This window comes from Corynebacterium sp. ES2794-CONJ1 (genome assembly GCF_025660615.1).
GTDB lineage: Bacteria > Actinomycetota > Actinomycetes > Mycobacteriales > Mycobacteriaceae > Corynebacterium.
Genome location: NZ_JAOTIM010000001.1, coordinates 403,700 through 461,370, shown reverse-complemented (window position 1 = coordinate 461,370; position 57,671 = coordinate 403,700). Strand labels below are relative to the sequence as shown.

Annotated in this window: 53 protein-coding genes (2 of these 53 running past the window's edge); 41 read left to right on the top strand and 12 right to left on the bottom strand. The window is 53.7% G+C overall.

From position 1 onward, the window contains the following. From N7326_RS02110 to ileS, 19 genes are all read left to right on the top strand, one after another. Positions 1-71: the end of a DUF3040 domain-containing protein gene (locus N7326_RS02110; protein ID WP_259076077.1), read on the top strand. 304 nt of this gene lie to the left of the window's left edge; the window shows 71 of its 375 coding nt (coding positions 305-375); its start codon lies off the left edge, out of view; the stop codon is at positions 69-71. Positions 72-551: 480 nt separating this feature from the next. Beyond that, positions 552-983, top strand: a complete 432-nt coding sequence (gene mraZ / locus N7326_RS02105) for a division/cell wall cluster transcriptional repressor MraZ (protein WP_259076079.1) — start codon at positions 552-554, stop codon at positions 981-983. A gap of 171 nt (positions 984-1,154) precedes the next feature. Further along, positions 1,155-2,177, top strand: a complete 1,023-nt coding sequence (gene rsmH / locus N7326_RS02100) for a 16S rRNA (cytosine(1402)-N(4))-methyltransferase RsmH (RefSeq protein ID WP_259076081.1) — start codon at positions 1,155-1,157, stop codon at positions 2,175-2,177. Continuing rightward, positions 2,174-2,848, top strand: coding sequence for a hypothetical protein (locus N7326_RS02095; RefSeq protein WP_259076084.1), 675 nt, complete (start codon positions 2,174-2,176; stop codon positions 2,846-2,848). Before rsmH ends, N7326_RS02095 begins: the two co-directional genes overlap by 4 nt. A 146-nt stretch (positions 2,849-2,994) precedes the next feature. Further along, a complete protein-coding gene (locus N7326_RS02090; RefSeq protein ID WP_263088072.1) occupies positions 2,995-4,860 on the top strand; it encodes a peptidoglycan D,D-transpeptidase FtsI family protein in 1,866 nt (621 codons plus the stop codon). A gap of 71 nt (positions 4,861-4,931) precedes the next feature. Further along, entirely contained in the window at positions 4,932-6,440 is a 1,509-nt protein-coding gene (locus tag N7326_RS02085; RefSeq protein WP_259076088.1) for a UDP-N-acetylmuramoyl-L-alanyl-D-glutamate--2,6-diaminopimelate ligase, read from the top strand. Further along, positions 6,437-7,909 carry a UDP-N-acetylmuramoyl-tripeptide--D-alanyl-D-alanine ligase gene (locus tag N7326_RS02080; RefSeq protein WP_259157629.1) on the top strand — a complete coding sequence of 491 codons (1,473 nt, stop codon included), beginning with the start codon at positions 6,437-6,439 and terminating at the stop codon, positions 7,907-7,909. The genes N7326_RS02085 and N7326_RS02080 overlap by 4 nt, the downstream gene beginning before the upstream one ends. A gap of 3 nt (positions 7,910-7,912) precedes the next feature. Beyond that, the gene (gene mraY / locus N7326_RS02075; RefSeq protein ID WP_259076093.1) at positions 7,913-9,010 is read left to right on the top strand and encodes a phospho-N-acetylmuramoyl-pentapeptide-transferase; all 1,098 of its coding nucleotides are present in this window, start codon (positions 7,913-7,915) and stop codon (positions 9,008-9,010) included. Continuing rightward, complete coding sequence (murD, locus tag N7326_RS02070) at positions 9,011-10,384, top strand: UDP-N-acetylmuramoyl-L-alanine--D-glutamate ligase (RefSeq protein ID WP_263088071.1); 1,374 nt, start codon at positions 9,011-9,013, stop codon at positions 10,382-10,384. A gap of 16 nt (positions 10,385-10,400) precedes the next feature. Further along, complete coding sequence (locus tag N7326_RS02065; protein ID WP_259157631.1) at positions 10,401-11,855, top strand: peptidoglycan glycosyltransferase FtsW; 1,455 nt, start codon at positions 10,401-10,403, stop codon at positions 11,853-11,855. Between the two features lie 81 nt (positions 11,856-11,936). After that, positions 11,937-13,013 (top strand): undecaprenyldiphospho-muramoylpentapeptide beta-N-acetylglucosaminyltransferase, encoded by a 1,077-nt coding sequence (gene murG / locus N7326_RS02060; RefSeq protein WP_263088070.1) that lies wholly within the window; start codon positions 11,937-11,939, stop codon positions 13,011-13,013. Positions 13,014-13,039: 26 nt separating this feature from the next. Then, the gene (gene murC, locus N7326_RS02055; RefSeq protein WP_263088069.1) at positions 13,040-14,461 is read left to right on the top strand and encodes a UDP-N-acetylmuramate--L-alanine ligase; all 1,422 of its coding nucleotides are present in this window, start codon (positions 13,040-13,042) and stop codon (positions 14,459-14,461) included. A gap of 25 nt (positions 14,462-14,486) precedes the next feature. Continuing rightward, positions 14,487-15,143 carry a cell division protein FtsQ/DivIB gene (locus tag N7326_RS02050; protein WP_259076126.1) on the top strand — a complete coding sequence of 219 codons (657 nt, stop codon included), beginning with the start codon at positions 14,487-14,489 and terminating at the stop codon, positions 15,141-15,143. A gap of 212 nt (positions 15,144-15,355) precedes the next feature. Continuing rightward, a complete protein-coding gene (gene ftsZ, locus N7326_RS02045) occupies positions 15,356-16,561 on the top strand; it encodes a cell division protein FtsZ (RefSeq protein ID WP_259076128.1) in 1,206 nt (401 codons plus the stop codon). Positions 16,562-16,566: 5 nt separating this feature from the next. Next, complete coding sequence (gene pgeF, locus N7326_RS02040; RefSeq protein ID WP_263088068.1) at positions 16,567-17,313, top strand: peptidoglycan editing factor PgeF; 747 nt, start codon at positions 16,567-16,569, stop codon at positions 17,311-17,313. 133 nt (positions 17,314-17,446) lie between these two features. Next, positions 17,447-17,872 (top strand): cell division protein SepF, encoded by a 426-nt coding sequence (locus tag N7326_RS02035; RefSeq protein ID WP_263088067.1) that lies wholly within the window; start codon positions 17,447-17,449, stop codon positions 17,870-17,872. 121 nt (positions 17,873-17,993) lie between these two features. Then, a complete protein-coding gene (locus N7326_RS02030; RefSeq protein WP_259076133.1) occupies positions 17,994-18,281 on the top strand; it encodes a YggT family protein in 288 nt (95 codons plus the stop codon). A 324-nt stretch (positions 18,282-18,605) separates the two neighbouring features. Continuing rightward, positions 18,606-19,511: a DivIVA domain-containing protein gene (locus tag N7326_RS02025; RefSeq protein ID WP_259076135.1), complete on the top strand. Its 906-nt coding sequence runs from the start codon at positions 18,606-18,608 to the stop codon at positions 19,509-19,511. 307 nt (positions 19,512-19,818) lie between these two features. After that, positions 19,819-22,977 carry an isoleucine--tRNA ligase gene (ileS, locus tag N7326_RS02020; protein WP_259289270.1) on the top strand — a complete coding sequence of 1,053 codons (3,159 nt, stop codon included), beginning with the start codon at positions 19,819-19,821 and terminating at the stop codon, positions 22,975-22,977. A gap of 47 nt (positions 22,978-23,024) precedes the next feature. On the opposite strand, the gene N7326_RS02015 is transcribed toward ileS, so the two are convergent. After that, on the bottom strand, positions 23,025-23,912 hold the full coding sequence (locus tag N7326_RS02015; protein WP_263088065.1) for an SGNH/GDSL hydrolase family protein: 888 nt from the start codon (positions 23,910-23,912) through the stop codon (positions 23,025-23,027). A 98-nt stretch (positions 23,913-24,010) separates the two neighbouring features. On the opposite strand from N7326_RS02015, the gene N7326_RS02010 reads away from it, so the two are divergent. Next, positions 24,011-25,396: a DNA polymerase IV gene (locus tag N7326_RS02010; RefSeq protein ID WP_263088064.1), complete on the top strand. Its 1,386-nt coding sequence runs from the start codon at positions 24,011-24,013 to the stop codon at positions 25,394-25,396. On the opposite strand, the gene N7326_RS02005 is transcribed toward N7326_RS02010, so the two are convergent. After that, entirely contained in the window at positions 25,393-26,334 is a 942-nt protein-coding gene (locus N7326_RS02005; RefSeq protein WP_411512285.1) for an asparaginase, read from the bottom strand. The genes N7326_RS02010 and N7326_RS02005 overlap by 4 nt on opposite strands. A gap of 108 nt (positions 26,335-26,442) precedes the next feature. On the opposite strand from N7326_RS02005, the gene N7326_RS02000 reads away from it, so the two are divergent. Both N7326_RS02000 and N7326_RS01995 read left to right on the top strand, forming a co-directional pair. After that, a complete protein-coding gene (locus tag N7326_RS02000; RefSeq protein ID WP_263088062.1) occupies positions 26,443-27,045 on the top strand; it encodes a hypothetical protein in 603 nt (200 codons plus the stop codon). A gap of 42 nt (positions 27,046-27,087) precedes the next feature. Beyond that, a complete protein-coding gene (locus tag N7326_RS01995; RefSeq protein WP_263088061.1) occupies positions 27,088-27,786 on the top strand; it encodes a peptidylprolyl isomerase in 699 nt (232 codons plus the stop codon). 580 nt (positions 27,787-28,366) lie between these two features. Here N7326_RS01995 and N7326_RS01990 read toward each other — a convergent pair. Beyond that, complete coding sequence (locus tag N7326_RS01990) at positions 28,367-29,296, bottom strand: hypothetical protein (protein WP_263088060.1); 930 nt, start codon at positions 29,294-29,296, stop codon at positions 28,367-28,369. A gap of 102 nt (positions 29,297-29,398) precedes the next feature. On the opposite strand from N7326_RS01990, the gene lspA reads away from it, so the two are divergent. The 3 genes from lspA to N7326_RS01975 are packed head-to-tail and all read left to right on the top strand — an operon-like array spanning position 29,399 to position 31,313. Next, positions 29,399-29,851 carry a signal peptidase II gene (gene lspA / locus N7326_RS01985; protein WP_259076152.1) on the top strand — a complete coding sequence of 151 codons (453 nt, stop codon included), beginning with the start codon at positions 29,399-29,401 and terminating at the stop codon, positions 29,849-29,851. Between the two features lie 41 nt (positions 29,852-29,892). Then, the gene (locus N7326_RS01980) at positions 29,893-30,780 is read left to right on the top strand and encodes an RluA family pseudouridine synthase (RefSeq protein WP_259077082.1); all 888 of its coding nucleotides are present in this window, start codon (positions 29,893-29,895) and stop codon (positions 30,778-30,780) included. Positions 30,781-30,785: 5 nt separating this feature from the next. Beyond that, positions 30,786-31,313: a hypothetical protein gene (locus N7326_RS01975; RefSeq protein WP_259076154.1), complete on the top strand. Its 528-nt coding sequence runs from the start codon at positions 30,786-30,788 to the stop codon at positions 31,311-31,313. Here the strand turns inward: N7326_RS01975 and rarD are convergent. Further along, positions 31,288-32,187, bottom strand: a complete 900-nt coding sequence (rarD, locus tag N7326_RS01970; RefSeq protein WP_259076156.1) for an EamA family transporter RarD — start codon at positions 32,185-32,187, stop codon at positions 31,288-31,290. The two genes, N7326_RS01975 and rarD, sit on opposite strands and share 26 nt — an antisense overlap. 98 nt (positions 32,188-32,285) lie before the next feature. On the opposite strand from rarD, the gene dnaE reads away from it, so the two are divergent. Beyond that, the gene (gene dnaE / locus N7326_RS01965; protein ID WP_259157636.1) at positions 32,286-35,849 is read left to right on the top strand and encodes a DNA polymerase III subunit alpha; all 3,564 of its coding nucleotides are present in this window, start codon (positions 32,286-32,288) and stop codon (positions 35,847-35,849) included. Between the two features lie 37 nt (positions 35,850-35,886). Here the strand turns inward: dnaE and N7326_RS01960 are convergent, their stop codons facing one another. Then, positions 35,887-36,210 carry a hypothetical protein gene (locus N7326_RS01960; protein ID WP_259157637.1) on the bottom strand — a complete coding sequence of 108 codons (324 nt, stop codon included), beginning with the start codon at positions 36,208-36,210 and terminating at the stop codon, positions 35,887-35,889. Between the two features lie 29 nt (positions 36,211-36,239). Beyond that, positions 36,240-36,650 carry a hypothetical protein gene (locus N7326_RS01955; protein WP_259076163.1) on the bottom strand — a complete coding sequence of 137 codons (411 nt, stop codon included), beginning with the start codon at positions 36,648-36,650 and terminating at the stop codon, positions 36,240-36,242. 207 nt (positions 36,651-36,857) lie between these two features. Here N7326_RS01955 and ilvA point away from each other — a divergent pair, with 207 nt between their 5' ends. From ilvA to N7326_RS01935, 4 genes are read left to right on the top strand one after another with little or no spacing between them, the layout of a single operon-like run. Continuing rightward, entirely contained in the window at positions 36,858-38,156 is a 1,299-nt protein-coding gene (gene ilvA / locus N7326_RS01950; RefSeq protein ID WP_259076166.1) for a threonine ammonia-lyase IlvA, read from the top strand. Positions 38,157-38,159: 3 nt separating this feature from the next. After that, on the top strand, positions 38,160-38,804 hold the full coding sequence (locus N7326_RS01945; RefSeq protein WP_259076169.1) for a YigZ family protein: 645 nt from the start codon (positions 38,160-38,162) through the stop codon (positions 38,802-38,804). Further along, positions 38,801-39,025 (top strand): hypothetical protein, encoded by a 225-nt coding sequence (locus N7326_RS01940; RefSeq protein ID WP_259076171.1) that lies wholly within the window; start codon positions 38,801-38,803, stop codon positions 39,023-39,025. Before N7326_RS01945 ends, N7326_RS01940 begins: the two co-directional genes overlap by 4 nt. Further along, the gene (locus N7326_RS01935; protein ID WP_263088059.1) at positions 39,019-39,393 is read left to right on the top strand and encodes an RNA-binding S4 domain-containing protein; all 375 of its coding nucleotides are present in this window, start codon (positions 39,019-39,021) and stop codon (positions 39,391-39,393) included. The genes N7326_RS01940 and N7326_RS01935 overlap by 7 nt, the downstream gene beginning before the upstream one ends. On the opposite strand, the gene N7326_RS01930 is transcribed toward N7326_RS01935, so the two are convergent. The 4 genes from N7326_RS01930 to N7326_RS01915 form a co-directional block, all read right to left on the bottom strand. Beyond that, positions 39,390-40,379, bottom strand: a complete 990-nt coding sequence (locus tag N7326_RS01930) for a GTP pyrophosphokinase (protein ID WP_259157640.1) — start codon at positions 40,377-40,379, stop codon at positions 39,390-39,392. The genes N7326_RS01935 and N7326_RS01930 overlap by 4 nt on opposite strands. 698 nt (positions 40,380-41,077) lie before the next feature. Next, positions 41,078-42,337 carry an exonuclease domain-containing protein gene (locus N7326_RS01925; protein ID WP_263088058.1) on the bottom strand — a complete coding sequence of 420 codons (1,260 nt, stop codon included), beginning with the start codon at positions 42,335-42,337 and terminating at the stop codon, positions 41,078-41,080. 70 nt (positions 42,338-42,407) lie between these two features. Then, positions 42,408-44,651 carry a glycogen debranching protein GlgX gene (gene glgX / locus N7326_RS01920; RefSeq protein ID WP_259076185.1) on the bottom strand — a complete coding sequence of 748 codons (2,244 nt, stop codon included), beginning with the start codon at positions 44,649-44,651 and terminating at the stop codon, positions 42,408-42,410. Between the two features lie 11 nt (positions 44,652-44,662). Further along, the gene (locus N7326_RS01915) at positions 44,663-45,178 is read right to left on the bottom strand and encodes a TetR family transcriptional regulator (RefSeq protein WP_259076197.1); all 516 of its coding nucleotides are present in this window, start codon (positions 45,176-45,178) and stop codon (positions 44,663-44,665) included. Between the two features lie 184 nt (positions 45,179-45,362). Here N7326_RS01915 and N7326_RS01910 point away from each other — a divergent pair, with 184 nt between their 5' ends. From N7326_RS01910 to pyk, 11 genes are all read left to right on the top strand, one after another. Next, positions 45,363-46,019: a nuclear transport factor 2 family protein gene (locus tag N7326_RS01910; RefSeq protein ID WP_259076200.1), complete on the top strand. Its 657-nt coding sequence runs from the start codon at positions 45,363-45,365 to the stop codon at positions 46,017-46,019. Positions 46,020-46,086: 67 nt separating this feature from the next. Then, positions 46,087-46,653 carry a hypothetical protein gene (locus tag N7326_RS01905; protein ID WP_259076203.1) on the top strand — a complete coding sequence of 189 codons (567 nt, stop codon included), beginning with the start codon at positions 46,087-46,089 and terminating at the stop codon, positions 46,651-46,653. A gap of 65 nt (positions 46,654-46,718) precedes the next feature. Beyond that, a complete protein-coding gene (locus N7326_RS01900; protein WP_259076206.1) occupies positions 46,719-47,204 on the top strand; it encodes a hypothetical protein in 486 nt (161 codons plus the stop codon). Positions 47,205-47,290: 86 nt separating this feature from the next. Next, positions 47,291-48,487, top strand: a complete 1,197-nt coding sequence (locus N7326_RS01895; protein WP_259289265.1) for an MFS transporter — start codon at positions 47,291-47,293, stop codon at positions 48,485-48,487. Further along, on the top strand, positions 48,481-48,678 hold the full coding sequence (locus N7326_RS01890) for a hypothetical protein (protein WP_259076209.1): 198 nt from the start codon (positions 48,481-48,483) through the stop codon (positions 48,676-48,678). The genes N7326_RS01895 and N7326_RS01890 overlap by 7 nt, the downstream gene beginning before the upstream one ends. A 27-nt stretch (positions 48,679-48,705) precedes the next feature. Beyond that, complete coding sequence (locus N7326_RS01885; RefSeq protein WP_259076211.1) at positions 48,706-49,266, top strand: hypothetical protein; 561 nt, start codon at positions 48,706-48,708, stop codon at positions 49,264-49,266. Continuing rightward, positions 49,263-50,042, top strand: coding sequence for an inositol monophosphatase family protein (locus N7326_RS01880; protein ID WP_259076213.1), 780 nt, complete (start codon positions 49,263-49,265; stop codon positions 50,040-50,042). Before N7326_RS01885 ends, N7326_RS01880 begins: the two co-directional genes overlap by 4 nt. A 1-nt stretch (position 50,043) precedes the next feature. Continuing rightward, positions 50,044-50,502, top strand: a complete 459-nt coding sequence (locus N7326_RS01875; RefSeq protein ID WP_259076215.1) for a Trp biosynthesis-associated membrane protein — start codon at positions 50,044-50,046, stop codon at positions 50,500-50,502. 113 nt (positions 50,503-50,615) lie between these two features. Further along, the gene (locus N7326_RS01870; protein WP_259076217.1) at positions 50,616-51,428 is read left to right on the top strand and encodes an indole-3-glycerol phosphate synthase TrpC; all 813 of its coding nucleotides are present in this window, start codon (positions 50,616-50,618) and stop codon (positions 51,426-51,428) included. Positions 51,429-51,489: 61 nt separating this feature from the next. Continuing rightward, a complete protein-coding gene (gene lgt / locus N7326_RS01865) occupies positions 51,490-52,359 on the top strand; it encodes a prolipoprotein diacylglyceryl transferase (RefSeq protein WP_396124680.1) in 870 nt (289 codons plus the stop codon). A 138-nt stretch (positions 52,360-52,497) separates the two neighbouring features. Next, the gene (pyk, locus tag N7326_RS01860) at positions 52,498-53,931 is read left to right on the top strand and encodes a pyruvate kinase (RefSeq protein WP_259076221.1); all 1,434 of its coding nucleotides are present in this window, start codon (positions 52,498-52,500) and stop codon (positions 53,929-53,931) included. 197 nt (positions 53,932-54,128) lie between these two features. Here pyk and N7326_RS01855 read toward each other — a convergent pair whose 3' ends face one another. Together N7326_RS01855 and N7326_RS01850 are read right to left on the bottom strand one after the other, a co-directional pair. Then, on the bottom strand, positions 54,129-55,460 hold the full coding sequence (locus N7326_RS01855) for an ABC transporter substrate-binding protein (RefSeq protein ID WP_259076223.1): 1,332 nt from the start codon (positions 55,458-55,460) through the stop codon (positions 54,129-54,131). A 388-nt stretch (positions 55,461-55,848) separates the two neighbouring features. Continuing rightward, a protein-coding gene (locus N7326_RS01850; RefSeq protein WP_259157645.1) for a glycogen/starch/alpha-glucan phosphorylase crosses the window boundary here: on the bottom strand, positions 55,849-57,671 show its 3' portion. It continues 565 nt past the right edge of the window; only the last 1,823 of its 2,388 coding nucleotides appear in the window; its start codon lies off the right edge, out of view — the gene reads right to left on this strand; it ends in the stop codon at positions 55,849-55,851.

Sequence of the window (57,671 nt, the reverse complement as noted above, 5' to 3'; positions counted from 1 at the left end):
CACGGCCGGTCAAAGACGACGGCTTGGGGTCGCGTATGGAAGAGAATTTCCGCAAACGCTTCGAAAAATAAACGCTTTTTATCTCAGCCCTCAAGAGAAATCTTGGGGGTTTTTATTGTGCTCCCCACTTCCCCCCACCATCAATGGCTGGGTTTTAAATTTTTTGGATAGTGCTGGAATGGTTCTCGGTTAAGTTGTGGATGATGGTGCAGTTCGCCACAGAAATATGAGGTTTTTGAGGACTGCTGTTAAGTCTTGTGAATGATGGGTGTGTCTTATACTAGCGGTGTACAACGATACCAATGGGGGAGAATCCAGGGGTGAACTGGCTATAGCTAAAATTTTGCCCCACTCATATCTGCGCAGGTAAAAGCATTTTTTGCGCGCAAAAAAAGGGTGGATTCAATGTTTGGCTACAAAAAGTGGGGGATTGTGGGGTAGAGTGGGGCACGTAGTAAACGGGAAACCTTCGCAGATAAGTGGAGGACACACGATTACTGCCCCTTGATTGTCAACCGAGGCTTGGAAAAGAAAGGTGGGTGCCTGCATCCATGTTTCTGGGAACTTATACCCCCAAGCTGGACGATAAGGGCCGCCTGACTCTTCCGGCAAAATTTCGAGAGGAATTAGCCGGCGGTCTCATGGTGACCAAAGGGCAAGACCATTCCCTGGCGGTCTACCCGAAGGATGAATTTGTCAAACGCGCTCGCAAAGCGGCAGAAGTTTCGCGAACGAATCCTGAGGCACGCGCCTTTATCCGTAACCTCGCAGCAAGTGCGGATGAACAAAGGCCAGATGGTCAAGGACGCATCACTTTATCGGCTCCGCACCGTGAGTATGCGGGTCTTGTGAAGGAATGTGTGGTCATAGGATCCATGGATTTCCTTGAAATCTGGGACGCCGAGGCCTGGGCAACGTACCAAGAAGAAACTGAAGCAGCCTTCGCAGCTGCCGATGGTGATATCTTGGGCGGTTTGCTCTAACGCTGCATCGAGTACGCGGAGTGTACATATGAACTCCATTCTTGATCGTCGTTCTGGTGTACTTCCCCGACATCAGAGCCTGGATCTAATCCAGTGGATGAAGAATGGGGCTCTATGTATACCCCACCAACTCGACTGGCATGACGAAGAGTTCAAGGGAAAGAGACGCTTGTGGTTGACAGCACTACTCAGTTTGATCACACCGCGGCCAATCACGGCCACATACCGGTTATGCGAGACAGGATCGTTGAACTTCTCAGTCCCGCTGTCGAGCTCATGGGCGATAACGCCGTCATTATTGATGGCACCCTAGGTGCTGGAGGGCACAGCGAATCCCTTCTGAACACCTTTACAAGCGTGCATATTATCGGCCTCGACCGAGATGAGCGGGCCCTAGACCAGGCCCGTGAGCGTTTAAAACCCTTTGGCTCTAGGTTTATCGCCTTCAATACTCGCTTCGATCGCTTCCTGCCTCTCTTAAGAGCCTCCGATGCCCCTGGGTGTACCTTACTAAAAGAATTCGGACTCACGGGTGCTCTTTTTGACCTGGGAGTGTCATCGATGCAGCTTGATCAGATTGAGCGAGGCTTTGCCTACCGAGTCGATGCACCCCTCGATATGCGTATGGATGGCAATGACGGGCTCACCGCCGCCGATATTCTCAATACTTACTCCCACGGCGACTTGGCTCGTCTGCTCAAGACCTACGGCGAAGAACGCTTCGCTGGAAAGATCGCTACGGCCATCGTGAAGGAACGCGAGAAAGCACCATTTGTTACCTCGGCGCGCCTTGTCGAACTTCTCTATGCCACTATTCCCGCCGCGACTCGCCGCACTGGTGGTCACCCCGCAAAAAGGACATTCCAGGCCCTACGCATTGAGGTGAACAAGGAGCTCGAAGCCATCGAGAATGTACTTCCCGTCATCACTGATCTTTTAGCTCCAGGCGGGCGATGTATCTTTATGGCCTATCAGTCTCTTGAGGACAAGATCGTGAAGAATTACTTCAAAAAAATTACGGCGGACACGACACCCTTGGGGCTACCGGTTCATTTGCCTGATGATTCTCCTCGCTTCAAACTTCTGACCCGGGGAGCGGAGAAGGCTTCTGCTACTGAAATTGATACCAATCCGCGTTCCGCCCCTGTTCGGGTTCGGGCTGTGCAAGCAATAAAAGAAGGCATAGGATCATGAATGCAACGACCATCGAGCCCCGCAAGCGCACTGGTCAGTCTCGCGACTTAAGCAAGGGGTCTATGCAAAGCTCGCGACTTAGCACGCTAGCACCTCCTCAGCGCCCCGTGGTTACCCGCACGGTGACTGCCCCTCAAAGGCGCTTCCAACATAAGAGTGGCTCAAAGCAACAGTTCACACACCGTGGTCGCCGAATCGAACGCCCGCAAGCTAATCGTCGCGCGGTGTATACGGTTGTAGGCTTCACCCTCCTCATTCTGCTCGGTTTCCTGGCCGCCTCAATTGTCTCTGGTGTGACCACCCAACAAGCCTTCAGGATCACCGAGCTAAGGATCGCGCAGCAGACTTTGGATAACCAGCTCGAGACGCTCAATAGAGACGTGGAGCGAGCCGCAGCGACAGGTCAAATTGCCCGCCAAGCACAGCGCTATGGCATGGTGATTCCAGATCAGCCAGGTGTCTTAGTGCGCAATCCCGATGGCACCGTAGTCGAACAGCGGCCCCCTAGTGATCGCACGCGCCCGATCACCGATATCAACGATGAGTATATGACGTCTAATATCCCCACCAGCGATCCGCTCCACACACAGGGTACGATGGATCAACAGACTACGGCGCCCATCGAGGGTCCCGTGGTGGCAGATATCGCTCCCTATACTGCAGGGAACTAGAGTATTTCGAGGTTCTATAAGCCGTGGATAAGCCGAGATCTCAGCGACCGGGACGAGAGGATAGCTCGTCCCGGCTTCGCGGTTACCCGAATCTAGCGCCCGAACGACCTCAGAAAGCGCCACAAAAGACTGCCCCACAAAAAGCAATGCGCCAGCGGATCGCTCTAGTGCGAGTATTAACCGTCGTGATCGCGGTCGTTCTTATCGGGCGAATGGCTTTTATCGATATCGCTTGGGGACCGGAACTAGCCGCTCGCGCCGAACAGCAGCGCACCCGAGTATTCGAGGATCATGCAAAGCGCGGGGAGATTGTTGATAGACAAGGTAAAAAACTCGCATTCACCATGCGATCGAGTATGTTAAGCGTTCACCCGAATCTATTGCGCGACGAGCTTCCCTATGTGATCAAAATGGATCTGATCAAAGAAGGCAAGTGGGGCAGCATAGCCGTTAAAGATCGCGATAGCGTCCTTGAGGGCCTCGTCGATACCTATCTGCGCAATTATGCAACAGAAATAGCTTCCATCATCACCGAGAACGCAGCCTCCCATCATGACGTCTCCGCCAAGGAGATCTATCAGACGCTGACTAGCGACAGTACCTACTCGGTTCTGGTCGCTCGGGTAGACCCAGATATAGCGCAGATGGTTGCCGATAAGTTCTTCGGCATTGTGGTGGAGAATAAATTTTTAAGGGAATACCCTAACGGTGCCATTGCCTCTAATGTCTTAGGCAAAGTAAGCCCCCAGGGTGCGGGGCAGTTCGGCTTCGAAGCCTCGCGAGATTTTCTTCTCGCTGGCCGCGATGGCCAGTACACGTACGATGTTTCAAATGGGGGACCCGTCATCCCAGGTACTCGTCGCGATAAGACCCTGCCCGTCGACGGAGGAAGCGTTACCCTCACCCTCGATTTGGATCTGCAAACCTATGTGCAACAACAACTAGAACAAGCCAAAGCAAATTCTTTAGCACAGAGCGCATCAGCAGTTGTTCTCGACGCCCACACCGGTGAAGTTCTGGCTATGGCTAATACGGACGCCGTTGATAACACCGGTGATCTGCAAAAGCAACTCGACGAAGGCAAGAATTTCGGAAATCCTACGATATCCGAGCCCTTTGAACCTGGATCGGTAGCTAAGATCATTACTGCCGCCGGCGTCATTGAGGATGGTGTGAGCACGCCCGATGAGGTGCTCACCGTCCCAGGATCCATCCACATGGCGGGAGTCAGCGTCAAAGATGCGTGGGACCATGGACCAGTGCCCTATACCACTACTGGGATTTTTGGAAAATCTTCCAATGTAGGAACCCTCATGCTAGCCCAACGTCTTGGCGAGCAGCGCTATGGGGATTTACTCAAGAAATTTGGCATTGGACATCCCACGGGCATTGAATTGCCTGCCGAGTCGGAGGGACTCTTACCGCCGATCGAACAGTGGTCGGGAGGAACCTTCGCTAATCTTCCCATCGGCCAAGGCATGAGCTGGACATTGCTTCAAATGGCTGGAGTTTACCAAACTCTCGCTAATGGCGGTGAGCGTATCGAACCTCGCATTATCGCTGAAGCCCGTGATACTTCAGGCACCGTTATTGAACAACCGGAACCTCGAAGAGTTCGGGTAGTGAGTAAGGAAACGGCGCAAACCGTGGTAGATATGTTCCGCTCTGTCACCCAATCCGATCCCAGTGGACTGCAACAAGGAACCGGTAGCACGGCAGCGATTGCGGGTTACCAAATCGCCGGAAAGACTGGTACCGCACAGCAGGTTGATCCCCTCACCCAGGCCTATTCCAATTCCGCATACTGGATCACTTTCGCCGGTATCGCTCCAGCGGATGACCCCCGCTTCGTTGTGGCCCTTATGTTAGATCGGCCGCAACGTGGTGTTCACGGTGAAGGCGGGCAATCAGCAGCGCCGCTCTTCCACGATGTTGCGAGCTGGCTTCTCGATCGCGATAATATTCCGCTGAGTCCCCCCGATTCAGGTCCGATGATCCTGCAGGTTCCTTAGCAACCGGCGAATCCCCCCCTTATATAGGGCTACCGAGCAAAAAATACAATGTGGAGAGAAGGTTAGTGACAGTGCAGAATCAGCAGCAAGGAATCACCCTATCGATTCTTGCCGACATTGCAGGTGCGACTCTGGTGAACGCAGACGCAGCACGGGGAGGGATCACTGGCATTAGCCTCGACTCGGCGTCGGTGCAGGAAGGTGAAATCTTTGCCGCTTTACCAGGCACCCGTGTCCACGGCGCCCAGTTTGCAGGCTCCACCGCGGCAGCAGCTATTCTCACCGATCGCAAAGGATTGCTCATCCTTGAAGATGAAGGAGAACAGCGCCCCATTTTAGTGGTGGAGGATATTCGTTCCATTCTCGGCCCCGTCGCCAGTTATATATTTTCCGACCCTTCTGCTGATTTAACCGTTATTGGTATCACCGGCACATCTGGAAAGACCACCACAAGCTACCTGTTAGAGGCTTGTCTCATGGCAGCGGGGAAAAAGGTTGGCATTATTGGCACCACGGGCACGAGGATTAATGGCGTGAAGGTGCCTACCTCACTTACCACCCCAGAGGCCCCAACTCTGCAAGCCCTTTTCCACCAAATGCTCGATAGCGGTGTGACCCACGTGGTTATGGAGGTATCCTCCCACGCTCTTATGCTAGGGCGTGTCAATGGGGTTCATTTTGATCTCGCAGGGTTTACTAACCTTTCTCAAGACCACCTTGATTTCCACCGCTCCATGGAAGAGTACTTCGAGGCTAAGGCCCTTTTATTCGATCCCCAATCAGCCATCCACGCATCTCGAGCCGTTATCAACACCGACGATGAATGGGGAAAGAAAATGCTGCTCAGAGCGGGTTCGCTAGCCCGTGCTTTAAGGACTGTGGACAATTATACGAGTCAGAGCACTCACTATGAGGTCACCGGCATTCGCAGTGCCAAGGCGGGATCTCAGGAGTTTAGCTTTAATTCGGTACCAGTTGTCCTTCCTATGCCAGGGCGTTTTAATAGCGCGAATGCGGGCCTCGCCCTAGCCCTCGTCGATAGTCTCGGACTCGATATATCAGCGGCAGTCAAGGGCTTAGCTACCGTCGGGGTGCCCGGACGCATGGAACGTATCGACGGTGGTCAAGATTTTCTGGCTGTGGTTGATTATGCGCACAAACCAGCAGCAGTACAGGCCATATTAGAGACCGTGAGAGCACAAACTCAGGGTCGTGTGGGCATTGTTCTTGGCTGCGGCGGGGACCGCGATGAATCTAAGCGGGCAGTAATGGGTCAGATAGCTGCAGGGCTTAGCGATCTTTTGGTGGTCACCGATGACAATCCGCGCTCGGAGGATCCAGCACAGATCCGACAGGCCATGCTCACTGGGGCACGGGAAGAAAAGGAGAGCGGTGACGTCATAGAAATCGGGGATCGCAGAAACGCAATAGAATACGCAGTGAATTGGGCTCAGCCTGGTGACTCGATCATTATCGCTGGAAAAGGGCATGAAGTAGGACAGCTGGTCAACGGAGTCAATCACCACTTTGACGATAGGGAAGAACTAGCCCTGGCCATAGAAAAGAGATCCCGCAAATGATCGCCATGAGCTTAAATGAGATCGCCACCGCCGTGGGCGGAATTGTCGTGGACGCCACCGGCTCCGAAATCGTGGATGGGTCAGTGGAATTTGATTCGCGGGCAATCAAACCAGGCGATCTTTTTCTAGCAATACCAGGAGCCCGCGTAGATGGCCATGACTTCGCACAACAAGCACGGAAGCGGGGAGCCCAGGCCGTCATGGGCTTGCGGCCTACGGGCGTACCCACGGTCGTTGTCCCGCATATCGGCCCCGCAGATAGCAATTCATATGCCACAGAGCACGACCAGGACGGTTCGGTAAGCAGTGTGCTCGCCGCTTTAGCCACACTTGCTCACCACCTGATCACCCGTCTTGACCAACTCACCGTGATCGGCGTTACTGGCTCGGCCGGCAAAACAAGTACCAAAGATATCATCGCCAGTATTGCGCGACTCGCGGGAGAAACCGTCGCGCCACCGGGCTCCTTTAATAACGAAATTGGCCACCCCTATACCGCCTTACGCTGCACCGAAAGCACCCGGTATCTTGTCGCAGAACTTAGTGCGCGCGGACTCGGACACATCGCTCACCTAGCTCAGATCGCACCTCCACAGATTGGAGTGGTGCTCAATATAGGAAGCGCCCATATGGGGGAATTTGGGTCGAAAGAAATTATTGCTCGCGCCAAAGGAGAGTTGGTCGAAGCTCTCGACCCTCAAGGGGTAGCCGTGCTCAACGCGGACGACCCCTTAGTCATGCAGATGCGCCAAAGGACATCCGCGCGGATTCTCACCTTCTCCACGAAAAAGCCGGCCGATCTGTGGGCCAGTGATATCAGCCTTGATAAGCTCTCACGGGCCCGGTTCACGTTGCACTACGGTGGCGAAAACGCGGTTATCCACCTCAATATTTTCGGTGCTCATCAGGTTTCTAATGCTCTTGCCGCCGCGGCTGCGGCCGTGGGAGCGGGAATCGCCTTTGCAGATATCGTCGCGGGACTAAATTCTCACCAAGGGACATCAGCTAACCGTATGGATGTCAATATTCGCCCAACGGATAACCTAGTGGTCATCAACGATAGCTACAACGCCAACCCGGAATCTATGCGCTCAGGTATCGATGCAGCTATAACAATGCGCACTCATCGGGTAATCGCAGTGCTCGGGGCCATGGGGGAACTAGGCGATGAAGCACTTGCCGCCCACCGAGAGATTATCGACTACGCCGTCAATCAGGGGATCGATATCGTCATAGCGGTAGGTCAAGACCCAGCTGCGGCAACAATCTATTCTCATGCCCTCACCCGGGGAGTAGAAAGTTACCAAGAAATGACCCCGGACGCCGCGGCAGCACGAGTCGAAGATATCTGCCACGAGTCCGACGTGGTATTTATTAAGGCTTCACATGCATTGGGCCTCTGGGAGGTAGCAGATAGGCTGCTTCCTCATAACCGCATAACGATAAAAGATAACCAGGAAAGTACATAACCCATGACCCAGATTATTATTGCCGCGCTTAGTAGTTTTATTATCGCTATGAGCCTGACCGGGGTCTTAACAAGCAAATTTAGGGCCTCAGGGATCGGCCAAGAGATCCGGGAGGAAGGTCCAGAGTCCCACCAAACAAAGAGGGGTACGCCCACAATGGGTGGCCTTGCCATTGTGGTATCCATCGTACTCGCCTATGCTTTCGCAACGGTCTACGGGGCTCTGAACGGTCATGGCGGTCCGAGTGCCAGTGGCATCATCGCCCTCGCCTTAGTCCTTGCGCTCGGGGGACTGGGTTTTGCCGATGACTATATTAAAATCTTTCGTCAGCGCAATCTAGGTTTAACGAAGACACAAAAATTAGTGATCCAAGCTGTCATCGGAATCTGCTTCGGGATCGCCATCGTTTTGTTCCCTAATGAGGATGGGCTTAGTCCCGGAAGCACTCATCTCAGTTTTGTGCGTGATATAGACACCATCGATCTTGCCTTCGGTGGGGGCTTGGGCATGATCATTTTTGTGCCCTTCATCTACTTGGTGGTGGCCGCATGGTCGAATGCAGTGAATTTGACCGATGGCTTGGACGGGTTAGCGGCGGGCATCTCAGTGCTCGTCTTCTCAGCTTATGCCGTCATCACCTTTTGGCAATATCAAAACTCCTGTAGTGTCGCAGCCGTACCCGGCTGTTATGACGTACGAGACCCCCTCGATCTAGCCATCATCGCCGCCAGCGGCATTGGGGCGAGCCTCGGCTTCTTGTGGTGGAACCGCAACCCTGCCCGAATCTTCATGGGCGATACCGGATCCATGGCGCTCGGCGGCATGGTGATCGCACTTTCGGTTATGAGCCGCACCGAATTACTGGGCATCATCATCGCTTTGATCTGCGTTCTCGAAACCATCTCCGTCATCATTCAGGTCGCAGTTTTCCGCACCACGGGGAAGCGATTCTTCAGAATGTCCCCGCTGCACCATCACTTCGAAAAAGGGGGCTGGCGCGAAATCCATGTGGTGTGGGGCTTCTGGGCCTTCACTCTGCTCAGCGTCGGAGTAGGGCTAGCGATTTTCTTCAGCGAATCTCTCTCCTACGGAGTCAACTAAATGAATATCACTGGACCAATTCTCGTAACCGGAGCCGGCGTATCTGGTACCGCTATGGCACGCCTGCTCAGCAACCAAGGCCATGACGTAACCCTTGTAGACTCCAATGAGACCGCACTCGCCATCGCCCTGGAGCTCACCGGAGTCCCAGGTATTACTCCCGAACGGGCGCACCACGCACTAGCGGATACCGCCCTCATAGTAACGTCACCAGGGTGGCGCCCTGACACTCCACTTTTTGACGCTGCCGCTCAGCGCGGTGTCACAGTCATAGGCGATGTGGAGTTGTGCTTCCGCCTTGATCAGGCTGGCTTCTTTGGACCTCCTCGCACATGGATGGCAGTCACAGGAACTAATGGGAAAACCACCACGACCTCCATGCTCGCTGCAATGATGCGAGAGTCAGGGGCCAAGGCCCAAGCGGTGGGCAATATCGGGGTATCAATCGCGGAGGCCCTGGAGGCGAGCGAGCGAGTCGATATTGTGGTCGCCGAATTATCGAGTTTCCAACTGCACTGGGCTGAGGACCTGAGACCCCATGTGGGTGTATTGCTCAATCTTGCTGAAGATCACCTCGATTGGCATGGCTCCATGCAGGCCTATTGTGAGGATAAAGCCAAAATTCTCACCGCAGAGCACGCGATCGCGGGCGCCGATGACGTCGCTAGTCGTCCCTTCATCTCCAAGGCTAACGTAACCTTTACGGCGGAGGAGCCCCGCAAAGGTCAAATAGGTGTGCGTAATTCTAAGATTTGTGACCGAGCTTTTGCCGAAGAAGAGTATATCGCTCCCATAGCGGGGATTCAGCCACCGGGACCTGCCGGACTTTACGATGCTTTAGCTGCCACCGCCGCTGCACGCGCTGTGGGCGTTGAGCCCCAAGCCATCGCTCGCGCTCTAAAGAATTTTCAAAGCGCTGGCCACCGCGGCCAGGTCATCGCTTACGAGCGAGGCATCCAAGCGATCGATAATTCAAAAGCAACCAATCCTCACGCCGCAGACGCCGCCCTCGCCGGTCACGATTCCATCTTATGGGTTGCCGGTGGACAACTTAAGGGCGCCGATATTGACGGCTTGGTTAAGAAATATGCAGCTCAATTAAAGGCCGTAGCACTTCTTGGTGTCGATCGTGAGACCATCGCCCGTGCTGTGGCACATCATAGGCCTGATATAGAGGTCTATTCCATTGCAGAAAAAGATCCCGTTATCGCGATGGACGACGCTGTCGCCTGGTTAAGTGACAGAGCCTGCGCCGGCGATAGCCTGATTTTGGCGCCCGCCGCTGCAAGCCTAGATATGTACACCGGAATGGGCCAGCGAGGGGATATCTTTAGCCAAGCGGCAAAGAAGTACCTAGCAGAGCATCACCAATGAGAAGAGGGTTCAGACCATGACAGCGAAGTCCACAGCGCGCCCAGGCCTCTGGCACCAGCTCACGATGAGGCTAAAAGACAATAGCGCACGACCCTATTTCGACTATGTCAATATTTTAATAACGGTGGCGCTACTTGCCACCATAGGCCTCATCATGGTCTCAAGTGCGGCCGTGGCAAAATCCGAACGAGAAGCCAATAGCGTGTGGACTCTACCGCTGCACCAGCTCACCATGGTGTCCCTCGGCTTTGTAGCCCTGTGGGCAGCCTTAAAGATCCGCCCTCAGGTAGTAAGGCGACTCAGCTCAGCTATTCTCGCCGTTTCCATCTTGCTACTCATCCTCGTCCTCATTCCCCAGGTCGGAACGGGATTAGCGGAAACGGGCTCGCAGTCATGGATAACCCTAGGGCCGCTGACCATTCAGCCTTCGGAAATCGCTCGCGTTGCCATTGTTATGTGGGGCGCCGATAAACTAGCCGGAAAAAAATTGCGGATGACCTCAATGCACGAACCGCTAGTCCAGTACCTCGTGGTATCCGCAGTGATGGCGATGCTCATCGTCGCCGAGCACGACCTTGGGATGGCAATCAGCTTCATGCTCGTCGTTGTGGTTTTGCTATTCCTCGTGGGTGTGGACATCCGTTTCCTTGGTGCCATGGGGATGCTGTTGGTCATCGGAGTCATCGGACTCTCGCTGTTTTCTACCCAATTCAGAAAAGACCGCATTACGGTATTTCTCAATATCTTCTGGGGCAAATTTGAGGACTCTACCCATTCATCCTTCCAGTCCTATCAAGGTCTACTCTCCATAGCAGAAGGAGGGATCACGGGAGTAGGAATCGGGCAATCACGTGCTAAGTGGTTCTACCTCCCAGAGGCTCATAATGACTTCATCTTCGCCATAGTTGGTGAAGAGATCGGGCTGATCGGTGGAGTTCTTCTCATTTCCTTATTCGCTTGGTTGGGCTATATCGGGCTGCGTATCGCTCAGAAATCTTCCAGCCCTTATCTCAGTCTCCTGTCCTCCACACTTGTCATGGCTGTCGTGCTCCAAGCCTTCATTAATATCGCCTACGTAGTGGCCCTGCTCCCCGTGACGGGTATCCAATTGCCTATGATTTCATCGGGTGGAACCTCGGCGATCATTACTCTGGGCGCCATGGGCCTCGTTGCGAGCGCGGCGCGTCATGAAAGCGATGCAATCTCAGCGATGCAGGCAAATGGCCGGCCCTGGATCGACCGGGTATTGTTGCTCCCTGAACCCCACCTTGAGGGCCTCGACCGCCCAGGCGCTGCACGCCCTCGGACGGGAACAAGGGCAAGCCACACACCAATAACGCGGCAGCTACCTGCGCGCAATCAGCGTCGGACTCCGCCACAGCCAACTCAACCGCGACAGGCTCGTGGGCGCCGTCACATGAACGGGAACTCGCTCAGGCGATCACCGCGCCGAGAATATCCCCGCTCATAGTTCTGAGCAAAAGCCATTTCAGATCAACCTCGGAGCGCATACCAGCGGTTCGATGCGATGGAGACTAAACTGAGAACAATTATGACTACAAAGACAGTGAATATCCTCGTCGCTGGCGGTGGCACCGCCGGGCATATCGAACCGGCACTCGCAGTGGCGGGGGAGTTAAAAAGCCGCGGTTATAACGTCATAGCCTTAGGTAGTCCCAAAGGATTAGAGAAGAACCTCATACCGGCACGCGGCTTCGAGCTGCGCATGATTCCGCCGGTACCCGTACCGCGCCGGGTGAATAAAGACCTGATGAAACTCCCATTCAGGCTCCTGGATACCATTCGGCAGACTCGTCGTATCCTCACTGATAATGACATTGATGTAGTGGTGGGATTCGGGGGGTATGTAGCAGCGCCTGCATATTTAGCGGCGCGCAGTCTAGGTCTGCCCTTTGTGGTTCATGAAGCAAATGCACGGGCTGGCCTAGCCAATAAACTGGGCCAAAAAATTGGTGGCCTAGGGTTGAACGCCGTTAAAGGCTCTGGGATGCCCGGGCGTGTGGTCGGTATCCCTATTCGCTCATCACTTGGTAGTGATAGTGATATTCGTGCGGCTCGTGAGCGTGGACAGTCGCTGTGGAACCTCGATGAAACGCGCCATACTTTACTCGTCACTGGTGGCTCTCAGGGGGCGAAGTCGCTCAATGATGCCATTGAACAGCACGCCGATGAGCTTATCGCTCGCGGATATCAGATCCTCTTGGCACACGGGCCCAATAATACCGCTCCCACTGCTCGGGAACACCTGGTGAGCGTGCCTTATATCGAAGATATGGCGGCTGCCTACCAGGTTGCAGATCTCATCGTGTGCCGCTCTGGAGCTATGACGGTGGCAGAAATTACCGCCGCAGGAGTCCCCGCGCTCTATGTACCGCTTCCTCATGGCAACGGAGAGCAGGGGCTCAATGCGCGAGCCGTGGTTGATGCAGGTGCTGCCCGCATTATTGCAGATCACGAACTATCCGACCGCCTGGTTGATACGGTGGACGCATTGCTGCGTGACCCCGATGCACTGCAGCGCATGCGTGAGGCCGCAAAGATCTCTGGGGTGGGTAATGCCAGCCATACGATCGCCGATATCGTGGCCGATATCGTTGCTCGATCATAGTCATAGTTAAAGAATTGGAAGATAGCATGGTCACCTCACATGATTTGTCCCGAGTTCACCTAGTGGGAATTGGAGGCGCCGGTATGTCAGGGCTTGCCAGTATCCTTCTTGAACGGGGGCTTGTGGTATCTGGATCGGATATCAAAGAATCTCCGGCTCTTGGTGATTTGCGTACCTTGGGCGCCCATATCGCTGTCGGACACGCAGCTGACAACCTCACCCTCTCAGGTCAGCTCCCTACTGTGGTTGTCACCTCATTCGCCGCGATCCCACCAGATAATCCAGAATTATCGCACGCCAACTCACTTGGTATTCCAGTGATTCGGCGCTCCGATCTCCTGGGAGAATTGATGGCCGATAAAACGCAAATCCTCATCGCCGGAACCCATGGCAAAACCTCGACCACCTCGATGGCCGTCGTAGCGATGCACCACGCGGACATGGATCCCAGCTATGCGATCGGTGGGCAACTCAGCGATTCAGGCAAGAATGCCCATCACGGTCTCAGCCAGTTCTTCATAGCTGAGGCGGATGAATCGGATGCGTCGCTGTTGCGGTATAGCCCCGATATTGCGGTAGTAACCAATATGGAGCCCGATCACCTCGACTATTACGGCTCCAATGATGCGTATATGCAGGTATTTTACGATTTCGCGGAGAGAATAGATTCTGGAGGTACGTTGATTGTCTGCCTCGATGATCCAGCTGCCGCACAGTTGGGAGAGGACTTTAAGGACTTCACGGTGGTATGGGGATATGGCACACCAGAGGCAGCCGCACAGCATCCCGACATTGCTCATACGATCGTTGAATCGATGAGCACCGGCACCGATCACACCACCGCCGTGCTGAAGATGGGGGAGCGGTCGATGCCTATCAGCCTGAGCATTCCAGGCCAGCACATGGTGCTAAATGCTGCGGCCGCCGTGACCGCAGGTGTGGCCGCTGGAGGGGACTTCGCTGCTTTGGTTCGCGGAATTTCTGCCTTCGGTGGGGTGCGCCGTCGTTTTGAGTACCGTGGTAGTGCCAACGATATTGATCTCTACGACGATTATGCCCATCACCCCACGGAAGTTGCGGCCGTGCTGCAAGCCGCACGAGAGAGAATAGCCGCTCGAGGCCACGGACGCTTGGTTGCTGTGTTTCAACCCCACTTATATTCCCGTACTCTAGAATTTTCCTCGGAATTCGCCAGCGCCTTATCGCTTGCAGATCGTGCCTATGTCTTGGATATTTATGGCGCCCGCGAGGAAGCTGTAGAGGGAGTGGACTCACAGATTATCACCTCGGCTATGACTATCCCAGCTAGCTTTGTGTCAGATTTTTCCGCAGCCGCAGCCACTATTGCGCCACAGTTGCAACCAGGCGACCTGGTGATCACGATGGGGGCAGGAAGCGTGACCATGTTGGGAGCGTCCCTTTTTCACGAGCTAACCACCGGTGCCTAGGACCTGGAAAGGATCGATTTATCTGATGATGGCGAAAAAGATATCACTGACCTTGGTAGGCATAGGGTCAATATGCCTCATTCTCTTCGCCATCGCCTTTTTCTTCCCCGTATTTACGGTTAAGGAGATTATCTCCCAAGGTAGCCAGCACACCCACGCCGAAGATATCCAGAACGTCACCGATCCGCTGATCGGTACGAATACGGTGCGAGTAGATACCCAGGATATTGCTCAGGATCTCGTTGCCTTGCCGTGGGTACTGACGGCCACAGTAAAAACCCAGCTTCCGAGCACCGTGGCAATCGAAATCGTTGAGCACGAGCCAGTGATGTACGAAGCTAAAGAGGACGGGGATCACCTCATCGACCGTCAAGGGCGGGTCTTTGTCGTCGAACCGCACCCCGAGGGGCTCATTGCAGTGACAGGGGTGACCGATGACCAGGGCTACCGCGATATCCTGGGGGTAATCGAGAGTATTGGCGTTGCGGAGCGGTCGGCGATTGCGGAGATCCAAGCACCGTCGGCAAGCAGTATGGCACTCCTTCTTAAGGATGGAAAGCGGGTTTTTTGGGGTAGCAATGAGAATAGTCATGATAAAGCAATCGCTTTGTCGGTAGCGGTGACTCGACCCGAGCAAACCATTGATATCTCAGGTGCGCCGATCGTTTCTGTCGTCCCTTAGAAATATCGAGCCGCAACGCTAAAATCGCATGTCAAAACTCTAAAGTTTAGGTTGAGGGTATCGACACGCCACGAAAATGTACCAAGAATTTTTGGGTTCGTCCGCGAAGATAGAAGCTACAAACCTTCACGCTTTCTGGTTGACCACAGCCCGAAAGGGTGACAGCTAGATTAATACGAGCACAAGAATTTCCAGAAAGGCGAGTCTTCTTTATGACTTCCCCAGATAACTACATCGCCGTAATGAAGGTCGTTGGTGTTGGCGGCGGTGGCGTCAATGCAGTCAACCGCATGATCGAAGAAGGTCTGAAGGGTGTTGAATTTATCGCCGTGAATACCGATTCGCAGGCACTGATGTTCACCGATGCGGACGTCAAGCTCGATATCGGACGCGAGGCCACCCGAGGCCTTGGCGCCGGAGCTAATCCTGAAGTTGGACGCCAATCTGCAGAAGATCACAAAAAAGAAATCGAAGAAACCCTCGAGGGTGCCGATATGGTCTTCGTAACCGCTGGTGAGGGTGGGGGAACCGGAACCGGTGCCGCCCCAGTGGTCGCCTCTATTGCGCGCAAGCAGGGAGCTCTGACAGTGGGTGTGGTGACCCGCCCCTTTAAATTCGAAGGTCGCCGCCGCACCAAGCAGGCCATCGAAGGTATTGAGAAGCTAGCTGAGGTCTGCGATACCCTCATCGTGATCCCTAATGATCGACTCCTCGAATTGGGAGACGAGAACCTCTCCATGATGGAAGCCTTCCGCGCCGCTGACCAAGTGCTCCACAACGGCGTCCAGGGCATCACCAAGCTCATCACTACTCCAGGCGTTATCAACCTTGACTTCAATGATGTCAAAACCGTGATGGCTAATGCGGGAACCGCCTTAATGGGCGTGGGCTCAGCCAGCGGTGAGAACCGTGTGATGGAAGCCGCCCAGCAAGCGATTAACTCCCCGCTGCTCGAATCCACCATGGAAGGCGCTAAGGGTGTGCTGATTTCAGTGGCAGGCGGATCTGATCTGGGACTTATGGAAGTGAATATGGCGGCGTCGATGGTTCAAGAAAAGGCCGACGAAGACGTCAACCTGATCTTCGGCACCATCTTCGATGACAACCTGGGAGACGAAGTTCGGGTAACCGTCATTGCGGCTGGTTTCGATAACACCGGGGACAACAATTCCACCGACTCTCAGCCTGCCATGGCTGCATCACCTACCCCAGAACCATCACCCACGTCTGGGATTATGGGCTCGGGTGAAAGCGGTGAAAGTCAAGAGAGCTATGATGCGCGCCATCGACGCTACGAATTCTCCTCGGATACCTCCAGTGGCAAAGGGGGTTTATTTACATCGCGTATAAGCGAACCGACCCCAAAGCGCCCCGAGGATGACGACGATCTCGACATCCCCGACTTCATGCGTTACTAGATCATATGCCCAAGCCTGAGGGGCCTCAGGGCCCCGATTTCCCTGCGCGCCCTGTGCGCCAGTTCTTCACGTCCAGGCGTGGAGGCGTTTCCCCAAGCCCCTATGATTCCTTCAACCTCGGAGATCACGTGGGTGACCATGAGGACAACGTGCGCGCGAACCGAGCGCGGCTCGCGCGATTAGTCGGGCTCGACGAACAAAATTTGGTGTGGATGGAGCAGATCCACTCACCCAATATCACCGTTGTCGAATATCCAACAGACCAACCTGTGCCGGCAACGGACGCTCTCATAACCGCGACGCCGAAGCTGGGTATGTGTGTTCTCGTGGCTGATTGTGTTCCCGTTCTCCTGAGTGATTCGCAGGCTCCGCTCGTGGCCGCGGTACACGCCGGGCGCATGGGGGCTCGAAATGGCATTGTTCGCCGTACTGTCGAGCGCATGGTAGAACTTGGGGCAATTCCGTCTCGGATGCATGCCCTCATAGGCCCTGCGGCCTCGGGCGACTTTTATGAGGTGCCGGAGGCTATGGCGGCCGACGTGGAACGACATCTTAGCGGTGCGCGTACAACAACTCTTAAGCAGACCCCGGGCCTGGACCTGCGTGCGGGGATCATAAACCAGTTATACGCTCTCGGAGTACGCTCGATCGACTGTGATCACCGATGCACCATCAGTGATCAACAATTCTTTTCTTATCGTCGGGACGGGAATACCGGACGTCAGGCGGGTGTTATTTATATCACTAGTTAATAGAGGCGCACAATTGGGCGTGTTTGTCTCCATGTCCAGCACTGTTACCCGATAATCTGAGTACTTGACAATACTTCCACCACCGCAGTAGCGCTCGAGAGATCGCGGCGCACACACCCGAAAGGTTCCCACTATGTCCTTGTTTAAATCCACCAAAGAATTCTTCTTCGGCGCTGACCCCGACTCCTTCCCATATGACTCTGAGGATGCCTATTTCGAGGAGCCTCAAAGCTATGATCGGACCCCAAGCTACGCTCGTGAGCGCGAGGATCACTATGCCATTCGTACCCGTGTCGAAGCGTCGGTAGTTTCCGTGAAAATCTACCGCAATAATGATGCCGTGAAGATCGGTGAGCCCTTCCGTGACGGGGATGCCGTCGTATTCGACCTCGCGGCCTTGGATGCCAAGGAAGCCAAAGGAATTGTCGATTTCGCCGCAGGTCTTTGCTATGCGTTGCGTGGTCGAATGGTTAAGCTAGAGAACCGTATTTTCGCTGTTATCCCTGAGCACTGCGATCTTGACAGCGAGCAGTTGAAGAAGGCTGCACATATCCACTAATTTCGGCGCTCGATGGTGGAAGTCATCTTTTTAAACCTTGTCACGGTGCACTAGGCTGACTAGTGTACCGAGACAAGGACTTTTTTGTCCTGTTTATCTGTGAAAGGGCCCGAAGTTCTCCGTGGAAACTATCAAAATTATCCTGTTGTGGGCGATCGAACTTTATCTCTTCGTCCTTATCGCGCGCATCCTGGTTGAGATGATTGTGACATTCTCTCGAAACTACAGTGCGCCTAGCTGGTTCAACCGGCTCTCGGAGGCTGCCTTCGTGGTCACTGATCCGCCAGTCAAGGCGCTCAGACGAGTGGTTCCTCCGCTCCCACTCGGTGGCGTATCGCTCGACGTTTCCATCCTTATCCTTTTCTTCGCCCTCTCGTTTTCCAAGGTTTTAATAGCGGTTTTGCTCTAAACAGTATGTGAAGGTTCGCAAATCCCCCTCCTAGTCTTGACTTTCGTTGAGGCGCTGGGAGGGTTTTTTCTTGGTAATCGCTCATCATAAGTCACCGTTGGGCAGGCACGGGAGTGCACAAGCAATGGGGTAATAACCTGCAATTTACTTATAGAAATTGGTGCGCATATCAAAATAAGGGGCTAATATAAACGGGAGTCCACTTTTAATTAGTCGTGTCTTCATTACCTTTAGCGACTTTAGTGGGTTATTCTAGGTAAGAAATGTAAGTTCGGCGAGCGACAGAGCACGTCGAAATAGATTGAATCTCGAAGGGAAATTTCCATGCCGCTGACTCCAGCCGATGTGCATAATGTCGCATTCAGCAAGCCGCCGATTGGTAAGCGTGGCTACAACGAGGACGAGGTCGATCAGTTCTTGGATCTGGTTGAGGATACCCTCGCCGAGATTCAAGACGAGAACGACGATCTGCGTAAACAAATCGCCGACTTGCAATCGGGTATCGTTCCTCAGGCTGTACCAAGTGGAGCTAACGAGACAGCTATAAGAGCCGAGGTGGAAAACCAGCTCAAGGCCGAATACGAAAAGAAACTCGTCGAACTAGAGTCGGCTGTGCGCAAGGCTCAGACTGAGGCTCAGTCCGCAAAGGACGAACTTGCTGCCGCCCAGAAATCCGCACCTGCTACCATCGCAGCTCCAAGCGGAGAGGCAGCCTCCGCCGATACCCATATGCAAGCAGCCCGCGTACTTGGTATGGCTCAGGAGATGGCGGACCGCTTGACCTACGAGGCAAAGACCGAGTCCAAGTCGCTTCTTGACGACGCTCGCTCCGCGGCTGAGAAACAAGTAGCCGAAGCTGAGGCTTCCGCTAAGGCTACTTTGGATGACGCTCGCGAGCGCTCCGAAAAGCAGGTCCACGACGCTCATATCACCGCCGAGCGTCTCCTTGAGGAAGCGAAAACCAAGTCCTACCAAGCTCTATCCGAGGCCCAAGCTCAGGCAGATGCACAAATTAAGGCCGCTGAGGACAAGGCTAATGCTCTCCAAGCTGACGCAGAGCGTAAGCATACCGAGACCATGGCTACCATCAAGCAGCAGCAGAATGCTCTGGAAAACCGCATTGCTGAGCTGCGCACCTTCGAGCGCGAATACCGTACCCGCCTGAAGACCCTCCTTGAGTCGCAGCTTGCTGAGCTGGAGTCCCGAACCTCCGCTAAGCCAGCTGAGTAGTTCGGTTAGCTTAATGGCCAGTTTCCACCTCGTGGTGGGAACTGGTCTTTTTTTGTCAGGACGCGCTATAATTTATCTCACTATAGGCAACGATCTCGGCTATCACCGGGGGAGCTTCTCGGAAGAACGGAGAAAACCGCACCGAAGTGCGTTTCCTCTCAGTAGAACTGAGCGGGTGGGACCGTCATATCCTCGCAGCAAGAAAAACGAAGCGGAATGCTGATGGCATTCAAGCAGGGTGGTACCGCGCGACACTAGCGTCCCTGCATCTGGTGGAACCCACAAGTTTTTCTTGAAGGAGCGTTGAATGTCCGAATTCGGCAAAGTTTATCCCAAGGTCGATATGACAGGGGGGTCAACCAGATTCCCCGATATGGAAGAGGCAGTACTGAAATACTGGAAGGAAGATTCCACCTTCCAAGCTTCTATCGACCAGCGAGAGGGGCAGGAGGAATACGTCTTTTATGACGGTCCGCCCTTCGCGAATGGCTTGCCTCACTACGGGCATCTTCTGACAGGCTACGTCAAAGATATTATCCCTCGTTATCGCACCATGCAGGGCAATCTTGTCAGCCGTGTGTTCGGTTGGGACTGCCACGGACTGCCCGCAGAGCTGGAAGCTGAGAAGCAGCTGGGCATCAAGGACAAGGGCGAGATCGAGTCGATGGGCCTGGAAAAATTCAATAAGTTCTGCGCCACCTCGGTTCTTCGTTATACCGAAGAGTGGAAGGACTATGTAACCCGACAAGCCCGCTGGGTGGATTTTGCCAATGGGTATAAGACCATGGATCTCGGCTTTATGGAATCGGTCATGTGGGCTTTTAAGGCTCTCTACGACAAGGGCTTGATCTACCAGGGCTTTAGGGTACTGCCCTATTCCTGGGCCGAGCATACTCCTTTATCTAATCAGGAAACGCGTCTCGACGATTCCTATAAGATGCGCCAAGATCCCACATTAACGGTTACCCTGCCGATCACTGGGTTCCGAAAGGGAAGTAGTGCTAATCCCGATCTTGTTGGAGCGGCTGCGATTGCCTGGACCACCACGCCGTGGACCCTGCCCTCCAACTTGGCACTTGCGGTCAACCCCGACGTTGAATATGTGCGCGTCAAGGTGGGCCCATCGGGAGCAGCGGATTTTGTGGGTCAAGATTTCCTACTAGCCCGAGCCCTCGTGGACTCCTACGCGGCTGAGCTTGGGGACTTTGAGATTATCTCAGTTCACCCCGGTACCGACTTGATCGGACTGACCTATGAGCCGGTTTTCAATTATTTCCTTGACCACCCGCATGCCTTCCAGATCATCGGCGCTGACTATGTCACAACCGAAGACGGCACCGGCATCGTACACCAAGCTCCGGCCTTCGGTGAAGATGATATGATCGCCTGCCAGGCCCATGGAATCGATGTGGTGATTCCGGTGGATATGGATGGAAAATTCACCAGCCTCGTTCCTGAATATGAGGGTTTACTAGTCTTTGATGCCAACAAGGAGATCATCAAAGATCTTAAAAAAGCGCAACGGGTGGTGCGCCATCAAACTATTGAGCACTCCTATCCGCACTCGTGGCGCTCCGGTGAGCCGCTGATCTACATGGCTTTGCCGTCCTGGTTCGTGGCGGTCACTAAAGTCCGCGATCGCATGGTGGAACTCAACCATGAGCAGATCGAATGGATGCCTGCGCATATTCGCGACGGCCAATTCGGCAAATGGCTTGAAGGTGCGCGCGACTGGAATATCTCCCGCAACCGTTACTGGGGATCGCCTATCCCAGTGTGGGTCTCCGACGATGAAAACTATCCACGCATAGACGTCTACGGCTCCCTTGATGAACTTGAGCGCGATTTCGGAGTGCGGCCGACCTCCCTTCACCGCCCGTATATTGATGAGCTCGTGCGTCCGAATCCCGATGATCCGACAGGGGAGTCGATGATGCGGCGCGTTCCGGAGGTTCTTGACTGCTGGTTTGAATCTGGATCGATGCAATTTGCGCAGAAGCATTATCCCTTTGAGAACAAAGAGTGGTTCGACACCCACGCACCAGCAGATTTCATTGTGGAATACTCGGGGCAATCACGTGGCTGGTTCTACACTATGCACGTTCTGGCTACGGCTCTCTTCGACCGCCCAGCGTATAAGAAGGTAGTTGCTCACGGCATCGTACTCGGCGACGACGGTCTGAAGATGAGCAAGTCCAAGGGCAATTACCCGAATGTCAATGAGGTTTTCGATCGAGATGGGTCCGACGCTATGCGCTGGTTCCTCATGTCTTCACCGATCCTGCGTGGCGGCAACCTTATTGTCACCGAGCAAGGCATTCGCGAAGGTGTACGCCAAGCTTTGCTGCCCATGTGGAATGCTTATACTTTCCTCCAACTCTATTCCTCGAAGCCGGCCCAGTGGTCCCTAGATTCCGAGGACGTCCTCGACCGCTATATTCTGGCTAAGCTGCACGATTTGGTGCATAACATCACCACAGCGCTCGATGCAACCGACGTAGCACGGGCCTGTGATGAGGTGCGTTGGTTCTGTGATGCATTGACGAACTGGTATGTGCGTCGCTCCCGTGAGCGTTTCTGGGCGGGCGACGAAGAGCACCCCGAGGCCTTCAACACCCTCTACACCGTGCTTGAGACGCTCACCCGTCTAACCGCGCCACTACTGCCCATGATCTCGGAGGTTATCTGGAGGGCCTTAACCGGAGGTCGCTCTGTGCACTTAACGGACTATCCTCGGGCCAAAGATTTTGCGGCCAATGAGAACTTGGTCGGCGCCATGGATGATATCCGCGGGGTATGCTCGGCGAGCTCCTCTGTGCGAAAGGCTCATAAGCTACGTAATCGATTACCGCTGTCGAAGCTCACGGTGGCTCTTCCTGAGGCAGAACGGCTGGCGGAATTTACTTCGATCATTCGCGACGAAGTGAATGTAAAAAATGTAGAGCTAACTTCGAATGTTGATTCTGTGGGCCGCTTCGAGGCCGTCGTGAATGCCAAGGTAGCTGGTCCTCGCCTCGGCAGGGACGTACAACGGGTGATTAAGGCTGTGAAGGCTGGTAACTACGAAATTCTAGAGACCGGAACCCTGCTTGCCGACGGCATCGAATTGCAACCAGCAGAATTTAGCGAGCGGCTCGTCGCCGCCGATCCAGCCTCGACGGCAGCCATCGAGGGCGTCGGTGGACTGGTGGTATTGGATACGACGCTCTCGGAGGACCTTGAAGCCGAGGGATGGGCCGCTGATATTGTGCGCGGTCTTCAAGACGCCAGAAAGAATAGTGGCTTTGAGGTATCCGATCGCATCAGCGTGGTGCTGTCGGTGCCAGGTGAGAAGGTGGAATGGGCTCAACGCCACCGCGACTTTATCGCTGGCGAAGTATTAGCCACCGAATTCTCTATCGTGAGCAACGAAACCTTGGATCACGAGGTGCTCAGTGGAGTTAGTGCGCACCTGCAGCGCAGCTAGGTTATAAAAAGTTATAAAAAGGAGGCCTCATAGCGAGGCCTCTTTTTTTACTGTAGATTCAAATACTCGGCAACCTTGCGAGCCTGGAATTCAGTACCTAATTCGGTGGGGTGTAGCGGCAACATCGGATCGCGCGCCGGAGTATCCACAATGGCTTTGATATAGCGCTGATTCTCAGGTGCACACAAACCGTGCCCAATCGAATCGGTATAGACATCGACGTACTCTACCCCTAAAAGTGGGGCGGCCTCCTGCATTGCGTGATTTAGAGCACGCACGTAGTCGTAGGCACCCACTACAGGTATGGATAGGTGGATCGGAAATCCAAAGCGATCACTACTGATCAAGCAGCCTTGATTATCGGGGCCGACAACTTCGGGATACCCCACCAATAAAATACGCGCCTGCGGAGCTAATTCTTTAATGCGGCTGATCGACTCTTTTATACGAATAATATAATTATCAGTGGTGACAAGGGGCGTTGATCCAGCAAGGCCGTAGTCACGGACACCATTCCAGGATTCATTTCCTCCGATAGTGATGGTGACAATCTGAGTATCGGGGCCGAGAGCTCGAGATGGGGCGGCATTGTTGAGAAGTGTCATCATCGTGGCTTTGACTGGCCGGCCGATATAATCGTCGCGGATGACAGCACCTGAACAGGTGAAATTAGCAAAACTGTTGAAGTATCGAGCAAGCGCTTCTGGGTATGAGATATCCCCATATCGGCAGAATTCATTGGGGTTAAGGATCTCGTAGTGTTCTATGGTGCTAGGGTTCGCGGCGAAGGAGTCGCCGAGAGCCACGTACTCGGCGCCAGTTCCGGAGCCGATAAGCGTTGTGGAGTGGAGTTTTGCCTGCGCCGGGGTGCAAGTGATGGCGAGCAATATGATGAGTGTGAGGACGTATTTGATCGATGTTTTTATCGCGTACACATTAATCATATTAGTTGTTTTGACTATCAAATAATAGCCATATTTTCCCTCAAATTTCCGCATTTGCACCTGATAGTGCTTTTAGTACACTTGTTCGCATGGATAAGAGGTGGGTACTGCACATTGATATGGATGCCTTCTTCGCCTCAGTGGAACAGCTCACCAAACCGACCCTCAAGGGACGCCCCGTCCTTGTGGGCGGCACCTCCGGGCGCGGAGTAGTAGCGGGCGCTAGCTATGAAGCGCGTGCCTTTGGTGCCCATTCAGCCATGCCCATGCATCAAGCAAAAAATCTCGTGGGATATAGTGCCGTAGTTATCTCACCCCGGAAAAACGTCTACTCACTAGTATCTCAGCGGGTCTTCCGTATTGTGAAAAATAAAGCGGGTCTCATCGAACAGCTCTCTATCGACGAGGCATTCCTAGAGCCGGAGAACCTACGTGGTCAAGAGGCTGAAGAGGTGACAGCGTGGGCTGAAAACTTGCGACAAGCAATCCGCGAAGAAACAGGACTCACGTGCTCTATTGGGTGCGGAAGCGGAAAACAGGCTGCAAAAATCGGGTCTGGTTTGGCGAAACCGGATGGGGTAGCTGTTATTAATCACGAAGATGAGCGCGAAATTCTCGGTGCTCTGCCAGTAGGAAAACTATGGGGAGTCGGACCAGTGGCTTCCCGCCGATTGAAAGATCTAGGGGTTCATACGATTGCCGATTTTGCCGCGCTTGAAGAAAAAGAAGTGGAAATTGCCCTCGGTCGAGCCACAGGGCTAGCTTTGTGGGAGATTGCCCGGGGAAACGACAACCGTCCCGTAGCCCCCCGCGCAATTGCAAAATCTGTGGGCGCCGAATTTACCTACTCAGAAGATTTGATCGCAAAAGACGATGTGGACCAGGCTTTGCAGCGCGCTTTTCGCAGCGCTCACCAACGTTTGCTCAAAGATGGACGAGGAGCGCGCACTGTCAGTGTCAAACTTAAAATGGCCGATCACCACAACGAAACACGCTCCCACTCTTTCCTCTACGCCACCGACGACCAGCAATTATTAGAAAAGACAGCGGAATTGCTCCTCCGCTATCCGCAGGAAGTAGGACCTATTCGCCTCGTCGGCGTATCCTTTTCCAACCTCGAAATGCCGAGCCAGGAGATGCTATTCCCTGAATTGCTGCCCAGTAAACCAGTAGCGTCGGCAGAGTCTGACTACGAGGTCGGAGTCCGTAGCTCGACCCCAGAAATCAGCACCGAGGTTGATATTAGTTCCCACGATAATGGCGGATGGCGCCCCACCCAAGATATCTCCCATCCTGACTATGGTCATGGGTGGATCCAAGGATGTGGACACGGAGTGCTGACCGTCCGTTTTGAAACCCGCGCGACAGGCCCGGGATTTATTAAGACATTCTCAACCGATGATCCCCTCCTAGAGCCGGCTGATCCTATAGCGAGCCTGGCGTGGCCAGACAACCTAGCTGAGGAAGATTTCTAAAAGAGAGTTTCCGGCACACGGCCTGAGGCGATGGCAATCGCGAGGAGCACGCGAGCCTGGGCGCTGCGAAAATAGCGCGAGCCTACGACACCATGGGCCTTGAGAGTACTACCACCGCCCGCCCCGCCGTACAATGCCTTCACTTCGCCTCTGGGCACACGCGTGCTTATCACAACGGGAATATTTTTCTCACGGGCGTCGATCAACGCCGCCGCCATCTCAGCACCAACATTTCCGGCCCCCATCGCCTCGACAACGAGACCGTTCGCTCCAGCTGCTAGAGCAGCATCGACAAGAGTGCGCGGAGCCCCAGGATAAGCATAAATAATGTCAACCCGAATATCTTCAAGTGGAACCACCGGCACCGGCTCTGCCCGCTCGGGTTCCTCGGGTGCATTCGTGGCAAAACCGAGGAAGTCTCTGGTATGCCATTTCATCATTCCGCGTGCGGCTAGGACTGCGCGACCGAAGGTGACCAGTACTCCTATATTACGAGCGCTTGAATCTAAAGCGACTATTACAGCATCAGCAAGATTATCGTAGCCGTCATAGTGCTCCGAATCGAACGGTTCCTGGGAGCCAGTAACAACAATCGGGCGAGCGTCGGTGTGGAAGGTATCGAGGGCGATCGCTGTCTCTTCCATCGAATCGGTTCCGTGCGTGACTATGACACCCGTTACCGTGGGATCGCGCAGGGCTTCGTGGCAGGCAGTAACGATGGTGTCGATGGTGGCAAAGGTCATGGCGGACGAGTCAATGACGCCAATAGACCTGACCTCAAACGTGCACTGATCATGAAAACGCTGGCGAATCGGGGCGATGAGTTTTTCGCCAGTAATTTCTGGATGGCGAGCGCCGCCGGCATGTGCCACGGAAGCGATGGTTCCGCCGGTGGTCACGACAACAATCTTGGGCAAGGTAGGAGAGCTCATAGATATAGGGTGCCACAGTGGCTGGTGGTGCGAGAATTTTTCGCCCTGAGGATATTCCTGCGATAGTCTAGAGGGATTAGATCCGATCGTGAACCGATAAAGGAGATTTCTTTGATGACCTCGTCGAAAATCGCGGCCCTAGCGCTTGCTGCCACCACCGCATTCAGTTTGAGCGCCTGCTCGACCGATACCGATGCAACCACCGATACAGTGGCCCCTACAGAGACCACGATGAGTCCCACGGAGGCTATGGCCCCCAGTTTGCCTACTGCCGAGGAACTCAATGCACTCTTGGCTCTCGCAGCCGACCCCAACGTGCCAGTGGAAGAGAAGACCAAAACGGTCCAAGGTGGCGAAACTGTACCAGAGCTCTTCCAGGTCATGACCGATTCTAAGTTGGAATCAGGTGCAGAGTTCCAGGTGGTTCAGCCCATTCTTCCCGGTTATACCCCTGACTCAGTACTGGCAACGGTCAATTTCATGCTGCCGGATCGGGAACCTCAACCAGCGGAGAATGTAGAATTCATCTACGAAGATGGGCACTGGAAGCTATCCCAATCCTGGGCCTGTACCCTAATTACCAATACGGTTACTCCCGAACAGGTCCCACCGCTATGTAATGAGACCTTAGGTAATGAGCCTGCTGCTCCTGAGAACCCTGAGGTGCCAGCGTCCCCAGAAGATGCTGAGATGCCACCAGCCCCACCAGCAGCGTAGAAAATATTAACCAGAAAGATACAGGACGGCGACGAAGAATTGATGAAGAGCTTAGTCAAGATAGCCCTGATCACCTTAAGTAGTGGTGCTCTTATCGCAGGGTGCAGTACTGATAACTCATCGACGGCACCAAATGGCGAAGCAGCGCAAGACGCGACAGCGGTTTTCGCCGCTGAGTGTGGTGTCACGGCAGAGGGATTCGGTGATATCTCCGAAAAACTCCCGGAAGACAAACTATCTGACCCGGTCTCCTTAGTCTTTGAAACTAACCGCGGCGATATCCCCTTAACCCTTGACCCGCACAAAGCTCCCTGTACCTCGGCGATTATCGCTCACCTGGCGAAGTCCGGCTTCTACACCAATACGGTGTGCCATCGTCTGACTACTGACGGGATCTATGTGCTCCAGTGCGGCGACCCAGAGGGAACCGGACGAGGTGGCCCCGGCTTCCGCTTTGCCGATGAATATCCGGTTGGAGAATCTGCGCAAGGACTCTATATGGCCGGCACTGTAGCCATGGCTAATGCGGGCCCTGATACCAACGGATCTCAGTTCTTCATCAACTACAAAGACTCCCCATTGCCCCCTAACTACACACTCTTTGGAACCGTGGAACCTGAAGGGATGGACGTTCTTAGGGATATCGCTGCTCATGGAGTCAAAGATGGCGCAGTCGATGGCCCACCCGCACAGAGTGTGGAGATCGAAAAAGTTAGCATATCAGCGCCGAAAAAGAAATAACCTAGCAAAGTCACACCCCTTGGGATTCCCAAGGGGTGTTGTGTATGTGGTATCTCGTGCACGACGAGAAGATGCGCTTAGGCTATAGAGAGCGTTTCAGCAACTCACCACATAAAACCAGCTATACACCAGCGCTGATGGCGCGATCACCACCTATGCCTTACTGCTTTCCGTGCGAGCACGCACTCCAGCGGCCGCCCGGTGCCTCGAGTCCGGCACCCCGCGAAGCAGGGAATGCGGGGACCGCTTGATCCCCTCACCACAGCAGTGGGGGTATCTTATGCTCGATGAGATAGCGCGCTCACGGCGTCCACACCGCCTAGAGTCGTCGATAAGTGCATCATCAATCTGCCTGTGCGCATCGCGTACCTACGCTACACTCCAGAGCTGAAGGTTGCTTTCACTGGCATCTCTGCGAGCAAGCTGCACAATCTTCCCCCTATGATCTTGGCTCAAAGACTCTAATTGCTCAGTGCGACAGGACCTGTACACTTTTTCGTTCCTATAAATCTATTGACCTCATGACGCCTGTGTGGCCGTGGGCAGGGAGGTGGTGGCACCTAGTATCTCCACTACCTTTTTACTGCGGTGGAACGAACTCCACAACGGTGCTGTTATCTTGTACCACCCGCACCTCATTACCCGCGGCTGCATATATAACTCGCGCGATAACTTTTAAACTACCGGAAACAGGCAGCGGGTGGGAGGTATCAATGACTAACTCGCCTTCGCTTACACTCTCGGCGCTGATAACCTCTAGTTTTTCCCCTTGAGCCTCGATGGCTCCCTGCGAGGGACGTTGCTGAACACTCACTCCTAGTCGCACCACAGATCCAGATCGCTCGAGAAGCTCGAAGGTCATATCCTGTAAGTAGCTGGCGGAAGCACTAGTGATCCGTGATTCAACTGTCCATCTAGCGCCGACCCCAACGGGCTCTTGGGGGAAAACTACCGGTAGCCCCACCAGGGTCAGCAAACTGTCTTCTGTCTGGGCTCGGGCAGCATCTGTGGCCTGAGTGGGAGCAGCAAAATTAACGGAAGAGATCCTCCCGGAATCGTCAGCGAACCATCCAAAACCGAAGCCGCGGGCAGTATCGAGATCGGTATCGGAATTGGCGCTGCGGACCTTGAGAAAAACGCTTCGAGTGGACTCTTCGGATTGCTGAGCAGGGACGCTCTCCGCAGTGACCTTAAGCGTGGTCACCGCAGGTGACGCCGCGTCTAAGGAAGGCTGGGGGCTGAGCGTATCGCCGGTCGATATCTGCTGACTCAGCGAGGACCCGACCTTCACGGTCGCTGCTTGAGTGGGGGTGTTGTGATCCTGAAAGATCAGGGGGTTGCGGGGGCTTTCCCCTTTCTCAATAAGTCGAACTCGTGGGGGCTGTAGCGCTAGACCTACAGCCTGGTCAACCGGTACTTGATCGCGCTCACCGGTGACACTACATCCTGCAATACCTGTCAATATGATGGCTACCGAAAGACTGACAAGGGTACGAGAGAGAGAAAACATGTACGTAGCCTACCTGTTGGTAGCGGGGGCAAGGTAGCGAAAAGAGGGTCCTTTTGCAAAGATAAGAGGGTGCAGAGATCGAAAAGCTTATATTTAACTGGCATGATCTGGGGGATCATCGTGATCTTGGCTCTCCTAGACCAAGGCATCAAAGAGTGGATCCTCGCCAATATCGCCCGCGGTGACAGATGGCCGATCGTGGGGGAGTGGCTGAGCATTCGTCTCGCCTTCAATTCTGGTGCCGCCTTCTCCCTGGGCTCGAGTACGACGTGGCTATTTACGCTCATTAAAACGGTCGTGCTCATTGGCATTCTAGTTTTTTCGTTCCGTGTTAATACGGTGTGGGTCGGTATCGTCCTTGGTCTTGTCGGCGGTGGCACCCTGGGAAACCTTATTGACCGTTTGATACGACCTCCAGGATTCTTTTTTGGGCATGTTGTTGACTATATTTCGGTCTCACGGTTCGCGGTTTTCAACTTTGCCGACGCCTGCCTCACCATAGGAATCGCGATCTATGTGGTACGTTCGCTCCTCGCGGAGAGGAGTGCCCAGTGAGAGAACACCGCACCTTCTCAATCCCCGAAGGTTTAGATGGAATGCGTGTCGACGCTGCCATGTCCAAATTGCTTGGGATTTCACGCACCGTTGCCGCTGAGCTCGCCACTAATGGCGATATATCAGTCGATGGGAAAATCCTGGGAAAGGCAGATAAGATCACCCCAGGTGGCCTTCTCGAAGTGCTTCTTCCTGCGCCACAGGAGCCGCTAGAACCCAAAGCTGAACCTGTTGAGGGCCTCGACATCCTCTATGCTGACGAGGATGTGATAGCGGTAGATAAACCGGTAGGAGTAGCTGCCCACCCCACGGTGGGCTGGGAAGGTCCCACTGTTGTTGGGGGTTTAGCCGCTGCGGGTTTTCGAATATCTACCTCCGGCCCCCCAGAACGCAACGGAATCGTGCAACGTCTAGACGTTGGCACCTCAGGTGTCATGGTAGTGGCGGCGAGCGAGCGCGGTTATGCGATACTCAAGCGCGCCTTTAAGGAGCGGACCGTCAAGAAGACCTATCATGCGCTCGTGCAAGGTCATATGGATCCCTTCCAGGGGACAATTGAGGCCCCCATTGGCCGCCACCCAAGTTCGGGATGGAAGTTCGCGGTGACCACTGACGGTAAATATGCGGTTACCCACTATGAAACCCTAGAAGCTTTCGTGGAGGCTTCGCTTTTAGAAGTACACCTTGAAACTGGGCGGACGCACCAAATTCGCGTGCACACAGCTGCACTGCATCACCCGTGTTGCGGTGATCCGATGTACGGCTCCGATCCGGTTATGGCACAGCGCTTAGGCCTAGAGCGGCAATGGCTGCACGCGGTTAGACTCGGTTTCGAGCACCCCGCCTCGGGTAAATGGATGGAGATCTGCTCACCATATCCACCGGACCTCCGTCATGCGCTCGACGTAGTGCGCGCTGGCAATTCTTAGTAGCCATGGCGGCTGATACTATCCGCGTCGGCCTAGCTGTTGTATCGCTTGCCGTGATGGGCTTGGGTTATAGCTTCTTTGTTGCTGATACTGCCAAGGAACCACCCGTGATCTTTAACGGCGATGTACTAGGGCCAGAACGTGGGGAGACGCGCGCGGATTATCAGCAGCGATCACGTATGAGTAGGCGAGAGCATCATGCCCCCGCTTTTGCCTATATTAGTTTTGTGCGTCCCATCCCCGCCGACCTGGCCGGCGAGATCGTCTTAGCGGTCGAAAGAGTCAATGCGGTGGGGGTAGGCGAAGCTGCGGTCATTGGTATACCCGAAACTATTACTCAACCTCGGGGTGACCATCTAGAGGAACAAATTCGGCTGAAAGGCCTCGATCCCAATGCTGTGACGGGGCTTGTTGTCCACGCCTCACCGACAACTCTTGATCAGGTGGCACAAGCCTCAGAGGTACTCGCTATCGAGGTTCTCCCCTCCGATGCTCGCTGGGGACTGTTTAGCGTTCGACCCGTCTCCTATTAGTCCTATGTGACCGATGGGATCTATGGGATCTGGTGGCGCGAATGAGGGTATCGCTCATATAGATGGCAACAGCGATCCAGATGAGGATAAAACCCATCCACTTCCATGAATCGACGCTCTCGTTGACAACAAAAACTGCCCATAGTAGCTGCATAGTCGGGGTCATATACTGCAACATCCCCACCGTTGACAGTGGTATCATCCGCGCGCCCTTTCCAAAGAGGAGAAGAGGAACAGCAGTAATCACGCCTGTAGCGATCAGAAGGGCACTGTGATGAGGTCCCACGGAGGCGAAACTACCCTGACCGGAGTATTCGAGGTAACCTATCGCCGCTAGAGCGCAAGGAGTGAGCACCAAAGTTTCAGCCGTCAAGGTGAGCGAAGCTGGAAGATTGATTTTTTTCTTAATCAGACCATAGGTACCAAAACTAAATGCCAGACTTAAAGCAATAATTGGGGGCTCACCTGCGAGCACTGTCAGAAATACTACTGCGAGAACCGCAATGCCGATGCTTATAGTCTCGAGAAAACGCAAGCGCTCCTTAAGAAAGATAATTCCGAAAAGAACGTTGACAAGAGGGTTAATAAAATACCCGAGTGCGGCATCGGCCACATGCCCCGAATTAACAGCAATCACATAAATAAGCCAATTCAATGCAATAGCGATACTGGCAAACGACAACCACCCCCACGTTGTGCGGTCGATCTCGCGCAGTCTGCGTGCTGTGCCCGTAAGAGAAATGATGACCAGCATGATAACGGCGGTCCACACAATACGGTGGGCTATAATCTCATAAGGGGAAGCCGCAGCAAGCAGCGGAAAATAAGCAGGGAATAGACCCCACAGAAGATAAGCCGAAACGACATACAGCATAAGCGCTCATCATAGTGCCAGAAGCCTAAAAACCTCGAAAATCTCCCAGCCCACCAGACAGATGCACGGGTGAAGTAAACACACTAGACTCAACACCTATGGCAAAAAAATCTTCCTTCGTACACCTGCATAACCACACGGAATATTCCATGCTCGATGGGATGGCTAAGGTGAATATGCTGGCCGAGGAAGTCTCCCGCCAAGAGATGCCAGCAGTGGGAATTACCGATCACGGCAATATGTTTGGCGCGGACGCCTTTTACCGAGCAATGACCGGCGCCGGCATCAAGCCAATTATCGGCATCGAAGCATATCTAGCCCCCGGTTCTCGTTTCGATCTCAAGCGCCAGCGGTGGGGTGATGAAAGCCAAAAATCCGACGATGTCTCCGCGTCGGGAGCGTATCTACACCAAACAATGGTGGCAGAAACAGCTGAGGGGCTTAAAAACCTCTTTTATCTCTCGTCGATGGCCTCGTATGAAGGTCAACTGGGCAAGTGGCCACGTATGGATGCCGAACTCATTGCTGAGCACGCAACCGGCATTATTGCCACAACTGGGTGTCCCTCCGGCGACGTTCAAACGCGCCTGAGGCTCGGCCAATTTGATAAAGCCTTAGAAGCTGCCGCGATGTGGCAGGACATCTACGGACGAGACAATTATTTTCTCGAGCTCATGGACCACGGCCTCAATATTGAGAACAGAGTTCGCGGCGAATTGCTAGAGATCGGGAAGAAACTCAACCTTCCACCTCTAGTGACCAATGACTGCCATTATGTCTTGGAGTCTCAAGCTCATGCCCACGAAGTCATGCTGTGCGTGCAAACGGGTAAAACAATGCACGACCAAGATCGCTTCAAATTCGACGGCAGCGGCTACTATGTCAAATCTGCCGCACAAATGCGTGAATTATGGGATCATTTGGTTCCGGATGCGTGCGATAACACCCTCTGGATCGCCGAGCGTGTTCAAGACTATGGTCGCCTGTGGGAGCCACATCCCCATGACCGCATGCCCATTGCGGATGTACCGGAAGGACATACTCCGACCTCGTGGCTTCAGCACCAGGTCGCAGAAGGCCTCAAAGAGAGGTTCCCTGGCCAGGAGGTGCCCCAAGAATATCTCGACCGCGCACGATACGAAATCGAAGTAATCGATTTGAAGGGCTACCCCTCGTACTTTTTAATTGTCGCGGAGCTCATCAAATACGCACGTTCGGTGGGTATTCGTGTGGGACCAGGCCGAGGTTCGGCCGCAGGTGCACTCGTAGCCTACGCGCTCACTATCACCAATATCGACCCAATTGAGCATGGATTGCTCTTCGAGCGCTTCCTCAACCCGGAACGCCCCTCGGCCCCCGATATAGATATCGATTTCGATGATCGCCGCCGAGCGGAGATGATCCGCTACGCGGCCGAGCGCTGGGGTGAGGACAAGATCGCCCAAGTGATTACATTCGGCACCGTGAAAACGAAACAAGCGCTGAAAGACGCCGCTCGAACCTTGCACGGCCAGCCAGGATACCAAATTGCCGATCGCATCGCTAAAACCCTCCCGCCTGCGGTAATGGCCAAAGATATCCCGCTATCTGGCATTATGGACCCAGAGCACCCCCGCTACCAAGAAGCCGGTGAGGTTCGCAAACTCATCGAAGCCGACGCAGAAATAAAAAAGATCTACGATACTGCCCGAGGCCTTGAAGGAGTGGTACGGCAGGCGGGTGTTCACGCTTGTGCCGTGATTATGGCCTCAGTTCCACTGCTTGACTGTATTCCCATGTGGAAACGCCCAAATGACGGTGCACTGATCACAGGCTGGCCCTATCCAGCATGTGAAGCCATAGGCTTGTTGAAAATGGACTTCCTAGGGCTCCGCAACTTAACGGTTATCGGCGATGCTATCGAGAATATTAAGATCAATCGCGATACCACCGTGGATCTCGAGAGCCTCGACACCCATGATCCTGAAGTCTATAAATTGCTGAGCCGAGGAGATACCTTGGGTGTCTTCCAGCTCGACTCTGCTGGCATGCAAGAGTTGCTCAAGCGCATGCAGCCAACTGGCTTTAACGATATCGTGGCATCCTTGGCGCTCTACCGCCCAGGGCCTATGGCAGTGGGCGCGCACCATGAATACGCCGACCGGAAAAACGGACGGAAGCCCAAAGAACCCATCCACCCTGAGTTGGCGGATGTCCTTGAAGATATTCTCGCCGAAACTCATGGGCTGATTGTTTACCAAGAGCAAATCATGGCGATCTCTCGCAAGCTGGCCAACTACACCGCGGGTGAAGCAGATGGCTTCCGTAAAGCCATGGGTAAAAAGAAAAAAGAAGTCCTTGAAGCGGAATACGAGAAATTTTCCACTGGCTGCTTCAGCAATGGGTTTTCCAAGGAAGCGGTCGACGCATTGTGGAATGTGATTTTGCCCTTCGCCGGCTACGCTTTCAATAAGTCCCACGCCGCAGGCTATGGACTGGTCTCCTATTGGACCGCCTACCTGAAGGCTAATTTTACAGCTGAGTATATGGCGGCACTGTTAACATCGGTGGCGGACAAAAAAGATAAAATGGCGATCTATCTAGCGGATTGTCGTCACCTCGGGATTTCTGTGCTGTCCCCAGACGTGAATGAATCGCGATTCAACTTCCTCCCTGTGGGTTCCGATATCCGCTTCGGACTCGGAGCGGTGCGAAATGTCGGCGAGGACGTGGTGAATTCGATTGTCAAAGCGCGCGAAGACAAGGGCAGTTATAGAAACTTTTCTGACTATCTCGATAAAATTGACCTCACCGCCTGTAATAAGCGCGTCACGGAATCGCTGATCAAAGCGGGTGCCTTTGATTCTCTCGGGCATCCGCGCCGGGGACTTTCACTTATCTCCGATGAGGCCGTTGATGCCGCCACCGGGCCGAAGAGGGCCATGGATAAGGGGCAATTTGATCTTTTCGCAGGTCTCGGCGCCGATTCGGACTCGAGTCCGGCGGAGATTTTCACTATCGACGTCCCTGATCAGGAGTGGGATAAGAAGCACCAATTGGCTCTCGAACGCGAGATGCTCGGCCTGTATGTATCTGCGCATCCTCTCGATGGCTACGAAGATGCCCTTGCCGCTCAAACCAAGACTCCGCTGTCGATCATCGCTTCACAGGACGTCAGTCATGGCCAAGAGGTCGAGATTGGTGGCATCATCTCAGCCGTTGATCGGAGAGTATCGAAAAAAGATGGTACACCGTGGGCCATTGTGACCGTGGAGGACCATGCTGGTGTGCAAGTTGAGGTCCTGGTTTTCTCGAAGACTTATGCCATTGTGGGTCCACATATCGTTGAAGACAATATTGTTCTCATCAAAGCCCATATCAGTATCCGGGAGGATCGGGTTGGAGTTTTCTGCGATGATCTGAAAATACCCGAATTGGGTATAGGAAATGGAACCGGGTTACCAGTTCGTTTGAACCTGCGCACCGATCAATGCACGATGGAGAATCTTGGCAAGCTCAAATCTGTCTTGCTGGCTAATAGCGGGGAATCGGATGTGTATCTCAACCTTGTCGACGGAGATGAATCGCACACAATGATCTTAGGTGAAAGCCTTCGAGTCGAACGGTCAGCTAGCCTTATGGGTGACCTTAAAGCGACCTTGGGCCCTGGGATTCTGGCTTAAAGAATAAAGGCGCTGCTTGGATATGCAGCGCCTTTATTCAGCCGACAAGCACGGTAGATAATTGCTGGGTTCGAGCGATGAAATCATCGATTTGCATACGAAGGCCCACAAGGAAATTATGTGGCCCCTCTGCAATGATGCGGTAGATCAGAGCTGCACCGCCCACTAAGGCCGCCGCAATCATAGTGAGATCGATAGGGGTACTGCCGGTTAAAGAGGAACCAGGTTTGAGCGCCTGCTCATAGAGTGACCCCTCTTGCTGTTCGACGTCGGTGGTCATGAGTTCCGCTGACTGCTGTTTCTGGTTAGTGGGCGCCTCTGCGGCCACTGCGTGCCCGGTTATAAGCGGAAGGGTGAGCATAACCGCTGCTACACTGTGGGTCACCCGCATTAAACGCGCACCCCAGCCTGCTTAAGAGCGTTGTTGAGCATCCCCTGTAGTTCAGGGAAAGCCCGGAATACCGAAGCCCCGAAAACGGCAATAGATGCTATAAGACCGAATACTGCACTAATAATGGGAAGGTGCTTTTCCTCGAGGTCGCCCATCCGGACAAGGGCTCCATTCTCGTTGAACTCGAAGAAATCATCCTCGGAAGAAGCTACGCCATCCGCACCCTTGTCACTGCCATAGTGGTCGGGTTTTTTCTCCTCAGTTGTGGGGGCTGCAGTTGTCCCGGTGGTGCCGGTGGTCTCAGTGGTCTCAGTGGTTTGGGAACTTTCGGTGGCTCCAGCGGGCACGGCGATCAGAGCCGCGACAGTACCTAGGCTGACCACCAGGGTGCTAATAGAACGAGGGCGCATCGTTTGCTCCTTTATAAATGTAGTGAGTCTTGTAGTGAGCGTGATTCCTTGCGATAATAACGCATTGAAGCAGTGTGATCACCAATAGCAAAGACGTTAGCAGGTTTGACCGCACGGTGCGCGATACCAGATGCACACTAGCTGGTGAGAGCCCGCAGCCGAGGTGATTTTTTTCGCTCGAAACCTAAAGCGCTAAGCTAGGTATTCATGAGTACCCCAGCAGATCATTCGCCAGCACAAACTCCGGTTAATATCCACGCAGCGGATATTCAAATTGCGCAGGCTCGAATTTCTGCAACAATCGGCACCACACCTTTACAATTCTGCCCCAGGCTCTCACAATTAACGGGCGCCGAGATCTACCTGAAGCGCGAAGATCTTCAAGATGTTCGTTCCTATAAGATTCGCGGGGCTGTTAACGCTATTTCACAGCTCAGTGATGAGCAGAAAAAGGCTGGAATTGTGGCAGCATCGGCTGGCAATCATGCCCAAGGCGTTGCTTTCGCGTGTCGGACTAAGGGAATCAACGGTCGTATTTTTGTACCCTCAGCTACCCCCAAACAGAAGCGGGATCGCATCATGGTGCACGGTGGCGAGAATATTACCTTGGAGGTCACTGGGGCAAATTTCGATGAGGCAAGTGCTGCAGCTCATCATTATGCCCTGGAGACAGGAGCGACGATCATCGAGCCCTTTGATGCCGCAAATACAGTGATCGGCCAAGGCACGGTGGCGGCAGAAATTCTCTCTCAGTTATCGGCCTTGGGTAAAACCCTTGACACAATTGTGGTCCCCGTGGGCGGGGGCGGATTGATCTCGGGAATCTTAAGTTATTTGGCTGATCTGTCGCCTCGTACCGCAGTGGTGGGGGTCGAACCCAAGGGAGCTCCATCTTTGGAGGCGGCCTTAAAAGCCAACGGCCCTGTGACGCTTCCAGCTGTCGATCCCTTCGTTGACGGAGCAGCTGTGAAGCGTATAGGGGATATTAACTACCAAGTAATTGAACAGAATCTCGGTCGGCTGCACCCGTTGACGGTCAGTGAGGGTGTGGTGTGTACCGAGATGATCGAGCTGTACCAGAACGAAGGAATTATAGCTGAGCCCGCGGGAGCTCTTTCCGTGGCGGCGCTGCGAGATCTGAAATTTGGTGCTGGTGATATCGTCGTGTGCGTGATTTCAGGCGGCAATAACGACGTCCTTCGTTATTCCGAGATCGTCGAGAGATCACTCGTGCAACGCGGACTTAAGCACTATTTCTTAGTCAGTTTCCCCCAGGAGCCCGGACAGCTGCGAAGCTTTCTTAACGACATCCTAGGGCCCGATGACGATATCACTCTATTCGAGTATCTCAAGCGCAATAACCGCGAAACTGGCACTGCATTGGTAGGTCTACAACTAGGGTCTGCTAGCGATATCGACGGGCTCAAAGCGCGGATGGATGCATCCCGAATTACCTGCCGACACCTTGAGCCTGGAACGCCAGAATACGAATTTGTGGTGAGTTAACCGTTGGCAAGAGCATATCGGCGCCCGAGAGCCCATCGAGAATTCTTTAACGAATTTGAGATCAAGCGCAGTAAATTTCTCACCTTCATCGCTCGGGTTGAAGATGAAGAGCAGGCACGCGCGTTTATTGCAGAGATTCGATCCCGTTACCCAGATGCTCGCCATCACTGCAGCGCCTACCTCTACCACGTCGACGGGTCGAACCCAATCGAGCGATCCTCAGATGATGGTGAGCCCTCTGGCACCGCTGGTACCCCGATGCTGGATGTGCTTCGAGGTTCCGGACTCCTAGATATCGCAGCGGTGACCGTACGATATTTTGGTGGCATCAAGTTGGGCGCTGGTGGTCTAGTACATGCCTATTCCGATTCTGTTATGCGCTGCCTTGATCAAGTCGAAAGTGTCAGTCGCGCACGTCAAGATCTTTTTCAAGCCGACTTCAACTACAGTGATGCAGGCAAGATAGAAGCCGAATTACGTGGACGCGGATTTCATGTGACTGAGGTGGAGTACAAGCATCGCGCACATTTTACAATCGCGGTAGACCCGGGTGGAAAAGCGGAGTTAGAAAGCTTTCTAGCGGCACTGACTGCAGGTGGGGCGCGGCTTACTGATGCCGGAAGTACGTGGGTAGAATCAAACCTATGACTCTTCAATCACCACATAGCACCGAACAAAGAAAAATAGCCGTGCGCAGTCACGCCCGCGCCGCCGTCGCTTGGGGCGGTGCTGGGTTGGCCGCTGCCGTGGGAGGGCTTTTAGTTTCGCAGATCGGCATCAGCATCATCGCCGCAGCCGTTAGCTTAGCTGGAGTGGGTGTGAACTACGGGCGAATTCGTGCGATTATCAACTACCGTGATCAATGGTGACCGATAACAGTCCCGTTCGAGTCGACTCCTGGGTATGGGCGGTACGGTTACTTAAGACACGCTCGAAAGCAGCTGATGCCTGCAAGGCAGGCCATATCAAGGTGAATGCGAAAGCAGTGAAGCCTTCGCACCTTGTCGTCCCTGGAGATCGGGTTAGTGTTTGGGCAGATCATCATTTCACCGATGTTGAAGTGACCAAAACCGTGAAAAAACGTGTGGGCGCCAGCATAGCTCGAACGTGCTATATCGATCATTCGCCGCAGCCTCCGCCAAGAGATTTAGGCATCCCACGACGAGATCGTGGTGCGGGCCGCCCGACGAAGAAGGAACGTCGACAGCTCGATCGTTTAATCGGGCGCGACCGTTAAAAGACGTGGGAAACTAACGGGAGACTCCGCTCGAGGCGATGAACGCGCTGTTTAGGGTGCTTTCCACTTGATCCAGTGAGGCGGATATGCTCGCGACCGTATTGTGCAAGGAGAAGATCGTCGATTACTCGCACGTGTCCAGGGCGGAATTTATAATTCATGGCTTCACGGATACGGGTGATATTCCGAGGGCTCAATAATGCTTCCAGTTGGCCAGCAGTACGAATTTCGTGAGCGTGGAGAAGCTCCTCAAGCCACTGGTAGCTGGAGATAGACGACTGAGGGATCTGGTTGCCGTTGATCATGGTGATAATCCCCGGCAAGGTTTCGGCAGTAAATTCCACCCCAGGATCGGCCGCGGAACTTTCGCGAGGTTCCTCGATAGCGGCAATCTGATCAAATTGTTGATCGGCTAGTTCGATCAAGCCTGCAGCAAGGGTAAAAGCCCGATCAACTTGAGGAGACAATTTACGCGATCGACGCTTGTATCGGATATCGTGCTCGAATTCGGCCCAGGCATGCTGCAGAACGGTACGAATCTGCACCTCAAATTCTTGGCCCATATAGTTAGACAACTCGCTGGTTCTACTATCAACTTCCACGATGAGATGGTGAGAACCGTAGCCAAAGGTTCCTGAAATGCGAGCCTGCTCCGCCTTATCCACACTTCGGCGCACCGTGAATTCATCGCTTAAAGCCTCAATGATCTGTGGAATCTCAGTCGAGTGGTAGGTGGTAATACGTACTCCGATGAGATCGTGGATATCACGAATCGGGTTGGGGTAAACAGGGGAGCCATCGGCGTGCTTCTTTTTGATCTTAGCGCGCAAGGAGCGCCACGATTTTATGCGTACGCTGACCCGATCGTAGGCTAAGCCAGCATCTGCTAGCACTCTCTCGATAGCATCACGGAACTCAGGTACAGCATCAGGGTGAGTTTTGATGAAGTCCTGGTGGAAATTATGAAGATCCGAGAGCGAATTCACAATTACCTATCATAGCGAGCGCCGTGCGGGAGCTACGAATTGATCGTGCATTATGGGTCGAGAACGCAGTATACGAGAATTCCATCGGTATAATTTTTTTAACCACCATTCCTTGGGGCTATGAGAAGGCGAGACGCTGTGGTTCTCTCACTTTTACTCGTTGGGGTTGAGCAAGAGGAGCGCCTTGACTGGGTGAAAATCTAGGCAATAGTGAGATGATGCCTTCATTGAGCCACCGGCGTGTACATTAGCTGAGGACCTGCAGGGGGAGCAGGAAAACCACTACTAAGTATGGGGTATAGAGTCAGAGAGGTTTAGAATCGTTTGGTTTATTGATGGGGTAGCAGTTTAGGGATATCTAGCTTTCCCCGTCGCATCCAAGGAGCGGATGAAACGAGCTTTGTATACAACCTTCATCGCTGGGGTTTAGCGCGATTTGTGCGTTGGTTCTGACGCATACTCGTCGATGATCTCATGGATATGTCAATTTAATATGTGGAGCACACCGGGCACCGAGACAGGTTTTATTATTGCTTCGTCATAAGGGGCGGTATGGATATTTTAAGCTCTCCTTCATATTTCAACGGTGCGGCGAGGACGAGCGAGCCGAAGTAGGATGAGATCGCCCTGGATATAGAGCTGCTGACGTGTTAAGGGAGGCTATACTTCCTACCGCATGAGTCGCAATACCTTCTGGTTTAGAAAGGAGGATTGAGATTGGCGTCTAGGCCAAGAACGTCAAAAAGTTCTTGAGCTGTCCAGAAAGCTATGGCCTGACCCTTGTCGTTCAGATCTTCTGCACGTTTTTGCTTGGTGGTAATGCAGTTCCACGGCCCGATCACTAATAGAGTGGTTTTCTTGGTCACATTCTTGGCCACCGTAGCACCTGCAGCTGCAATTTTTTGCCACAAGAGACCTTTATCGAAGGGATCGAAATCACCGGTGAGGGTCACTACGTGCCCATAAAGAGGATTGCGGGGATCAGCCTCGGTATTAGTATCCGGGACCTTCTCCGGTGTGGCAACCTTAGCCCACGGCTGCGATTTCCTAGGCGTGCTTTCCTTTGGCACCGGTGCACTGGCGAGAGAGGCGCGCAGCACTGGGTAAACCCTATTGCTGTTGAGCGAACCGCGTTCGAAACCAAATGTCATAAAAACCTCCTCAAGGCTCCCACTGGTCCGCTTCAGGCGGGTAAGAGCAGCGAAGATTTCTGCGCAAGCCTTGGCATCGCAGAGAGCATCATGGTGGTGTTCAAGATCAACGTTGAGATGATCTGCGACGACATTAAGTTTATGCGAAGCTATAGGCAGGTGACAGGACCGGGCCGCGGCGAGCGAGCACGCGAAATTCCACTGCGGGGGATCAACCTGTGCTGCGGCTGCGGCGCGGAAGAAGGCTGTCATATCAAATTGAGCATTATGCGCCACTACGTCGTCGTCAGCGACCCACGCAATCACCTCGGGAAGGATCTCTGCAAACGGTGGGGCGGTAGCAACGGTTTTCTCAGTAATGCCGTGGAATTCTTTATTGAATTCGTCGAAACCTGCGATTGCAGGCTGGCACAACCAGGACTTAGTTTCGACCACCAGGCCGTCTCGCACCCGGGCTAAACCAACCTGGCAGATCGACCCCCAGTCACTATTGGCTGTTTCCACATCGATGCCACAGAAATCCAGATTGGCTATAGCGGCCAGTTCTCCCTTCTTAGCAGCCTCTAGAGCTTGGAAGAATAACTCGATCTGATGGTCCGAATTTGGGGGAAAAGTGATCGTGTGCTCGGGGTCATCTCCAATCTGGACGACACCTCCCAGGATCGAGCTGGGGGTGCGGGTAACCCGCGCTGGTCCGAGCGGAAGGGTGAGGGGATGGGCATCAAGTGAGGCGGTCAGGAGAGTGGGGTGAATGGTGATCTCCTGCGCGGTAATGGTGACTTCGCCGCCATGGATGGAAATAGTCATAGAAAGCCTCGTGTCTTGATGAACCCAGCGGGCGGTGCGCTACTCCAGATAGGCACCGCCCCTTTTTGTATTAGCTATCGTATTCTTCTCGCTCAGCATACTCATCGCCAGGGACACTAGCATTGACCGGCGGATCTACCTGCCGGAAGATGAGAATGGAGCGACCCTGAACGGTCATTGAACCCCCGGATTCGATGACCTTACCCTCCAGTGGGTACCCCGTGGGTTCCGTAGTGTCTACGACGAGCTTCCACGAAGACCCGAAGTTCTCTGGTGGCAAGGTAAATTCGATGACGTCATGATAGGCATTGAAGATCATGAGGAAGGATTCATCGATAATCGGGTGCCCGCGACGATCGGGCTCAGCAATAGATGCTCCATTGAGATAGACCATTAAAGCTTTGCCAAAAGCGAATTCCCAATCCGATTGGGTCATGAGCTTGCCGGATGGAACCATCCACGCAATATCGCGATCGGGGGCGTCCTCACCTAGTGGTCCGCCCGCGAGGAAATTACGGCGTCTGAAAACCGGGTGGTTGGCGCGGATACGAATGAGTCGCTTGGTAAAACCTAGTAACTCGTGGTTATCGGCCACCTGGTCCCAGTCCATCCACGCGAGCTCGTTATCCTGGCAGTAGACGTTATTATTGCCAGACTGAGTGCGCGCAATTTCGTCACCGTGAGCCAGCATGGGGGTGCCTTGGCTGAGTAAGAGCGTGGTGAGGAAGTTGCGACGCTGCTGAGCACGCAGTTGATTAATATCGGGATCATCTGTGGGACCCTCGGCGCCACAGTTCCACGAGCGGTTGTGGGACTCGCCATCGCGGTTACCCTCACCATTATCCTCATTGTGCTTTTCGTTGTAGCTGACGAGGTCATTAAGGGTAAAGCCGTCGTGGGCAGTAACGAAGTTGATGGAGGCCGTAGGCCGACGCCCATTATGTGCATAGAGATCCGAGGAACCTGTGAGTCGGGATGCGAATTCGCCCAGCGTGGAGGGCTCGCCTCGCCAGAAGTCCCGAACGGTGTCGCGGTATTTCCCGTTCCACTCGGCCCAGATGGCAGGGAAGTTACCTACCTGATAACCACCCTCGCCCACATCCCACGGTTCAGCAATGAGCTTAACGCGTGAGACTACTGGATCCTGCTGTACGAGATCGAAGAAAGTAGCGAGCTTATCCACGTCATGCAGCTCGCGCGCCAGGGTGGAGGCGAGGTCGAAGCGGAAACCGTCCACGTGCATTTCGGTGACCCAGTAGCGCAGTGAGTCCATGATGAGCTGCAGTGGGTGAGGGTCGCGAACATTAAGGGAGTTTCCGGTTCCCGTATAGTCCATATAGTGGCGTTTGTCGCCATCTACCAGGCGGTAGTAAGCCTCATTATCTATACCTCGGAAGGCGATCGTTGGGCCGAGATGATTTCCTTCGGCTGTATGGTTATAGACAACATCGAGAATCACCTCGATACCAGCTTCGTGGAAGGCGCGAACCATGCCCTTAAACTCGGATACGGCATCGCCTGGGGTCTTAGCGGCTGCATAATCCAGGTGCGGAGCAAAGAAGCCGAAGGTGTTATAGCCCCAGTAGTTGCGCAGTCCCAGATCACGCAACCGGTCATCCTGTAAGAACTGGTGTACAGGGAGCAGTTCAATGGCAGTGATGCCAAGATCCTTGAGATATTCAATAATGGCTGGGTGTGCTAGGCCAGCATAGGTTCCGCGGAGTTCTTCGGGAACGTCAGGGTGGGTCATAGTCATTCCCTTGACATGGGCCTCGTAAATCACCGTGTCATGATAGGGAACCTGGGGCGCGCGGTCTGAGCCCCAGTCGAAGAAGGGATTGACGACGACAGAGAGCATGGTATGCCCGAGGGAATCCTCGGTGTTGCGTGCCTCTGGTTTATCCGGCTGAGTGATGTCGTAGCTGAAGAGGGAAGCATCACCGTCAAATTCGCCATCGAAGGCGCGAGCATAGGGGTCCACGAGCAGCTTCGACGGATCGCAGCGTTTGCCGTCGGCGGGGTTATAGGGGCCATGGACACGGAACCCGTAGCGTTGACCTGGAAGTACGTTGGGTAGATAGCAATGCCAGATATGGGCGTCTACCTCAGTAAGAGAAATGCGCTCCTCGTTATTATCAGCATCGATGAGGCACAGCTCAACTTTTTCAGCAACATGAGAAAAGATAGCAAAATTGGTGCCAGCACCGTCGTATTTGGAGCCGAGTGGGAAAGGATCACCCGGCCAGACCTTGCGGGTGGGTTGATCGTTAACGCTGGAGGGTGAGTGCTCCTCCGCAATCGGTTCTGTAGTCATAGCCCAGTATCTTAGCCCGAAAGAGCTTGAATTCCATTTAAGATGATATCAACGCCGGCTAAAAACTGGTCACGGGCATTGTCCGCATCAAATGAGGCCCCTAGGCGTTGGGCCTGGTTTTGCTCAAATACGCTGGCGCCCACGACATAGTGGACTAGGGTCGCGGCGGCGATCTGTGGTGTGTCAGCAGTGGTGGCCTTACTGAAAATACCTTCAACCTCAGCACGCAGATCATTGCTGATAAGCGCCGTACCAACAAGCTCAGCGCCGTCGGTGATTCCTAGCATCGTGGTACGCAAAAAGAGGGCTGCTTCGCGCAGATCGTGATGGTCTAAAGCTAGAAAATCTGTTAAAAGGGTTCGAGCGGTGGCGTCGATCAGAGCTTGTTTATTCTTGATATGCCAGTACAAGGCTCCAGGTGCAACAGCAAGGTGTGTGGCTACGCGTCGCATGGTCATATCCGCTAATCCATAGCTGCTGAGAATATCGATGCTGGCTTGAATGATCGCGCTCTTATTTAACTCCACGCCTAGTATCTTAATACCTCTGCCATAACGATGATGCGCGACCGACAAAGGCGTCGTGGGGAGCGAGGTTTGACAAAGGCTGGGAACTTTCTCATAAAACACTGGGAGGATCTTGATCTCAGTTGATGAGTGTTATAGTGGGTATTTAGACAAGAGATCAACCCTAATAAGGAGTTTTATTACCGTGAGTTTCGTTTATAAGAAGGCGGCAGTGGCCACCGTAGCAGCGAGTTCTCTGCTCTTAGTAGCATGTGGTTCTGACGAGGCGGAGTCTCCCACCACCTCGGTTGCAGTCTCGACCGTTACGAAGGCTCCGGTTACAACAACTGTTGAGAGCGCTGAACCAAGCGCTGCTCCTGAGGATGCTGAGAAGAAGCCAGAGCAGCCACCGCTTCCTCCCGCACCTCCAGCTCCTCCGGCTAATCCCCAAAACCCAGCGGTTCCGACAGAGGTTCCCTTCCCGGTAGCCGAGCATGCGCCTGTCTCTGATGGCGGCCCAGCGACCCCTGAACAGGCTGCTCAGATTGAGGGGCTGATCCGCGGTCTCCAGGATCAAAAGACTTTGCGTAGTTTTATGACCTACGTTCCTAATAATTCCTGCCAACATGTGCGTGACCGCATTTATGCTGAAGCTGGCAACCAATTTGACCTCGTACCTGATGTTCCGCTTAGCGAGGTTCCAGAATTTGCTAATGCCAACTCCCGTGTCGATGCCATTACGGACATCATGGTTAATGGCACCACAGCTTCTGCCAACGTAACCACGAGCTGGTCTGATGGAACATACACCGGTGTCCAGCGCTTTGTTAATGAGAATGGCCGCTGGGTTTTCTGCGACTAAAATATATGTCCAGCCCCCGTCGATTTTTGCGACGGGGGTATTTTTGGCTAGTGGGAGGCGAAGGGGATTGTCCCATCAAGACGCGGTGATTAACCACCACGGTGACGCGGCCGTAAAAGTTACGGTGGACTTGCATGACGGTGGAACATCTAAAGTGCACACCCATCTTAAGTTTTTCGATGAGCTATTACTCCTTTTCGCAGACAGCGCTCGAATCAGCCTTAAAGTGTTGGTGGAGCCCGATCCGCTGGGGGAGCCCCAAAACATCATCGAAGAGACTGGAGTAGCCCTGGGCCAAGCGATTCACACAGCAATCGGCCGTGCGGGCGATTTTCGGTCTTATGGGCATGCGGTCGTTGCCGCTTCCCGGGCGCTAGCGGAAGTAGCGATGGAATATCCTGCTGATCCAGTGAGCGTGGTCAGTGGGGAACCCGAACCGATGGTAACCGCTGTTGTTGATGACCATTATGCCACGATGATGAATGAATACTTCTTCGAAGCTTTTGCTGCGGGGGCACAGATGAATATGCACGTGATAGCCCGCTATGGGAGCAGTCCGCGAGAGATTACGCAGGCTGAATTTAAAGCGACAGGGGCAGCGCTGCAGTCGCTCCTGATGGAACTGTGTACCTAGGATTAATCGAACAAGTTTTCGAAAAACTGGGACGGGTGTCTACTTCCCTCACTACAGTGGGCGTTATGAAAAAAATTCCCGATCCCCGTCAGCACCGTCCGATTGTTATGCACCCCACGACACTCGATGAGTTATACAACGATATATCGTCTATTTGGAGCATGATCAAGCATCCGAGATCTCTGGCTCGGGCCACTGGGGCGTGGCGACCTCCCCGAAAAATCGTTGGCGACTACCCAGCAGCCCCCACAGCTATCGTTGCGGTGCGCCGTTACCGGATAGGCGCGAAAGCGAGAGAGGACATTCGGCTATATTCCCCTGGCGCTTCCCCCGCCTATCTCATTAGTCTGCGCTTGAGCTCCCCGGAATCTAAATTTCTTCCCCATAGAAGTGCAGAATGGTGGATTACCCATATAGTAGGTGCGCGCCATCTAGAGTGCGTTCACGAACTCAGTGCCGAATACGCACCAACCTATTGCTGGGTAGTCAATGCCCAGATGGAACCGATCGCATCACCCGCTGCGCTCTTTGCGGAATCTCAGGTGGCTTAGGCGGAGAGAAGGGGACTATCCTTGATGCGGATTGTCGATAGCTGTAAAGGAGTGACGAGAAAGTCCACGCTGGCTTTAGCAACCGCATGAGTGTTGATAGTAATAAGACTTCGCTTTGTTCCATCACCGGATTCGTCCCTATCTTGATAGCAGTGGCGGGAGCCTTCGGAAATCTTTCTCTCCTTCTGCCGCTGATACCTTTAGCCGTGATCCAATCGGGTGGCAGCTTGAGTCTTGCCGGTGCGACGACTGGAGTCTTTATGGCAGCCACTGTCGGGGCGCAAATACTGACTCCTGCAGCCCTAAGGAGATGGGGCTTTACTGCAGTCATCATCTTCTCTGCCCTCATGTTAGGGATCCCCTCCCTGGGCTATATATTTAGTGTTGAGACCACTTTTCTGCTTGTGATTTCTGCCGTGCGAGGAATCGGCTTTGGCGCTCTCACAGTCGCTCAAGCCGCGGTTTTAGCGGCCCTAGTCCCCGCGCGCTCCTTGGGAAAAGCGATGGGTCTCATGGGATTTTGGATCGGATTTGCCCAATTAATAATGCTGCCTGCGGGCGTCTACTTAGCCGATCTTTTGAGTTTCCGATGCGTATATATTCTCGCCGCCGCAGTGGCGCTTGCAGCTGCGGCGATGGGACTGCTTATTCCATCTGTGGCGGTGCCGCGCCCTCATCTTAAGGCCACTCGGAGCGATAATATTAGGCTGCTGCAGAAGGTATTCGAACCTGCCGTTGCCATGTCAGCGACTGCCATGGGGTTTGGTGCGCTCTCTGCGCTCCTTCCTGCGGCTATGGATAGGAGTGGGGCTTCGTTGACGCTGTCCACGTTTATGCTAGCTGGACTAGGCGGAGCTCAGATGTTGAGTCGTTATGGTGCTGGTCTTTATGCTGACAGTCGGGGTCGTGCTGGTTATTTGATCCTGCCAGCCTTGGGTCTTGCTGCCAGCGGCTTGGGGCTGGTAGCCGTGACCATATTAGGGCATTGGGATCCCATATTTTTCTTGGTTGCAGCCATTATTTTTGGGTGTGGCTATGGGGCTGTGCAGAACGAAAGCATGGTAAAAATGTTCCAGAGCACCCCTCCCTCGCGTCTGTCCACCGTATCCGCCTTGTGGAATATTAGTTTCGATGGCGGGACGGGTTTGGGTTCATTTATCCTGGGTTATACTGCAAGTATTTTCGCCTACCATGGTGCCTTTATTGCCGCAGTGATAATTATTCTAGGTGCTGGCGCAGTGAGCCTCTACCAAGTCCGACGGAAGAAGGTAAGAATTTGTTGATCACTACCCTCGCACAAGAATCAGAAACTAATTATGTCCTCATCTACGTCCTTATTATGGCGGGCGGTTTTATGCTCGGGGGAGCGTGGTCAGCTTATCGACAGGGCCTACGCATTGTGGCGGTTGCGCTGGCGATCCTGGCCCTTATGGCATTGGTGTCGGCCGGCCTATGGGCATACGGGCTTTTTTAAGCTAGCACTACGGCTACACTCAATGACATGACTTTCAGCCTGATTCAACGGTTTGATCTTCCGCCAGCAGACGTAGGCGCAGTGCTCAACCAGGAAGCTGTCGATAACGAGATTTATATCCCGCGAGGCACGGATATTCCAGAGGAGCTCGCAACCTACCAGCACCTAATTTCTCGGGTTTTTGCGGAATACCGTGGCACCTCGGATCAGATGGGCTATATACCAGTTATTGCAGTCAACAGTTTGAGGGAACTTCACCCTTATACCTCTCTGGATCGCATGGCAGCCGAGATCACCGTGCACATGCACGGTGGGGAATGGCGCACTGCCGCCGACGCAGATTTCTGGGAACTCCTCGAAGAGCTCGACGCTCGAGGATTGCAGTGGCTCATTATCATGAGCGAATCACAGGAATCGTTCATCGATCTCATGCGCGATAGCGCGGCTGTGACGAACGCTAAAACTATAGCAGGCAGCGTTGACTCGTCCGCGATGCTAAGCGAACTAATTCGATATGAGTCAGAAGGCATTGCTGGCGCGATTATCCCCAGCACTATGCGTGCACGCATGGGAAAAAATACTTTATGATCAACCTCGAAAGCCTTTACGACCGCGCCGAAGGCGTGGTGAAGAGCGTCGAGCCTCTATTTACTGCAGGCCTTGGAGCAGCGCCGGAAATTGAGAAGTCTCGTGGTGATTTTGCCACTGCCATAGACCTAAAATTGGAAAGAATTATCAGCGCCGAACTTTCCGCCGCTACCGGAATTCCCGTCAGCGGGGAAGAATTTGGGGGACAACACACCGAGGTTTTCTGGATCGTCGATCCAATCGATGGCACCGCAAATTACGCCGCCGGAAATCCCACCTGCGCAATCCTCATGAGCCTCGTGGCATATGGGCGACCCGTTATTGGTTTCAGTAGCATCCCTTTTATGTCACGTAGATACGGTGCCTACGAGGGTTCCCCGCTTTTTATTAATGGCCGAGCGCAACCCCCACTAGAACCCCGCCCCAAAGTGCGTAGCCATATTGGTATCTCGTCCCTTTCTCGAACGGATGATAGTTACGCACGAACAGTCAGAGATATGTGTGCCGACTTCGGGTACAGCTCTCGCCTGATTGGTTCGGTCGGAGTTGATCTCGCTTTTGGGGCTGCTGGTATTTTCGCGGCAGGAGTCAGTCTCAGTCCGCACCTATGGGATAACGCAGCTGGTGTCGTACTCGCCCAAGCATCTGGTGCCATAGTCAGTGACCTCGTAGGCAACCCATGGACTGCAGATTCACACGGTCTTATTATTGGAAGTCAACCCTGTCACGAGCATTTGTGTACAGCGTTCGCAGATCTTAACCAAAAGGAGCGATAGAGTGACATACTCCTATAAGCTCTTTGGTCTCCTTATCGTTATGGCGACGATACTGATCGGTCTAGGTTCTCGGGCAACCGGGGAACCAGCGGCACTCTTGGCTACCTTCGCAGCGGGGCTAAGTGCCTTAGCGGTGCCTTTCACTCCAGCTTTGGGGCGTCGACTAGCGGGGGTAGGCGCCATAATCGCAGGCGTACTCGCTCTCATCTCTAGCAACTACGAACCGTTAGTGATCATCGGGGGACTCACAGCGATCGGTGGCGGTATAGGTATCGGTCTGAGACCGGGTTTGGTGCAGCGAAGCAGCGTATATCAGCGCAAAAGTCAGATCCGTGATCATCTTGTCACCGATCTCGAAGACGATCCCGAGTCTAGTCGGTTGATCTGGGATGCCCTCGATGCAGGTATCGACCCGACCGATGGAGATCAACCGAAAGGTGGAAAGTTCGAGGCTTCTTAGAGGGGGTACCCGTTCTTTTTGTTTTACTCATCAGCCCCATTAGCCTTAGACGTGCACCATGTGCTTTATGCTTGCCGGTATAAAGCTTCCTTTAAGTTAAGGATCGTCTTTCAGTGGCTTCGGTCTTAGAATCCATCATCGCTGGCGTTCGTGAGGATGTCCGCGCCCGTGAGGCTGTCATGTCTTTTCAACAAATGAAGCAACGGTCGCGACTTCATGCTCCCGATATCAGACCGGTGCGGCCGCTTTTTGAACAACGGGGCTGTCGCCTCATCGCTGAGATCAAAAGGGCAGCTCCCACCGTCGGTGAGATCGCTCATATTGATTCCGCCGTGGACTTGGCCCAGCAATTCGAACGTGGCGGTGCCGCCATCATCGCCTGCCATACCGAGCGTCGCCAATTTCATGGCTCCCTAGAAGAGATGGCCGAAGTGCGCAAAGCAGTGGCAACGCCCATTATGTGCCGCGACTTTATTATCGATCCCTACCAGATCCACGAAGCCCGCTACTATGGCGCTGATATGGTCCCTCTTCGGGTAGCCGCCCTCGACCAACCACATCTTGCCGCGCTCATCGACCGCGTTGAATCACTGGGAATGGCTGCGCTTGTAGAAGTGCGGAATCCGCAGGAGGCCTCTCGAGCCTTGGCTGCCGGCGCTAGCATAATCGGGGTTAATGCGAGGGATTTTGAGACAATGACCTTAAATCGTCGTGCCTTCGGTGATATTGCACCAGGCTTGCCGCACAGTATTATAAAAATTGCTTTGTCGGGGGTGCGCACCGCGGCCGAGCTTCTTGATTATGCGGCTTCGGGTGCGGACGCTGTAGTCATGGGACAATCCCTGGTGACTGCCGATTCACCGCAGGAATTTACTAAAAAGCTGGTCTCGGTGGGACTTCATCCCTCCTGTCCGGGGCGCGGTTAAAAGAATATCTTCACCGCACTATCTAAAACGTACCGTCATTATTGGGAGCATATTTGTGATTATGAGTACACTTGCCGCTATTCCGTCGCCTCCGCAAGGGGTGTGGTACTTAGGCTCCTTCCCCTTGCGTGGTTATGCCTTGAGTATCATAGTGGGGATTATTGTGGCGATATGGATCGGTCGCCGCCGATATCACGAGCGTGGTGGCGATCCAGAACTCGTCCTCGACGCGGCTATTATTGCCATTCCCGCTGGGATAATCGGCGGTCGTCTCTATCACGTGATTACCGATAACCATAAATACTTCTGTGATACCTGTAATCCAGTGGACGCACTAAAGATCACCAATGGAGGTCTCGGAATTTGGGGGGCTGTATTCCTTGGCGCAGTGGCAGTATGGGGTTATCTGCGGTGGCGAAAGATTCCCTTTGCGCCCTTTGCTGATGCCCTCATACCCGGCGTCATTTTGGCTCAGGGGATCGGACGACTGGGTAATTGGTTTAATCAAGAACTCTACGGTGCGGAAACTACAGTGCCGTGGGCACTCGAGATTTATTATCGAGTAGACGAGATGGGGCAATACGCGCCAATGACGGGGCGCTCGACGGGCGAAATTATTGCCACAGTGCACCCAACCTTCCTCTACGAGCTGGTGTGGAATGTCGCGGTATTCTTTTTTCTTATCTTTATGGACAGAAAACTCCGACTGGGTCATGGCCGAGTTTTTGCCCTCTATGTGATGAGCTATACCGCGGGTCGGTTCATTATCGAGAATATGCGCACCGATGAGGCCACGCTAATTGAGGGAATCAGGATCAATGCGATCGTCTCCATTGCGGCCTTTGTGATGGCTGGCATCGTTTTCTTTCTCTTGCCACGCGGGCGGGAGTCGGCCGGGGAGATCAGTCCTCACCGAGCGGCAGCCGAATAAGGTCAAAAGTTATTTCTATCACACCTTTTTTCTAGTGAGCTGCGTTTATGCCCGTTTGCATCTTATTTCCTTAGTCCGACGGTGTGACCTAGGGCGGCTTGTTAGCGCATTTGGCTTTGTGCGATTAGTGTTTAAGGCATGGAACGTCGCACTAAGATAGTTTGTACTCTGGGTCCTGCTGTTGCCAGCAAGGACGCTATTTTGAACCTTGTCCGTGATGGTATGAACGTGGCTCGCATGAACTTCTCCCATGGTGACCACGCCGACCATGAGCAAAACTACCGCTGGGTTCGCGAAGCAACCGATGAAACTGGTCGCGCTGTCGGTATTTTGGCCGACCTGCAGGGGCCCAAGATTCGCCTTGGTCGCTTCGCCACCGGCGCCACTGTGTGGGAGAACGGTGAAATCGTTCGGATCACCGTCGACGACGTCGAGGGTACCCACGACCGTGTATCCACCACCTACAAGAACCTAGCCAAGGACGCTAAGCCTGGCGATCGCCTCCTCGTTGATGATGGCAAGGTTGCACTTGTATGTAAGAGCGTCGAAGGCAATGACGTAGTCTGCGAAGTAGTGGAAGGTGGCCCAGTTTCCAATAACAAGGGCGTATCCCTGCCTGGTATGGACATTTCCGTCCCCGCCCTATCCGAAAAAGACATTCGTGACCTGCGTTTCGCCCTCAAACTAGGCGTGGATTTCATTGCTCTCTCCTTCGTCCGCTCAGCGGAAGACGTTGAACTCGTCCACCAGATCATGGACGAGGAAGGGCGCCGCGTCCCGGTCATTGCAAAGCTGGAGAAACCTGAAGCTATTGAAAGCCTCGAAGCTATCGTTCTCGCCTTCGACGGCATTATGGTCGCCCGCGGTGACCTCGGTGTTGAATGCCCACTCGAGCTGGTTCCGCATGTTCAAAAGCGCGCCGTGCAAATCGCGCGTGAGAATGCAAAGCCCGTCATCGTTGCAACTCAGATGCTGGACTCCATGATCACCAACTCCCGTCCGACTCGCGCTGAGGCTTCCGACGTGGCTAATGCTGTCCTCGACGGCGCTGATGCCGTGATGCTTTCCGGTGAGACCTCGGTTGGTGTAGATCCCCACAATACCGTGCGTACCATGGCTCGTATCGTTATGGCCGCTGAGCAAGATGGTGAGGTGCCTCCACTGGCCCATATCCCACGTACCAAGCGTGGCGTTATTTCCTACTCTGCGCGCGATATCGCCGAACGCTTGAATGCCAAGGCATTGGTTGCCTTTACCTCCTCCGGTGATACCGCAAAGCGTGTCGCTCGTTTGCGCACGGATTTACCGCTTCTCGTATTTACTCCGCATGTGGCGGTTCGCAGTGAACTTGCCCTGACCTGGGGCGCCGAGACCTTCCTCACTCCTGATCTGGCAAGCACCGATGAAATGATCGAAGAAATTGATAAGCAGCTGCTGTCCATGGATCGCTATTCTCGCGATGACATGGTAGTTATGGTAGCCGGCACCCCTCCAGGAGTATCTGGTAACACCAATATGATCCAGGTTCATCTCCTGGGTGAAGAGACCGTGGTTAAGCAAATCAAGGCCTAGGAAAAAAAAGAAGCTGTCCATGTAGTGGGCAGCTTCTTTTTTTATGCACACAAGAAAGACAAAGAGTACTTGCGATATATTCATCTAATCATGGGCCTTGAGGAAGCTGTGAGAAACCGCGATTCCACTAGTTGGGGGCTACAACAACGCATAAACGAACCCGCGTTGGATTTAACTAGAAAAGTCGAGTCCGATGTCTAGGTATTCGCATTCTTTTCAGCTGCCCAGCTCTCGACGAATTGGGACACGACATCAGACCATTCCATTCTGCCAGTTGCATACTGGGTTAAAGCTAAGCCGAAGTCGTCCTTGAACTGTTGTGAAGGAAAATACTGAAAGACCCACGGAATAGTTATTCTGTGCGTATCGGAAAGAGCCACAGCAACTTCACGGGCTAGAGGATTATCGGGGGTATCGTCTTCAGCATATTGCTTGAAAGGGGCTATAAAACCAAGGTCGTCGATCACGTATTTTTTTCCGGCATCGCTGGTGAATAGCCAATTGATAAAATCAATCGACGCCTGCTGATCCTCTTTGGGGGCTTTCGCGTTAACGGCCAGATAGTTCTCGGTGCCAACAGCTAAGCCCTGGTGCGGGTCATCGGACATACCAGTATAAAGCGGTAAGAATTTGACTTTATCTGGCTTTATGATGCTGCCCTCCACCTCAGTGACTTGGCTCCATCCCCACGTACCGTTTTGCACCATAGCCGATTTTCCGAGCGCGAATTCCGTCATGGAATCCGAGACTTGCTGTGTCGGAGTCAAGGTTTTATCTACCGTGGAATTATTAAGGTATAGATCAAAAAGCTTTTTAAAATTCGCGTTGTATTTGAAGACCACGGTGTCGAGATTATGGCTTTGGGCGTCTCTAAACTCGTAATACATAGGGATATTGGCAAGGTGGGTTTGCCAACGCCAATCCTCCCCTGCTTTTAGCGATGTTGAGGAGAATACTCCGTCAATGCCAAGTGTTTCCTTCCTAGACTGCATATCGTCGGCAACCGCTTTGAGCGTCGTATAATCGCGAATATCCGCTGCTGACGTCGCTTGAGCTCCAGGCATAGCGAAGTATCGATCTAGGATTTCCTCGTTGTAGATAATTCCGTAGCCCTCTACTGCAAAGGGCACTCCGTAAACCTTGCCGTCATCACCCCTGAGAGCCTGATTGGGCTGTTTGAGCGCCGCCGTCAGTGCGATATCGGAGAGATCTGCGGTGTAGTGCTGCCACGTTTTCAAGCCTGTAGGGCCATTGAGCTGGAAAAGGGTAGGGGCATCTGGTTGGGACACTTCAGTTTTGAGAGCATTTTCGTAATTTCCTGAAGTAACAGTCTCGATTTTCACGGGAACACCAGTCTGAGCTGTATATGCTGCGGCGATTTTTTGGTAGGCAGACTCTTGCTCCGGTTTGAAATTCAGAAAGTAAACGGAAGGCTGCCCATCATCGCCGGTGCTGCACGCACTAAGACCCGTCAGAACCACGGTACTCACTACGGCGGCTGAGAGTATACGGCACACATGAATTGCCACGATGACCTCCTTCGATTCATATCTGCTTCAGCTACTAAACCTTGCTGCGGGGCTTCACGGAAAGCGAGAGATGGTGGTGGTAGATCACAGCAGTGTAGAGGTTCAATCTAGATCTCAACTCTCGCACCAAAATGAAGTCTACCGCTTCGTGATAGTTGTAGTAAGCATGTGCTCGGTTCAAACGGACTTTCACCACCATATCCTAGAGTGAGACCGCGTAGTTTTTTAAAGTGTCGGATCTGTACTTGGGTAGAACCCGCCGCGCAAGCGACCCCATTACCGGTTGAAGTGATCGGGCAGATACGGGCCCGAGGATGCTGCGAAGCTATGGCGAAAAAAATCCGCGATATGACGGTGGCGCCAAATCGCGGATCTCACTCAGAAGTGATTAGATTTTGGTTTCTTCTAGCTTCCACACTTCGCGAGCGTAGTCACCGATAGTGCGGTCGGAGGAGAAGCGGCCGGACTCGCAAATATTGACCCAGCACATGCGGGCCCAATGTAGGCGATCAGCGTAGAAATCTGCAGCCATCTTATCGCGGGTTTCGCGATAGGCGGCAAAATCGCCGAGAACGTAGTACACGTCTGGGGTCTCCCAGCCGCCCCCATCGAGGAGGGAGGCGCGCAGATCGTGGAAGAGACCAGACTGATTATCGTCCAGATTGCCATCCACGAAGGCATCGAGCACGCGCTTGAGGCCCGGAACGGTCTCGTAAACATGGTAGGGGCTGTAATTGGTCCGCAGTTCCGGCAGTTCCTCAACCTTGGCACCAAAGATATAGGCGTTGTCGTCGCCCACAGAATCCAGAATTTCCACATTGGCACCGTCAAGGGTACCGAGGGTGAGAGCACCGTTCATCATGAACTTCATATTTGAGGTGCCGGAAGCTTCCTTGCCTGCAGTGGAGATCTGCTCAGAGACATCAGAGGCTGGGATGATGTGCTCGGCCGGGGAAACATTGTAATTTTCCACGAAGACTACACGCAGCACCTTTGAGACCTCAGGGTCACTGTTGACGAGGCGACCGATCTCGTTGATGAGCTTAATAATGCCCTTGGCACGTACGTATCCGGGAGCCGCTTTAGCACCAAAGATAAAGGTACGAGGAGGAACGTTGCTTTCTCCGTCGATCTTGATGCGGAAGTAGAGATCCAAAATATACAAAGCGTTCATAAGCTGGCGCTTGTATTCGTGCAGACGCTTAATCTGAACGTCGTAGATCGACTCTGGATCAATAGCAATGCCTTGGCGATCCTCGATCCACTGGGCGAAGTCGCGCTTATTAGCATCCTTAACATCGAGAAGTTCCTGCATGATGGCATCGTCTTCGCCGTATTTGCGCAGCTTCTTGAGTTCATCAAGGTCGGTGACCCAAGCATCGGAACCAAGCAGGCGAGTGAGGAGGTCAGCCAAGCGCGGGTTGCACATCTTCAACCAGCGGCGTGGGGTCACACCATTGGTCTTGTTATTGAATTTCGCAGGCCAGATCTCGTGCCATTCCTTTAGGGTCTCTGCCTTGATGATCTCGGTGTGGAGGGCAGCGACACCGTTGATGGAGTAAGCGGCATAGCAGGCGATCCACGCCATATGGACCACGCCGTCCTGGACAGGGGCCATATAGTTAATGCGCCCTGCGTCGAGGCCGCGCTGAGCCATATCTTCCCGGAAGCGGCGGTCAATTTCGACCACAATTTCAAAGACGCGGTAGAACAGCTGCTGGAAAATGGTGCACGACCATTGCTCGAGAGCCTCAGCAAGAACCGTGTGGTTAGTGTAGGCGAAGGTTTCGGTAACGATCTTCCATGCTGCATCCCAGCCCAGTCCGTGATCGTCCATGAGCAAACGCATGAGCTCAGGGATGGCGAGCACAGGGTGGGTATCGTTGAGCTGAATCGAGTTGTACTTGCCAAAATCGCTGAGATCCTTGCCGTGCTGTTCGATATAATTATCGATCATTGCCTGCAAGGACGCAGAGCAGAAGAAGTACTGCTGGCGTACGCGCAGGAGTTTGCCAGCGTAGGTGGTGTCGTTCGGGTACAGCACGCGGCATAGATCCATGACACGTTCGCGTTCTACGATCGCATCAGTAAATAGCTGGGAGTTGAAGGCCTCGTAGTCGAATTCCTCCAGTGGCTCTGCTTTCCATAACCGCAGCGTACCCACGTTTTTGGTGCCATAGCCGGTGATTGGCATATCAAAGGGGATTGCGC

Excerpts from the sequence above, each read along its gene's own strand:
- N7326_RS01980 (WP_259077082.1), top strand. The coding sequence starts at position 29,893 with ATGCGTGTCGACGCTGCCATGTCCAAATTGCTTGGGATTTCACGCACC.
- murC (WP_263088069.1), top strand. The coding sequence starts at position 13,040 with ATGGTCACCTCACATGATTTGTCCCGAGTTCACCTAGTGGGAATTGGA.
- N7326_RS01880 (WP_259076213.1), top strand. The coding sequence starts at position 49,263 with ATGATCAACCTCGAAAGCCTTTACGACCGCGCCGAAGGCGTGGTGAAG.
- N7326_RS01975 (WP_259076154.1), top strand. The coding sequence starts at position 30,786 with ATGGCGGCTGATACTATCCGCGTCGGCCTAGCTGTTGTATCGCTTGCC.
- dnaE (WP_259157636.1), top strand. The coding sequence starts at position 32,286 with ATGGCAAAAAAATCTTCCTTCGTACACCTGCATAACCACACGGAATAT.
- ftsZ (WP_259076128.1), top strand. The coding sequence starts at position 15,356 with ATGACTTCCCCAGATAACTACATCGCCGTAATGAAGGTCGTTGGTGTT.
- glgX (WP_259076185.1), bottom strand. The coding sequence starts at position 44,651 with ATGACTACAGAACCGATTGCGGAGGAGCACTCACCCTCCAGCGTTAAC.
- murG (WP_263088070.1), top strand. The coding sequence starts at position 11,937 with ATGACTACAAAGACAGTGAATATCCTCGTCGCTGGCGGTGGCACCGCC.
- N7326_RS01900 (WP_259076206.1), top strand. The coding sequence starts at position 46,719 with ATGAAAAAAATTCCCGATCCCCGTCAGCACCGTCCGATTGTTATGCAC.
- N7326_RS02035 (WP_263088067.1), top strand. The coding sequence starts at position 17,447 with ATGTCCTTGTTTAAATCCACCAAAGAATTCTTCTTCGGCGCTGACCCC.
- lspA (WP_259076152.1), top strand. The coding sequence starts at position 29,399 with ATGATCTGGGGGATCATCGTGATCTTGGCTCTCCTAGACCAAGGCATC.
- N7326_RS01960 (WP_259157637.1), bottom strand. The coding sequence starts at position 36,210 with ATGCTCACCCTTCCGCTTATAACCGGGCACGCAGTGGCCGCAGAGGCG.
- mraY (WP_259076093.1), top strand. The coding sequence starts at position 7,913 with ATGACCCAGATTATTATTGCCGCGCTTAGTAGTTTTATTATCGCTATG.
- rarD (WP_259076156.1), bottom strand. The coding sequence starts at position 32,187 with ATGCTGTATGTCGTTTCGGCTTATCTTCTGTGGGGTCTATTCCCTGCT.
- N7326_RS01955 (WP_259076163.1), bottom strand. The coding sequence starts at position 36,650 with ATGCGCCCTCGTTCTATTAGCACCCTGGTGGTCAGCCTAGGTACTGTC.
- N7326_RS02080 (WP_259157629.1), top strand. The coding sequence starts at position 6,437 with ATGATCGCCATGAGCTTAAATGAGATCGCCACCGCCGTGGGCGGAATT.
- N7326_RS02010 (WP_263088064.1), top strand. The coding sequence starts at position 24,011 with ATGGATAAGAGGTGGGTACTGCACATTGATATGGATGCCTTCTTCGCC.
- N7326_RS01885 (WP_259076211.1), top strand. The coding sequence starts at position 48,706 with ATGACTTTCAGCCTGATTCAACGGTTTGATCTTCCGCCAGCAGACGTA.
- N7326_RS02050 (WP_259076126.1), top strand. The coding sequence starts at position 14,487 with ATGATGGCGAAAAAGATATCACTGACCTTGGTAGGCATAGGGTCAATA.
- N7326_RS01995 (WP_263088061.1), top strand. The coding sequence starts at position 27,088 with ATGAAGAGCTTAGTCAAGATAGCCCTGATCACCTTAAGTAGTGGTGCT.
- ileS (WP_259289270.1), top strand. The coding sequence starts at position 19,819 with ATGTCCGAATTCGGCAAAGTTTATCCCAAGGTCGATATGACAGGGGGG.
- murD (WP_263088071.1), top strand. The coding sequence starts at position 9,011 with ATGAATATCACTGGACCAATTCTCGTAACCGGAGCCGGCGTATCTGGT.
- N7326_RS01895 (WP_259289265.1), top strand. The coding sequence starts at position 47,291 with ATGAGTGTTGATAGTAATAAGACTTCGCTTTGTTCCATCACCGGATTC.
- ilvA (WP_259076166.1), top strand. The coding sequence starts at position 36,858 with ATGAGTACCCCAGCAGATCATTCGCCAGCACAAACTCCGGTTAATATC.
- N7326_RS02065 (WP_259157631.1), top strand. The coding sequence starts at position 10,401 with ATGACAGCGAAGTCCACAGCGCGCCCAGGCCTCTGGCACCAGCTCACG.
- N7326_RS02025 (WP_259076135.1), top strand. The coding sequence starts at position 18,606 with ATGCCGCTGACTCCAGCCGATGTGCATAATGTCGCATTCAGCAAGCCG.
- pgeF (WP_263088068.1), top strand. The coding sequence starts at position 16,567 with ATGCCCAAGCCTGAGGGGCCTCAGGGCCCCGATTTCCCTGCGCGCCCT.
- N7326_RS02000 (WP_263088062.1), top strand. The coding sequence starts at position 26,443 with ATGACCTCGTCGAAAATCGCGGCCCTAGCGCTTGCTGCCACCACCGCA.
- N7326_RS02095 (WP_259076084.1), top strand. The coding sequence starts at position 2,174 with ATGAATGCAACGACCATCGAGCCCCGCAAGCGCACTGGTCAGTCTCGC.
- mraZ (WP_259076079.1), top strand. The coding sequence starts at position 552 with ATGTTTCTGGGAACTTATACCCCCAAGCTGGACGATAAGGGCCGCCTG.
- N7326_RS01940 (WP_259076171.1), top strand. The coding sequence starts at position 38,801 with ATGACTCTTCAATCACCACATAGCACCGAACAAAGAAAAATAGCCGTG.
- lgt (WP_396124680.1), top strand. The coding sequence starts at position 51,490 with ATGAGTACACTTGCCGCTATTCCGTCGCCTCCGCAAGGGGTGTGGTAC.
- pyk (WP_259076221.1), top strand. The coding sequence starts at position 52,498 with ATGGAACGTCGCACTAAGATAGTTTGTACTCTGGGTCCTGCTGTTGCC.
- N7326_RS01925 (WP_263088058.1), bottom strand. The coding sequence starts at position 42,337 with ATGACTATTTCCATCCATGGCGGCGAAGTCACCATTACCGCGCAGGAG.
- N7326_RS01990 (WP_263088060.1), bottom strand. The coding sequence starts at position 29,296 with ATGTTTTCTCTCTCTCGTACCCTTGTCAGTCTTTCGGTAGCCATCATA.
- N7326_RS02090 (WP_263088072.1), top strand. The coding sequence starts at position 2,995 with ATGCGCCAGCGGATCGCTCTAGTGCGAGTATTAACCGTCGTGATCGCG.
- N7326_RS01935 (WP_263088059.1), top strand. The coding sequence starts at position 39,019 with ATGGTGACCGATAACAGTCCCGTTCGAGTCGACTCCTGGGTATGGGCG.